The organism is Bartonella sp. ML70XJBT, assembly GCF_028618425.1.
In the GTDB taxonomy this organism is placed as follows: domain Bacteria; phylum Pseudomonadota; class Alphaproteobacteria; order Rhizobiales; family Rhizobiaceae; genus Bartonella.
Genome location: NZ_JAQISX010000011.1, coordinates 1 through 57,671 on the forward strand (window position 1 = coordinate 1; position 57,671 = coordinate 57,671).

General features: G+C 39.8%; 49 protein-coding genes and 4 pseudogenes (1 of these 53 running past the window's edge). 17 read left to right on the forward strand and 36 right to left on the reverse strand.

The window, feature by feature from the left end:
- Window positions 1-440: 440 nt before the first annotated feature.
- On the forward strand, window positions 441-2,420 hold the full coding sequence (locus PVV65_RS05320; protein ID WP_273789468.1) for a M23 family metallopeptidase: 1,980 nt from the start codon (window positions 441-443) through the stop codon (window positions 2,418-2,420).
- Between the two features lie 529 nt (window positions 2,421-2,949).
- Here PVV65_RS05320 and PVV65_RS10020 read toward each other — a convergent pair.
- From PVV65_RS10020 to PVV65_RS05340, 4 genes are all read right to left on the reverse strand, one after another.
- Complete coding sequence (locus PVV65_RS10020; protein ID WP_404978392.1) at window positions 2,950-3,099, reverse strand: hypothetical protein; 150 nt, start codon at window positions 3,097-3,099, stop codon at window positions 2,950-2,952.
- 98 nt (window positions 3,100-3,197) lie between these two features.
- On the reverse strand, window positions 3,198-4,619 hold the full coding sequence (locus PVV65_RS05330) for a sensor histidine kinase (RefSeq protein WP_273789469.1): 1,422 nt from the start codon (window positions 4,617-4,619) through the stop codon (window positions 3,198-3,200).
- Window positions 4,620-4,843: 224 nt separating this feature from the next.
- Window positions 4,844-5,398 carry an RNA polymerase sigma factor gene (locus tag PVV65_RS05335; RefSeq protein WP_273755592.1) on the reverse strand — a complete coding sequence of 185 codons (555 nt, stop codon included), beginning with the start codon at window positions 5,396-5,398 and terminating at the stop codon, window positions 4,844-4,846.
- 7 nt (window positions 5,399-5,405) lie between these two features.
- Window positions 5,406-5,609, reverse strand: coding sequence for a NepR family anti-sigma factor (locus tag PVV65_RS05340; protein WP_273789470.1), 204 nt, complete (start codon window positions 5,607-5,609; stop codon window positions 5,406-5,408).
- Between the two features lie 166 nt (window positions 5,610-5,775).
- On the opposite strand from PVV65_RS05340, the gene PVV65_RS05345 reads away from it, so the two are divergent.
- From PVV65_RS05345 to PVV65_RS05365, 5 genes are all read left to right on the forward strand, one after another.
- The gene (locus PVV65_RS05345) at window positions 5,776-6,570 is read left to right on the forward strand and encodes a response regulator (protein WP_273789471.1); all 795 of its coding nucleotides are present in this window, start codon (window positions 5,776-5,778) and stop codon (window positions 6,568-6,570) included.
- A 22-nt stretch (window positions 6,571-6,592) separates the two neighbouring features.
- Window positions 6,593-7,606 carry a sensor histidine kinase gene (locus tag PVV65_RS05350; RefSeq protein WP_273755595.1) on the forward strand — a complete coding sequence of 338 codons (1,014 nt, stop codon included), beginning with the start codon at window positions 6,593-6,595 and terminating at the stop codon, window positions 7,604-7,606.
- Between the two features lie 756 nt (window positions 7,607-8,362).
- Window positions 8,363-8,551, forward strand: coding sequence for a hypothetical protein (locus PVV65_RS05355; protein WP_273755596.1), 189 nt, complete (start codon window positions 8,363-8,365; stop codon window positions 8,549-8,551).
- A 78-nt stretch (window positions 8,552-8,629) separates the two neighbouring features.
- Complete coding sequence (locus tag PVV65_RS05360) at window positions 8,630-8,995, forward strand: hypothetical protein (RefSeq protein ID WP_273755597.1); 366 nt, start codon at window positions 8,630-8,632, stop codon at window positions 8,993-8,995.
- 61 nt (window positions 8,996-9,056) lie between these two features.
- Window positions 9,057-9,485 (forward strand): hypothetical protein, encoded by a 429-nt coding sequence (locus tag PVV65_RS05365; RefSeq protein WP_273789472.1) that lies wholly within the window; start codon window positions 9,057-9,059, stop codon window positions 9,483-9,485.
- 276 nt (window positions 9,486-9,761) lie between these two features.
- Here PVV65_RS05365 and PVV65_RS05370 read toward each other — a convergent pair whose 3' ends face one another.
- The 16 genes and pseudogenes from PVV65_RS05370 to PVV65_RS05445 all read right to left on the reverse strand — a co-directional run bounded on the left by PVV65_RS05370 (window position 9,762) and on the right by PVV65_RS05445 (window position 30,734).
- A complete protein-coding gene (locus tag PVV65_RS05370) occupies window positions 9,762-10,514 on the reverse strand; it encodes a DUF4167 domain-containing protein (protein ID WP_273789473.1) in 753 nt (250 codons plus the stop codon).
- A gap of 1,008 nt (window positions 10,515-11,522) precedes the next feature.
- Window positions 11,523-11,843: pseudogene (locus PVV65_RS05375) on the reverse strand (Arm DNA-binding domain-containing protein); the annotation flags it as partial.
- Between the two features lie 938 nt (window positions 11,844-12,781).
- Window positions 12,782-13,225 (reverse strand): hypothetical protein, encoded by a 444-nt coding sequence (locus PVV65_RS05380; protein ID WP_273789474.1) that lies wholly within the window; start codon window positions 13,223-13,225, stop codon window positions 12,782-12,784.
- 2,869 nt (window positions 13,226-16,094) lie between these two features.
- Window positions 16,095-16,382 carry a hypothetical protein gene (locus tag PVV65_RS05385; RefSeq protein ID WP_273789475.1) on the reverse strand — a complete coding sequence of 96 codons (288 nt, stop codon included), beginning with the start codon at window positions 16,380-16,382 and terminating at the stop codon, window positions 16,095-16,097.
- A gap of 77 nt (window positions 16,383-16,459) precedes the next feature.
- Window positions 16,460-16,660, reverse strand: a complete 201-nt coding sequence (locus PVV65_RS05390) for a hypothetical protein (protein WP_148255651.1) — start codon at window positions 16,658-16,660, stop codon at window positions 16,460-16,462.
- A gap of 1,375 nt (window positions 16,661-18,035) precedes the next feature.
- Window positions 18,036-19,040 carry a phage tail protein gene (locus PVV65_RS05395; RefSeq protein WP_273789476.1) on the reverse strand — a complete coding sequence of 335 codons (1,005 nt, stop codon included), beginning with the start codon at window positions 19,038-19,040 and terminating at the stop codon, window positions 18,036-18,038.
- On the reverse strand, window positions 19,037-20,194 hold the full coding sequence (locus PVV65_RS05400; RefSeq protein WP_273789477.1) for a tail fiber domain-containing protein: 1,158 nt from the start codon (window positions 20,192-20,194) through the stop codon (window positions 19,037-19,039). Before PVV65_RS05400 ends, PVV65_RS05395 begins: the two co-directional genes overlap by 4 nt.
- Window positions 20,191-20,649 (reverse strand): hypothetical protein, encoded by a 459-nt coding sequence (locus PVV65_RS05405; protein ID WP_404978394.1) that lies wholly within the window; start codon window positions 20,647-20,649, stop codon window positions 20,191-20,193. Before PVV65_RS05405 ends, PVV65_RS05400 begins: the two co-directional genes overlap by 4 nt.
- Before the next feature lie 343 nt (window positions 20,650-20,992).
- Complete coding sequence (locus PVV65_RS05410) at window positions 20,993-22,456, reverse strand: hypothetical protein (RefSeq protein WP_273789503.1); 1,464 nt, start codon at window positions 22,454-22,456, stop codon at window positions 20,993-20,995.
- Between the two features lie 637 nt (window positions 22,457-23,093).
- Window positions 23,094-23,789 carry a hypothetical protein gene (locus PVV65_RS05415; protein ID WP_273789479.1) on the reverse strand — a complete coding sequence of 232 codons (696 nt, stop codon included), beginning with the start codon at window positions 23,787-23,789 and terminating at the stop codon, window positions 23,094-23,096.
- 86 nt (window positions 23,790-23,875) lie between these two features.
- Window positions 23,876-24,994, reverse strand: a complete 1,119-nt coding sequence (locus tag PVV65_RS05420) for a N4-gp56 family major capsid protein (protein ID WP_273755608.1) — start codon at window positions 24,992-24,994, stop codon at window positions 23,876-23,878.
- Between the two features lie 320 nt (window positions 24,995-25,314).
- Complete coding sequence (locus PVV65_RS05425; protein WP_273789480.1) at window positions 25,315-26,088, reverse strand: hypothetical protein; 774 nt, start codon at window positions 26,086-26,088, stop codon at window positions 25,315-25,317.
- Between the two features lie 399 nt (window positions 26,089-26,487).
- Window positions 26,488-28,353 (reverse strand): portal protein, encoded by a 1,866-nt coding sequence (locus tag PVV65_RS05430; RefSeq protein ID WP_404978393.1) that lies wholly within the window; start codon window positions 28,351-28,353, stop codon window positions 26,488-26,490.
- Window positions 28,338-29,699 (reverse strand): PBSX family phage terminase large subunit, encoded by a 1,362-nt coding sequence (locus PVV65_RS05435; protein ID WP_273789482.1) that lies wholly within the window; start codon window positions 29,697-29,699, stop codon window positions 28,338-28,340. The genes PVV65_RS05430 and PVV65_RS05435 overlap by 16 nt, the downstream gene beginning before the upstream one ends.
- 427 nt (window positions 29,700-30,126) lie before the next feature.
- A complete protein-coding gene (locus PVV65_RS05440) occupies window positions 30,127-30,261 on the reverse strand; it encodes a hypothetical protein (RefSeq protein ID WP_273755612.1) in 135 nt (44 codons plus the stop codon).
- A gap of 158 nt (window positions 30,262-30,419) precedes the next feature.
- Window positions 30,420-30,734: a hypothetical protein gene (locus tag PVV65_RS05445; RefSeq protein WP_273755613.1), complete on the reverse strand. Its 315-nt coding sequence runs from the start codon at window positions 30,732-30,734 to the stop codon at window positions 30,420-30,422.
- A gap of 785 nt (window positions 30,735-31,519) precedes the next feature.
- Here PVV65_RS05445 and PVV65_RS05450 point away from each other — a divergent pair.
- Window positions 31,520-31,882, forward strand: a complete 363-nt coding sequence (locus PVV65_RS05450; protein WP_273755614.1) for a helix-turn-helix transcriptional regulator — start codon at window positions 31,520-31,522, stop codon at window positions 31,880-31,882.
- 550 nt (window positions 31,883-32,432) lie between these two features.
- Complete coding sequence (locus tag PVV65_RS05455) at window positions 32,433-32,816, forward strand: helix-turn-helix transcriptional regulator (RefSeq protein WP_273789483.1); 384 nt, start codon at window positions 32,433-32,435, stop codon at window positions 32,814-32,816.
- A gap of 698 nt (window positions 32,817-33,514) precedes the next feature.
- Here the strand turns inward: PVV65_RS05455 and PVV65_RS05460 are convergent.
- The 3 genes and pseudogenes from PVV65_RS05460 to PVV65_RS05470 all read right to left on the reverse strand — a co-directional run bounded on the left by PVV65_RS05460 (window position 33,515) and on the right by PVV65_RS05470 (window position 39,130).
- A complete protein-coding gene (locus PVV65_RS05460; RefSeq protein ID WP_273789484.1) occupies window positions 33,515-33,691 on the reverse strand; it encodes a hypothetical protein in 177 nt (58 codons plus the stop codon).
- Window positions 33,692-34,114: 423 nt separating this feature from the next.
- Entirely contained in the window at window positions 34,115-36,694 is a 2,580-nt protein-coding gene (clpB, locus tag PVV65_RS05465) for an ATP-dependent chaperone ClpB (protein WP_273789485.1), read from the reverse strand.
- 1,205 nt (window positions 36,695-37,899) lie between these two features.
- Window positions 37,900-39,130, reverse strand: a pseudogene (locus tag PVV65_RS05470) (MFS transporter).
- A 474-nt stretch (window positions 39,131-39,604) separates the two neighbouring features.
- On the opposite strand from PVV65_RS05470, the gene PVV65_RS05475 reads away from it, so the two are divergent.
- Together PVV65_RS05475 and PVV65_RS05480 are read left to right on the forward strand one after the other, a co-directional pair.
- Window positions 39,605-39,994, forward strand: a complete 390-nt coding sequence (locus PVV65_RS05475) for a helix-turn-helix domain-containing protein (protein WP_273789487.1) — start codon at window positions 39,605-39,607, stop codon at window positions 39,992-39,994.
- A 403-nt stretch (window positions 39,995-40,397) separates the two neighbouring features.
- Window positions 40,398-40,766, forward strand: a complete 369-nt coding sequence (locus PVV65_RS05480; protein ID WP_273789488.1) for a helix-turn-helix domain-containing protein — start codon at window positions 40,398-40,400, stop codon at window positions 40,764-40,766.
- Window positions 40,767-40,955: 189 nt separating this feature from the next.
- Here PVV65_RS05480 and PVV65_RS05485 read toward each other — a convergent pair whose 3' ends face one another.
- Window positions 40,956-41,354 carry a type II toxin-antitoxin system VapC family toxin gene (locus PVV65_RS05485; protein WP_273789489.1) on the reverse strand — a complete coding sequence of 133 codons (399 nt, stop codon included), beginning with the start codon at window positions 41,352-41,354 and terminating at the stop codon, window positions 40,956-40,958.
- Window positions 41,351-41,602: a DNA-binding protein gene (locus PVV65_RS05490; RefSeq protein ID WP_005774741.1), complete on the reverse strand. Its 252-nt coding sequence runs from the start codon at window positions 41,600-41,602 to the stop codon at window positions 41,351-41,353. The genes PVV65_RS05485 and PVV65_RS05490 overlap by 4 nt, the downstream gene beginning before the upstream one ends.
- A 777-nt stretch (window positions 41,603-42,379) precedes the next feature.
- Here PVV65_RS05490 and PVV65_RS05495 point away from each other — a divergent pair.
- Window positions 42,380-42,748 carry a helix-turn-helix domain-containing protein gene (locus PVV65_RS05495; protein WP_273789490.1) on the forward strand — a complete coding sequence of 123 codons (369 nt, stop codon included), beginning with the start codon at window positions 42,380-42,382 and terminating at the stop codon, window positions 42,746-42,748.
- A gap of 331 nt (window positions 42,749-43,079) precedes the next feature.
- On the opposite strand, the gene PVV65_RS05500 is transcribed toward PVV65_RS05495, so the two are convergent.
- The 11 genes and pseudogenes from PVV65_RS05500 to PVV65_RS05550 all read right to left on the reverse strand — a co-directional run bounded on the left by PVV65_RS05500 (window position 43,080) and on the right by PVV65_RS05550 (window position 51,832).
- Window positions 43,080-43,469 carry a hypothetical protein gene (locus tag PVV65_RS05500; protein ID WP_273789491.1) on the reverse strand — a complete coding sequence of 130 codons (390 nt, stop codon included), beginning with the start codon at window positions 43,467-43,469 and terminating at the stop codon, window positions 43,080-43,082.
- 741 nt (window positions 43,470-44,210) lie between these two features.
- Window positions 44,211-45,323 (reverse strand): MFS transporter, encoded by a 1,113-nt coding sequence (locus tag PVV65_RS05505; RefSeq protein WP_273789492.1) that lies wholly within the window; start codon window positions 45,321-45,323, stop codon window positions 44,211-44,213.
- An 86-nt stretch (window positions 45,324-45,409) separates the two neighbouring features.
- Window positions 45,410-46,063: pseudogene (locus PVV65_RS05510) on the reverse strand (TylF/MycF/NovP-related O-methyltransferase).
- A 129-nt stretch (window positions 46,064-46,192) separates the two neighbouring features.
- Window positions 46,193-46,687, reverse strand: a complete 495-nt coding sequence (locus PVV65_RS05515) for a hypothetical protein (RefSeq protein WP_273789493.1) — start codon at window positions 46,685-46,687, stop codon at window positions 46,193-46,195.
- A pseudogene (locus PVV65_RS05520) lies at window positions 46,687-47,148 on the reverse strand (JmjC domain-containing protein). The gene PVV65_RS05515 and the pseudogene PVV65_RS05520 overlap by 1 nt, the downstream one beginning before the upstream one ends.
- Before the next feature lie 77 nt (window positions 47,149-47,225).
- The gene (locus PVV65_RS05525; protein WP_273789494.1) at window positions 47,226-47,387 is read right to left on the reverse strand and encodes a hypothetical protein; all 162 of its coding nucleotides are present in this window, start codon (window positions 47,385-47,387) and stop codon (window positions 47,226-47,228) included.
- A 606-nt stretch (window positions 47,388-47,993) separates the two neighbouring features.
- On the reverse strand, window positions 47,994-48,248 hold the full coding sequence (yacG, locus tag PVV65_RS05530) for a DNA gyrase inhibitor YacG (RefSeq protein ID WP_273789504.1): 255 nt from the start codon (window positions 48,246-48,248) through the stop codon (window positions 47,994-47,996).
- Between the two features lie 99 nt (window positions 48,249-48,347).
- Window positions 48,348-49,136 (reverse strand): Maf family protein, encoded by a 789-nt coding sequence (locus tag PVV65_RS05535; protein WP_273789495.1) that lies wholly within the window; start codon window positions 49,134-49,136, stop codon window positions 48,348-48,350.
- A 229-nt stretch (window positions 49,137-49,365) separates the two neighbouring features.
- Window positions 49,366-49,584: a translation initiation factor IF-1 gene (infA, locus tag PVV65_RS05540; RefSeq protein ID WP_004856585.1), complete on the reverse strand. Its 219-nt coding sequence runs from the start codon at window positions 49,582-49,584 to the stop codon at window positions 49,366-49,368.
- 1,503 nt (window positions 49,585-51,087) lie between these two features.
- On the reverse strand, window positions 51,088-51,669 hold the full coding sequence (locus tag PVV65_RS05545; RefSeq protein ID WP_273789496.1) for a disulfide bond formation protein B: 582 nt from the start codon (window positions 51,667-51,669) through the stop codon (window positions 51,088-51,090).
- A gap of 10 nt (window positions 51,670-51,679) precedes the next feature.
- Window positions 51,680-51,832, reverse strand: a complete 153-nt coding sequence (locus PVV65_RS05550) for a DUF5993 family protein (RefSeq protein ID WP_005774735.1) — start codon at window positions 51,830-51,832, stop codon at window positions 51,680-51,682.
- 878 nt (window positions 51,833-52,710) lie between these two features.
- Here PVV65_RS05550 and purE point away from each other — a divergent pair.
- The 6 genes from purE to PVV65_RS05580 all read left to right on the forward strand — a co-directional run.
- A complete protein-coding gene (gene purE / locus PVV65_RS05555; protein WP_273789505.1) occupies window positions 52,711-53,208 on the forward strand; it encodes a 5-(carboxyamino)imidazole ribonucleotide mutase in 498 nt (165 codons plus the stop codon).
- A 1-nt stretch (window position 53,209) separates the two neighbouring features.
- Window positions 53,210-54,403, forward strand: coding sequence for a 5-(carboxyamino)imidazole ribonucleotide synthase (locus PVV65_RS05560; protein WP_273789497.1), 1,194 nt, complete (start codon window positions 53,210-53,212; stop codon window positions 54,401-54,403).
- A gap of 983 nt (window positions 54,404-55,386) precedes the next feature.
- Complete coding sequence (locus PVV65_RS05565) at window positions 55,387-55,764, forward strand: hypothetical protein (protein WP_273755700.1); 378 nt, start codon at window positions 55,387-55,389, stop codon at window positions 55,762-55,764.
- Window positions 55,761-55,934, forward strand: a complete 174-nt coding sequence (locus PVV65_RS05570; RefSeq protein ID WP_273755701.1) for a hypothetical protein — start codon at window positions 55,761-55,763, stop codon at window positions 55,932-55,934. The genes PVV65_RS05565 and PVV65_RS05570 overlap by 4 nt, the downstream gene beginning before the upstream one ends.
- Window positions 55,935-57,343: 1,409 nt before the next feature.
- The gene (ykgO, locus tag PVV65_RS05575) at window positions 57,344-57,469 is read left to right on the forward strand and encodes a type B 50S ribosomal protein L36 (RefSeq protein WP_004863016.1); all 126 of its coding nucleotides are present in this window, start codon (window positions 57,344-57,346) and stop codon (window positions 57,467-57,469) included.
- Window positions 57,470-57,646: 177 nt separating this feature from the next.
- Window positions 57,647-57,671 carry the start of a hypothetical protein gene (locus PVV65_RS05580; RefSeq protein ID WP_273789498.1) on the forward strand. It continues 770 nt past the right edge of the window, so only the first 25 of its 795 coding nucleotides appear in the window; its start codon is at window positions 57,647-57,649; its stop codon lies off the right edge, out of view.

Genomic DNA, 57,671 nt, shown 5'->3' on the forward strand with positions numbered 1-57,671 from the left:
CCTCGTCAACGAACGCTATATAGAACCCTTTCCCCAAAAGAGTCAATATCATTTTTTACTTTTTTGTAAAAATATAACATTATAACAATAAACATCTATTTCAAGACATCTCAAAAAAATAACTAAAAATAAAATAAATAGGCTGACTTTAAAGGAAATAGAGTGCCTCATTGCAAGGCATGAAAAGAGGAACACCGCTAAAATGGGTTAATCATAATAGCTTTTATAGCCTTTGTTTGACACTCCTTTAAAGATTGCTTTAAAGAGATTTCTCAACATAAGGTTGATGGGGCATTATGGGATAAAAAGAATTTGCATGATCTGTAATCTGTTAATCAAATTCTTGTAGAAACGTGCTAAGCTATGTTAGCTTTTGTCATTTGATGTTTAATGCTTTTAATGCTTTCGTCATTTAATATTGAAAAGTGCGCTTACAATCTATGTGGGATAACGAACAACAAAAGAACGATCCCGGACAAGACCCTGCTCTTGTCATTAAACGCTTGCGCCCTGAGCGCAGGCAAGTTTCTGTCCGTTGGCTTACGGGAACAGTGCTAACGGGAATCACTTCCTGCATTCTTATGGGGATTGCACTTTTTACGGCTCTTGATGAACAACAGCGATTGGTAACACCGCCACAATGGTTTACAATAGATAATTTTTCACAAGCACAAGACCCTGAAGCCAATGGCTATAAAGGGGATCGTATTATGCCCACACATGCACGGCAAAGCTTCGATAGTAAACGCCAATTTGAACTATCAATTGTGCAAAAAAAAGGCGATGAAAAAATCATTCAAACACAACATTTTGAATGGATTCGCATGGCATTAGCCGAAAAACGTCCTCAGAAATATAGCTATCCCAAATTTGATTCTTTAAGCATTCTTGCCAGCGATTCGAAAACGCAAGGCGTCAATCTACAAGATTCCGGACAAATTTACGGTGCAAAAATCGAAACAAAACTCACCCTACGTAGCTATGATTTTAAGGTTAATCAATTCGATTTTAAGGACACCGATACGCTGACAGAGGAAGAAGCACAACAAGAGGTAAAAAAGGCTGGATTTACTTTAGAAAAAAGTAGTGAACTTCTTTCGGTCCTCACACTCATCGATCCTTTAAAATTAGAAGATGCCTCTTCTGATTCCCAAGGAACAGAATCTCCTGAAGTTCGAATCGTTCAAGAAAATGTAACCGTTTCTCCTCAAAATCAGCGGATCGATTTGGCGAAAAATTATGTTGAAGATATTATTCCTATTCGTAAAAAACAAAAAATCGCTGATGCTTTCAAAAAAACCAGTTACACAAAAAATCAAATTGAAAAAGTTGTGAGCACCCTCGAAAAATATAGCCTTTCCGATACGCTTAAAGAGGGGAGTTTATTGCGCATTGGTATCGTGACACAAGCTGGAGAAGAAGACCATCTCGTACGCGCAAGTATTTATCATGGGATGTATCATGTTCTCACCATTGCCCTCAATGATAAAGGTCAATTCATTGAAAGCACAGAGCCTAAGATGTCTAAAGCACTAAAAACGGCTTTTCAAAATGGTATTCCTCATTCTTATATCAATAGCGCACAATTACCAACGGCTTATGATGCACTCTATAGTGCTTTGCTCAGCCACAATATATCACAATCGCTTTCTTATCGTCTTATTCGTCTCCTTGCCACCAATATTGATATGAAAAGCCGAATAACCCCCAATGATCAGATCGAAATATTTTATGCCGTCCCCCAAAGTGATACAGAAAGCCAAAATGGTAAAAAGAAAGCAAAAAAAAGCTCTCAAAGCACTGATCCAGAAATTCGTTATATTAGTGCAACTTTTGGCAATACAACTTATAAATATTACCGTTATCAATTAAAAGACGGAAGCATTGATTATTATGATTCTGAAGGGAAGAGTTCAAAACCTTTCTTACTGCGAAAACCCACGCCCAATGGCATTTTCGGTTCCCCCTTTGGTCCGCGTAAACATCCTATTTTAGGCTATGTGCGCATGCATACAGGGGTTGATTGGGTAGCACCAAAAGGCTCACCTATTATTGCTGTAGGAGATGGTATTGTTACAAAAGTAGGCGTCACAGGCGGCTATGGAAACCATACGGAAATTCAACATGCGAATGGATATGTCAGCAGTTATTCACATCAAAGCCGTTATGCACCAGATATAAAACCAGGTGTGAAGGTACGACAAGGACAAATCATTGGCTATGTTGGGACAACAGGGATGGCAACCGGCCCCCATTGTCATTTTGAAATCATTGTCAATGGTGTCAAAGTTGATCCCATGCGCATCCGTATACCCGATAGCAAAGCCTTAACCAACCAAGACCTGCAAACATTCCTACAAGAAAAAAACAATATTGATTCCTTAATCAACAGTCCGATAAAACCCTCTGAAGAGACTTAAAGCATGGAAAGACCGTAATAAGTGTCTTTCTCACAAAAGCTTATCAATATAAAGTCTTTCAAAAAATATCTAAGAGTTTAAATGACCTCAAAAGTATTTCTGCGCTTAAAATATTTTAAAGGAGACGGGTACGCAAAAAATAGAGCAACGTTTTAAAATAGGTACAGCCTCTATCGCCTTATCAAGGTGTACAGTGGAAATATAAAAAAGAATGATGAGGGAGCATTTTAGCAAAAAAGATGAGCTTATGAGAAACTCAGCAATAAATATAATTATGATGATAGCTTTGAGTATTTTTTTCTCATCATAAGGCTAATTTTGAAAAATTTTCTTTTAAACAAATGGCTCATTATTTTAACGATTGATGCTGAGTTTTGATAAAGGAATGACAATTTTTGTCTCCCCTCCTAAAGAAGACGTTTCAAAAAGTGGTTTTTCACTAAATTGCATATAAAAGCGGTTTTACCACCACAGGCCAAGTCCTATTTTTTGTACTAAAGTTTGACTCTTCATTCCCACCCATCATCTTTTATAATGAATACCAATTGTCTATTGGGGCTTGAGGACCAGAGGAGATATAAATACGACATACCCGTTGATCAGGAAAAGCATGTTTTAAGGTATTGATCAGCCATTCACCCAAGATAATTCCAAGAGTTGTAGCATCTTTTGAAGACAAGCAAGACTTTCATGAATGGTGATGATTTTGCCAAGCTATCTTTATTTTCTTCTCTTGAAAACGAACAAACAAAGAAAATTTACACCTTTAAAAATTAATCAGAGATTTTTTTTGCACTCTTCGTGGCCCAGTTTTGGTAAAGGAATGACGATCTTTGTCCCTCCTAAAGAAGACGTTTCAAAAGCAGGTTTTTCACCAAATTGCATACAAAGCTGTTCCACCACCACACGACCAAGTCCTGTCTTTTGTTCTAAAGTTTGATTTTTCATCCCCACGCCATCATCTTCAACAATGAGCACCAATTGTCTATTGGCTTGAGGACCAAAGGAGATATAAATATGCCCCTCTCGTTGATCAGGAAAAGCATGTTTTAAGGAATTGGTCAGCAATTCTCCTAAGATAATTCCAAGAGTTGTAGCATCTCTTGAAGACAATCGACAATCTTTAAAGTCTGTGTGAATGGTAATGTTTTCACGCAATTCAAAAGGGACTGACAATTCGACATCATGCACAACAGAACTGAGAAAGTCAGCCAAGAAAGTCGTTTCCATATCATCACTCAAGCGCAAACGACGATGGGCTGTGGAAATTGTCTGAATACGATCTCGTGCAGCTCCTAAAACAGAACGGACTTCTTCATTTTTACTCCGACTTAATTGAAGCCCCAGTAAAGAAGACACCGTCCCAAGAGAGTTGCCGATACGATGACTTGCATCCTGCAACAATATTTCAACCCGTTGGCGTTCTTTCTCGGCGTGATTACGCGCTCTTTCTAATTCTTGGGTCCGTTCTTTCACACGGGCTTCAAGAGCAGCATTCTCACTATGAAGCAGCAATTGATACAATTTTAAAGAGCGCACATCACGATGAAAACGATTAATCACAAAATAGGCAGAAATAAAAGTGCTTACAACAGAAACAATCGCCGCCAATGTTAAAGCAGCCCGCATCAAAGCGATTCCCTCACGATGTTTTTGTCGCACCACATCATCACCATTAATAAAACTTGTCATCAATTGCGCTAAACGCGCCACTTGAATCTTCTGACTTTCAGAAGAAGCAGAAGGTTGAGAAGATTGATCAGGAACCGTATCAAGAGCCTGCATATGGGCATTCATAAATTCTTTTCGTGCTTCAACCTCGCCTTTAAAAGCCATAAACCATTCATCCCATTGCGGATGGGCATAAACAATAAGTGCGATATAATCGAGAATATCTCCCAACTCCCGCTCTGCATTTTCAAAGCGGACTTTATCTTCTGGTTTTCGAGTTTTTGCATAGCTGCGATCAGCAACAGCCATATCAATCAGGCTAATAAGCACCAAATCAGCCTGTTCGCGTAATTCTGAACTCGTATTTAACTGAGCAACTTCTCGATCAACAGCATTGGAAAGCAACATAATAAAAACCGATGCAAAAAGAGCCATCACGAGGGAAACAACAATTGCGGCCCATCGCCAGCGTGATATCGTTGCATCAGAAGAAGGCATTTGAGGCAGCAAATTTGTCTTTGTTGTCATAGAATTTCCATTGGCGAACTTGAAAGTCGTCATTTTTCAGTACAAAGGAAGGCAGCCTTATGGAACAAACACCAAAAGCCCATAAGAGCGTTTATATAGGCTTTTCTTGTGTTCCCAAGAGACACACACCAAACGTTCTGAATTTCCTCAGATACTGACTTTACTGTAATAGCTATAACGGGAATAAAAAAAACAAGGCTACGCATCATAATTATTATGCTTTTTTAGCCGTTAAATGAACACAATGTACTCCCAGCAGAATAAGAATCGGGACCATAATCGGACTCACCATTGACATGAAGAAGCTCCTGTAATCGATGACGCGCCCTACTCACACGGCTTTTAATGGTTCCAACGGCACAGCCACAAATAGCCGCCGCATCTTCATAAGAAAACCCTGATGCTCCAATGAGAATAATGGCTTCTCTTTGATCGGCTGAAAGCAGATTTAAGGCTTTTTTAAAATCTTGCAAATCAAGCGTTCCATATTGAGAAGGATGAACCGCAACATTTTGAGTAAATACACCATCAGTATCTTGAACTTCTCTCCCCTTTTTGCGCATTTGACTATAAAATTCATTGCGCAAAATCGTAAAAAGCCACGCTTTGAGATTGGTTCCCATCTCAAAACTATCTTGCTTAGCCCATGCTTTCATCACCGTATCTTGGACCAAATCTTCGGCTTTATCGTGCTTACCACTTAACGAAACAGCAAAAGCACGCAGAGCCGGCAATACCAAAAGGAGTTCTTTTTTAAAGTTTTTCGCGCATTTTGACATAAAGGGTTCAAACCTTTTTCACATTGTTTAAAGAAAATTGCTCTGCACGCTCCAACTTTTCTAAAAGCTCGAGCAAACGCCGTGGTAGCGCTTCTTCTTGAATTTCCATGTAAAATTGGCGTAATTTCCGTGCTATCTCACTGTTCGTCCCGAGAAGATCATCTTCAACTTTAAAGTGTGTGGTGAGATTTTTTTCATCACGGTCATTCATTTTTCATCCCCCTAATCCATATAATATCAGTAGCACCGCGAAGAATTTTTCGCCTTATGGTTGTAAATATAACTCTCAGTAAAAAGTTCCATACAAATTGGAACTTTTTTATCTGTTGAGAATTTCAACCAACGAAATGCTTGAAAGGTCAAAGGAGTTATAAATTATGTCATTATCAACGCGCATTGCCCCGCATCTTCCCTATCTTCGGCGTTTTGCCCGTTCTGTTACAGGCAGCCAATCCTCAGGCGATGCTTATGTATCAGCGATGTTGGAAGCGCTCATTGCCGACATTTCCATTTTTCCTAAAACACCCAGTGACCGGATTGGGACCTATTGGCTTTTTTGCCATCTTTTTGACCAAACCACCCCGAATATCCCTGAACCCCTGCCACAATTTGGGCTTGAACAAAAAACCAGTGCCAAATTATCCTATCTCACCCCCCGTGCGCGCCAAGCATTTTTGCTCATTGCCGTTGAAGGATTTAATGAACAAGAAGCCAGTGAAATCATGAATCTAGATACGAAAGAGTTTCGCAAGCTTCTTAACCAAGCCTCCATTGATATTTCTCAACAAATTGCTACAGAAGTGATGATTATTGAAGATGAACCTCTTATTGCACTCGATATTGAGCAAATGGTAGAAGGTCTAGGTCATCATGTTGTGGGCATAGCGCGTACGCGTGATGAAGCTGTCATCATGTATCATAAGAAAAAGCCACGGTTGATTTTAGCGGATATTCAATTAGCCGATAACAGTTCAGGCATTGATGCGGTCAATGAGATTTTGAAAAATGATCGTATACCGGTGATTTTCATCACGGCTTTTCCAGAAAGATTACTAACTGGTGAGCGTCCAGAACCAACTTTTTTAGTGACCAAACCTTTTAACCCAGATATGGTAAAAGCGCTTATTTCGCAGGCTTTATTTTTTCAAGAGAATGCTTCTAAAGCAGCTTAGAACAAAGTAAACCTCTTCCATTATGATCGTTACGCCTCTTTCAAAGCCTCCCATAGACAAATCTCATATGAGCGCGCTCATGCAAGCGATTCGTGGTGCTGATATTTGTGTTCTCTATCAGTCCACAAATCTGGTTTATTTATGGGCTGAAAACTTGCCGCACCATTTGCACCATAAATGGCGGGTTGGATGTCGTGACAGCGACTTTTTTTCACTTGACCTTGCAGATAATATGGAAACCATTAAATTGCAGGTTTTAGCCAATGGCAAAATGCAAACCGTTGAAGCACGTTTTGAAGATACGAGTAAACAAGAGATCTGGTACAAATTTTCTATTGATTGTCACCGCAATGATAACGGAGACATCATCGGTATTATTACCACCGGTGTTAATATTTCTGGCTTACGCCGGCGCGAACAAGTGCTTAAAATTCTCCTACGAGAAGTCAGCCATCGTTCTAAAAATCTTCTAGCGATCATTCAAAGTATTGCCAGCCAAACGGCTCGCTATACGGAATCCCTTCAGGTTTTCTTACGCAAATTTCAAGGTCGTCTTCATTCTCTTTCTCATTCTCAAGATCTGATCACCGATTCCGATTGGCGTGGCGCCCAATTTCGTGAATTGGTTCAAACACAAGCATTTGGCTATCTCATGAGAGAGACCGAACGTTTTTCACTTGAGGGTGTCAATCCTTATCTTTTTCCCAATGCCGCTTTGCATATTGGTTTGGCTTTTCACGAATTGATTGTTAATTCTCTTTCTTTTGGAGCCCTTTCGCAAGAAAAGGGAAGCGTTTGTGTGCGCTGTGAAATTGAAACAAAACTGAATGATAAAACGCACCTAATCATCACTTGGAATGAACACTTTGAATCCGGGTCCCCTCCCGAAAATAATAAGAAAGCTTGTTTTGGCAGTGCAGTTCTTGAAAAAATTGTTCCCATTTCTGTCAATGGTTCAGCTTCCTTCAAATGGACTAAAGAAGGGATTGTTTATTGCCTTTCTGTTCCAGATACTTATTTTGATATTTTTTCTTAAAAGAGCCTTTCAAACCATAAACTTCTTTCTTCAGAAAAATTTCTAACCTATTGAGCCCTGTTTTTCTTCAACCCAAAGGTATTTTCCCAACCTCGCAAAAAACTTAACAATGAAAATGCCACAATCAAAGCTCTCTCCCGCTGCCCATCAACGTCCATCCCTCCCATAACGGCCTATTAAACAGAAACCCAAACGATGAAGAACAAGCCGTTTCAGCTTTTTATATACCAAATCAAAACGGGCCTATTTCCCCTCTTTTTTGTATAACTTTCTTGTATAGTTCTTGCAGTTTTCATATCTTTTTATTTTGAATAAAAATGATGAAATTTCAAGAGTTAAAGCTAACCATCACGCTTTAGAGCTTGACGGAGCTTAAAGCGCATCTATGACAAAATCAATAAACGAATAAAAATTACACAATTTTAATGCTTTTATTTTTATTCTAATGCTTTTATTGATTGCATTCTCAATCCTCCTTTTCACGCAAAAGAAAACACCCAAAACAGAAGATACTTTTCTCTTCACACACTTTTTAAATATTTCTCAGGACCTTCAAGCTCATTTCAAAAACAGTATCTGTAAAGAGGGTCCTCTCCCCCCGTCAAGTGAACCATCAAGCCCTTTTGTACCCGCCATAGCCCTTACGGACTAAAAGCAGCCATTGGGCATCATTATACCCGCCATAGAACAAACCCATTATATTACTCCGTACAACAAACCTTTGACATTAGAGAGCATTCACAAGAGACATTTTTAGTGTTTTTAACATATTCAGCCACCAGTTTTTCCCACAAGCTTGGCTTTTTGGAAACAGCTTGGAAACAGCTTGGAAACAGCTTGGAAACAGCTTGGAAACAGCTTGGAAACAGCTTGGAAACAGCTTGGAAACAGCTTGGAAACAGCTTGGAAACAGCTTGGAAACAGCTTGGAACGAAAAAACTTTAAAAACGTTAAACAATGAAAAAGCCTTAAGGCTGACAAATTGGAGTCCATACTGTCAATTACTCATTTGGAAAATATTTTATGAATCCCCTTCTTTTTATTCTCTTATTGGTTTCATGTACGGATGATTTTAACCGTTGCTATTCCAACAATACAATGACTAAAATCTACCCAACGGCTCAAGCCTGTGAACAAGCTATGGTGCCTTCCATAAAAAAGTCTGCATTTTATGGACAACAAATTTTTGCCCAATGCATAAAAATACACCCTCATGTACATCAACAAAAAGTAAAATTGATCTGGTCTGTAACAAACCGCGGAGATTTCCTGCTTAAAAGCCCAAATGCCAATGACAAGAGATCAACAGTCCACAAAGAAGACATTTTACCAATATTGCCTTCTCTTCTGCGTTCTTCTTCCACAAACCTCTTGCAGAAAAAACTTTAAACGCATAAACCCATCAGATCTGAAAAAATAATCAATAGAAGACATGATGGATAATAAGCCAATGCAACCTTCAAAAGCCCCTCACACAGAGCAAAATCCTCAGCCCCAAGATCTCCCCTTAGATCCTGCTGTAGAGCGGGTGAGAAAAAAACTGATGGGTTTAATGATGATTTCCGTTTTAATAACGTTGTTCCTCATTCTAACCGTCCTGTTCTTAATCGTTTATAAAGTTACAACGGGATCAGCACCAAAACAAACAGAGCTCTCTTCCTCCAACAGCAAAAATCAACACGTTATCCACCACACGCTCTCTCTACCGAAAAAAACACAGATTTTGTCGCAAAGCCTGACAGACAACACTATTGTTCTAAAAATTTTAACCCCTGATGGACAAACAAAATTTATGATTTACAATTATCATACCGGTGCACTAATTGCCGTTCTTTCTATTGAAACGACAGAAGAAATATCAACGACAATACCTCATTAAGCAAGTCAATAACATCACCGGCTTACCCAGCATATTTAAGGGATTTAAACATTTTCCTCTGCTTCAAGATTGACCACTTGGGCGACGACGCGTTTTTCTCTGTATCCCCTCACTTCATCGAGATGAAGGGAAAAGCTTTCAAACAGTGCATTTCTATTCTTTAAAAAAAAACGGATATTGCCTGTGAAAACTCAAATGAAAGTGTAAGAAACCACACCTATACTCGTCATCATACCAACAGCATCATAAACACTTAATACAGCATGTTTAAGGGATTTAAACATTTTCCTCTGCTTCAAGATTGACCACACGGCGACGACGCGTTTTTCTCTGTATTCCATCACTTAATCCAGGCAAAGGAGAAGCCTCTTCTGTTGATGTTGATGCATCTCCATTTTTAGAGCTTTCTGCTGTTGTAAGAGAAAGCTCAAGGGCTGATTCGTCTTGAGTCCGTACCGTACGCCGACGCGGAGAACGACGTGTCTTCTTAACAGGTTCAACATTTTCCTCAGAGCAACTGTTCTCTTGACTCGTTTTCTCATCCGATAGAGCCTCGACAGCATTTTCACGTGCATCGCCATTTTGTACTTTGACATGTGAACCAAGATCTTTTTTTTGCGACTGTGCCTGCAATACATCTGTATCACACGCGACAGCATCTTTTTTTTGATCTTCAGAATCTATTTCACTGCATTCTTGCCCGTTGTTTTCCTCACAATTTTCATCACCACGGTTTTCATCACGCCGAGCCGATTGGGACATTTGCCCCGCTGCAGCTAAAATAATACGCAAATAGTGCTCAGCATGTTGTAAATAATTTTCTGACATCACGCGATCCCCGGCACCTTGTGCATCACGCGCAAGACTGATGTATTTATCGGCAATTTGCTGAGCATTCCCTCGAATTTTAACATCCGGACCGCTACTTTCATAATTGCGAGATAACGGGTTAGGACCGCGACGATTATTATTGTTATTACCATTATTATTATTGCGACCGCGTACCCGTCTATTTTGTTGTGGCCTCATCTTTATCCCTTTATTGGAGTGTGTGTCTTAATTGACTCTTCTTCATTGCATTATTTTTTAATAATGCTGATCATGTTTAACATACGCTTATCAAGCTATCCGCGTTTTGTTTTACTCAAACGAACCCTACTGATATTGATAAAAGCATATATTTTCTTGAAAATCACGAAACAGCAGGGAAATCATAAATCAAAAATTCCCTATTTCTCTGTCAACCAGCAGAAACCTAGTGATGTTCACATAAAATGCCAAGTGTTTTTTTTTAAATAAACCATATTTCATTAAAAAAATAATTACCTTGTGGAAAACAAAAAGGAGAACACACATAGAACATACCTGACAAAGAACAAAAACCTGCCAGAGAACACGGAAAGCTTTCCTTTTTCTGCCCTAAAATCACCTTTTGCTTTAAAACCACCGCTCCTAAAAACGCTGATATGCCTTCCCCCTCGTGCCCCAAACTCATAAGCACTTCTGCCCGAACAAGTCACTGCGCGAACCTCTTTATTGTATGAATATAGCCTCTCTTCACCGCTAAAACAACCCCTTGCGAGCGATAATTCACAATCGCTTCACAAAACCCCTTAGATTCTTATAGATAGATTAATATGAAGAATTATTCAAGCCCTATAATCACCAAGAGACCACACTCTTCTTTCTCAAACTTACCAACGATCCTCTCAATTTCTATTTTAACCCTATAGATTTTTAAGTGAACACCCTTCTTCATTGATAACAAATTGAGCCTAAAAGGAAAATAGTTAAATAAAAAACATTAAATTATTTTAAAAAAAACGATCAAAGGTTACACTTCCTTCAAAATCGGATTCTTCTCAAAAAAAATGTTCCCCCTTAAAGTCTATCAATAAGAATGGCATACCACATTTTTCTCTTATCACACTTTTCTTATATTCTTGTCTTAATCTAAGAAAATTGGAGAGTATAAAATATACCCATTTGCGCCCCAATAAAGCGCTTTACGCATAAAATACCTTGAAGGTTATACCCTTTCAAAGCATCTAGAGCAATATCTTTTAGATAATGGAGATTGATTACCTCACGCTTTTGTTTGTTGCGTTTTTAAATGGGGTCACGACCCTCACGTAAAACAGAACGCCACCCTGTTGCCAATTCACGGGCTTGTTTTAAAGAAACATTTCGCAACGCTCCCAAGCCCATTTCGCGACAACGTCCGTGAAGGGTATAACGATAAAGCCATTGAGCACCGCCATCTTTACACTTATGAAGTAACAAGCCGGCACCATCACACTATTTGCCAGCTCCCAATGTTGCGAAAGCCCTTGCATTAAGACGATTCCTAAGGACCATTTTTACTCCTTATCTTATACAAATTTAATCCACACACTCATCCCACTTGTGATGTGCAAATGAGTGATTTTAATTGATGCAACATAAACAGCTTTGAAATGAGAGAATCTTACGTTATTCGGGTCTTTAATTCCATATGAATAACGCTAGATTATCATTATAAATAAATATCTTATAAAAGATCAGAAATGTTTTCTACTCAGTTTTGTCATGTCTATTGATCCATGTTATATCTATTGATCCATTTGTCGTGTCTCTCAACTTAAGTGACCCTTAAAGGACGCGGATTCTTTCTCCACATTGGTCTGTCAACACTCCGAACTTTTTCAAATTTTTACAACAAATTGACTTATAAAGACCATTCATCTTTTTTGTCTTAAACTTTTATATTGAGTAAAAAAAACTTATACCGTAGTTTTTTTATCCTCAATCTGTTTCTTTTTGGATCAATCAAAATCATTGACTTGCATGTTACACGTAAGGAAAGCATGCGCAGAGTAAAAACAGAGAAAGAAAAAACTAAGGAAGCCTCTTATAGATCGTTTCAAAGGCCAAGCAAAAGCTATCCATAACATAAGAATGCCGCTTAGTTTGCACTTTTATGAAACGTGAAAGAAGGAGGATATTTGATAAATTTTATACCCTTCATGCGCACCTTCCCCATTTACCAAAGCACCATCGCAAAATGATCTTTCCACACTGTTATTTCCCTTAAATGAAAAGCGCACAGTATGTTTTCCTCAAAACGCACATGTCCCTTAAAATACTTTAAAGCGGCCCCCATGGGCTTATACGATCACGTCTTAAATGGACCAGGGCTTGTACAAAATAAACACATCTTATTGGTATAGAGGTTGTTGGTAATAAAGGCAAAGAGCAATGAAGCGTTTTTTATCTTTTCATTAAAATTCGCACTCTTTCAATTTTTCGTGTCCCCCCTAAAAGTAATTGCGTTTTCTGCCTTTTTCATTTTCTTTTTCATTGAGAAAACAATCCCGTAAGAGAAAATAATTTCCATCCCCCGGTCGGACCATTGCCAAACATTGTTTTTTTGTCGTATCAGAAAGCTTATCCCACATTTCACGAATAGCAAAATAGGCCTCACTTTCCAAATTAAGACAATGCTGATAAACTTCTCTTTTCATATCGGGCATCACGGAAGCAGAAATTTCCTTGCAATACACACGCAAATCAAAGACAGGAATAGCCAATTCAACAGGCGCTTGTTGTGCTATTTTTTTGTGAGAAGAAAAATAACTGACCGCCTTTGCAAAAATAAAACACAAAATTACAATACAAAAGAGTATCACACAAACAAAAGCAATCTTGCGATATAATCTTTTAAAATAAGCCTTTTGCCTTGCACGGATTCTTTTTTCCATAAAGACTATACCCTTTAAAATTCCAAGAGAATCTTTTTACAACCCCAAATGATAAAAGCACTTTTTTACACAATACAGGGCATAACAGCAAATGATCAATAGACTTAAAGACGCTTTTTCTCTGTAGCATTAATATTTTTACTATTTTTTATCATAGAAAACTCTTATGAAAAATTTTCCTCCTTTATGAAAAAACAAAGATTCTTCATCCATCGCACTCTGTAAACAATTCGCCTTCGTTAAGACACGTTCCATTTATGGATAAAGAATGTTCATTATTTTGTATGTTGAATAAGAAATCTGCCTATCATAGGATTTTCTCATTTCAAATCTGTTTTCCCTGTTATACCCGTAAAATCACTTGATTTAACGTTACAATGCGGAGCTAACGCATCTATCAAAGACTGTCCAAGAAAGGCATGCCTCTAACCGTCTTAAGTTCTAAGAGCTTTTCGCAAATATTATGAGCTAGAAAAGTGGATGCCAGCATACTCTTTTTTATGAAACATAAAGAGAGAAGAATCCTATCCATTTTATTCACGTCATGGGGGCTGGTACCATTCAAGCCCCCTCACGAAATGAGCTTAAGAGGAGGATAACTCTTTAAGGTTTATCGCACATTGTGGACTAGAAAATATATTGATCTGTTTTCTCAGAGAGGGGTATGATCCCCCAAAGATACGTGAGAAACATAAAATGTAAAACATGATCTATTTAAAAGATATGGCGCATTTTGAAAGCCGTAAAGCAAAAAGGTACTGACAAGACGCGTAATTGTCCGCCTTTACATTTTCAATGAAGGCCGTCTCGCCATTTTTAGAAATAAACACCCCATCGAACATATAAAAGCTGGAGTCTCGGATAGAGGTGCGCCCATCTTAATCTGAGAGATCTTATTTGTTTTACGCTCTCTCAAACACACTTAGGATTTTGATACTGATTAAAAACAACAAAAAACTGCACTTTCTTAAGAAAAAAACGCGTTAAGGTTACAAACAGCAATGAGTTGAAACAACCCGTTTTTTTTCAAACTCGCTGTAAAACAACAATGGCAATATCATTAATAACACTGATCAAAATATTCATGCCCATCTCTTGCCTTTAAAGTCCCCTTCCTTCTAGATTTTTTATACCTCTTCTCTTGTATCACCCACTTGTGTCCACCTCTCTTATATCCGATTTTTGTCTCTACCCCCCCTACTGCATAAACTTGTCTCCTCTGCATAAAGATAAAAGGAAAGACAGTCGCAAACTTGCAAAGATGGAAGGAAAACGTAACAGCGTTTTGGGAGATTTTTTGTCCAAAGCATAAGACGTTCTGAAATAAAGATCCTGTTGTCGCGTAATGTTTTTTCTGCTGTCGATAAAGTCTTCTTAAGCACCCCATATTTTCTATCACAAATTATGCAACAAAAAGAAAAGATGCAACAAACAGCGCTTGATGTATTATGGTTCACATGCGTTTCGTTCCCATTTGCGTGGATTGACGCACAAAATTCACTTAGACTTTCCCCTTTGGCTTTCCCCTCTTATAAGATCTCTAGAAAAAAGCTTTATTTTATAAAGTGTTATGGATAAAATATACTCGCAAAGTTCAGTAGATGATGAAAAAAATCTTATTTAGATGAAGCTCTACTCCCTCATATTTAACACACACGAACACTCATGTGTAAAATCTTACACGCCTCCTCCTCAAAGGAATATCGCGACAACGGGAGAAAAGATTATTGATGTAAAATTCCTCACAAAATTTTTCATACAGGGTGTTTTCATGCAGGGTGTTTTCATGCAGGGGATTCCCAAATAAAGACTTCTCACATAAAGAAAAAGAATAGATTTTCCGATCAAAATCAACAAACTCTATTAAAAACACATTGGCATTGTTCGCCATCTAGCATTTATGAGAATATCTCCACGCCGCTTTCTCCATTGCCGCTTTCCCCATGCCACTCTCAACCAAAAAAGAACAAAGATCCTTTACACTTCAACGCCCTTAAAGACAACAAACGTAAAGAAATAAAAAAACACCTGCATTTTTACTTTAAACGCCCCTATTGAGATAAAAATGCCCAAGATTTTAGAGATTTCATTGCAAAAGAACGTCACAAAATACAATAATGAGAACAATGAAATAAAGGATCTAAAGCCATCCCCAAAATACAGATCGAGTATTCAGCCTATGAGGCAATAAAAAAAGCCACACCATTAAATGGTGTGGCTTATGAATAGAGATATAATTTAAATAACATAAAAAAAGAAATCAATAAGCAATATTTATACACAAAACGTATAGTATTGCAATATTTTTAATTATATTTATAAAACTTATCCAGAGATAAGTATAAAGCCAGAGATAAGTATAAAGAATGAGCAATGAAAGCACTTTTTTATCTCATTCATCTGAATGAAAAAAAGCCTGTTGTCTCTCTTATCGCTTTAACCATATGAAGAATAATATCTTTTTATTGAAGGAGACCGTTTGCAGTAAAACAGACTTTAAAAACAAAATATATTTAATAAATCAAACCACTTTGTTGATTTGTCTTAAGAAAACGCACGCGTAAACACTCCGTTTAAGCACAAGGAATGATTTATAATGATCGCATCTTAAAGGAGAGATCCAAAGTCATAAGATTTTCTCATTTTCAAACTTATTTCTCTCTAGGCTTCAAAATTTATCTATAAGGCTTGCCTTATGCACCCTCATCACACGCCCTTACCTTTTTCAAAAACATCATGATAAACTTTTCTGAAATAATGCTTTTGTTCTTGAAGATGCACGCTCTATCAATTTTGACATTTTTAAAAACATTTCAAACGCATAGAAATTCCATACTCCACCGAAAATAGAAATAAGGTTTCTCTTTATCTATACACCTTCAACGCAGACATATTGCTTATGATCACTCTTTTCTATTTTCGCTTTTTTAAAAAAGAAGCAATACCCAAAAGCCCCAGAAAGAAGTCCCTCTAGAATCCAATAGGGATGTTTTGACCAATATTGCTGTGTATTTCTAGCGGCTTTATGTGTTGTAATTTCTGAAATAAAAGAGCTATAATCTTTTGACAGTCCAAGTATTATCAATTGTATTGTCAATTGAGAAACAAAACCACTTTTATCGACAGATGATTTTATTTTAATTTCTGATGCATTCATCTTAGTCTCTGGTAGGTTATTCCGCCGCTTACAATCCTATTCATATTGCTTTGATCATTTTCTTTCATATTTTACTTCTATTTGATACCGATAATATCAAGCAGATCTACCCTATCTTCTAAAGCATCCATGCGCTTTGAAATTTTTTTCATATCCTTATATGCTTTTTTCAACAATGCGTTCAAAGGAGCATGGCCCATTCTCCCGCTGGCATAAAGCACCACACGAATACATTCAGGATCATCAATATCTGCAATAGAAAATGGAAAAAGTGCCATTATATCCCCCTTTTTGAACAGCTCCATGGAGCATTTGAGTCTTTTTTCCCTTTGTCCGACTCTTTCATTTTTCATTAAACTGCATTAAACGCTTTTGAAAAAAATTCCTTTATCGGAAGCCTTTACAAAACATTTTTTTTAATTATTTCTGTTTTCCACCTAAAATGGTGATTTTTCCTCCCTATCCGCCCAACATGCATAATGACATGGCATACTTCGTCGACTTCTTCCAATAGAACAAAGCAAACCTAAAGCGATCTTTAAACGATAGTCTGGAAACAAACCGGCCTTTTAGTCTAGCGGGATTTTGGACTTTTCCGGTCAAATGCTCTCTATCACCACTTCTCAAAGAATTGAGATTTCATGAAGGCTCTCCAAGCAAATCCTCAATGTCACCCACACATAAAAAAACACTCTAGCTTTAACTACTTCTCAAACAAGGATATTTTACGGCATAACGGGATAAACAATTATCTAACAGATTTTCTCCTCGCACACTCATTCTGTTTTAAAAAAATTGGCTGACAAATACAAAATACCCTCTTTCAAAGAACAGTTCAAATTCTCAGCCAAGCGTTATAATAAATCACGAACTTGCTTGCACAAACAAATCACCCGTTTTAAAAGCAAAGAGCGCTTTCTTCATACACTGCCAAGGGGAAGCCGCTCCATTTCACCTTCCTGTGCCTTAATACATCATATTTGTTGACCGCCTCCCAACATCTTCAAAGGACGAAGATTTTAAACCCCACATCAGTTTGTTAACAATCAAACGGCTCTAAAAGGATTTTATCTGCTGATCACTCACTTGCTATGACTCACTTGCCATAAAGCTCTATGAGTTCTAAGCTCTAGAAATAAGTCCTGCTCTGCAGATTTGCTTATGTATGCATACTGACGAGATATCATTACCTTCAATGATAGCGTTTTAATGATCGTCTTTTATGACTTCATAAAAAATTATCTCTGCACTTTTTATCATTACCCATCAAAGCTCTAAACCCACTGCACGAGACGATATATCACGAGCTAATAAGAAAAAGACACGCAAGAAAGAGAGAGTGGATAAAACCTTTAATTTTTTAGACCAAAAAAAGCAATGAAATGAAGATTTTCTTCTCTCTATGATCCCCTTCCCTCTATGAGCCCCTCTCATCAATGATGAGAGTCTTGATTTTTTAAAGAGCAATAGGCAAAAAGACCTTATATCTCCAACAAAGGCGGTACAAAAAGTAAAATCATAAAAGAGGAGGGATCATTTTTTCAGGAGTATCTCACAGCTTTCTGCAGGATAGATTCGATAAGGCTTTTTTTTATAATAGAAGATTTTACAACCCTTTTGCTCTCTCTTTTATCTCTCTTAAAGCTTTCACTCTCAGGCTTTTATCGCATAAACCACCGCCATATTAACAGGACGTGTTTCATCTCCTCCTGTTTTTTGCAACAAGACCTTATGTTCATGCTCTCCGGCGGGATCTGTTAACATATTTTTTCTGAGCAGTACAGATACATACTCTTGAGTACTCCCCCAACCGTGGATGATAAGATTGTTTTCAGCCTCTGACAAACTATGCTGGTGTTTACCTGCCGAATCTGTTTTTCCTTCATGGGTATGGGCTTTAAAAGATTCTTCTTGTCGACTTCCCAAAAGACGTCCTTTATCAAGTTTTTTTCCACTATCGAGCCCCCGTAAAAACATTCCCCGCAAATCGGGAACATTAAATGTTGTTTTCCCATCTCCTTTTCCCCATATTTCCCCCAGAACAGCAAAGAGATTGGCATAGCTCTTTCGCGAATATTCTTTCCCATCACACAGCAGCCACCCAGAGGGTATTTTTTCACTCGCAAAAGTTCCAATAAATCCAGATGAAAAAGATTCAGGTAAAGGAGGAAAGGGCGGAATTTCAGGAAGTTTTATGGTAGGATTGGTTAAAAACCAACCATCAGCATTTTTCCCAGCAATATCATGCGTATAGACGAGTTCATAAAGCCCTCCCTTTTGTATTTCTCCCCCCTTTAAAGGCATGATCCCCTCTGGCGTTGCCATATAGGTTGGTCTTGAGGGTAATTGATTTAAAGAAACATTTGTTATTCCTCTATTGACGCCCTGTGCTTTAAAGCGCACCACAATGCCATCCATATACGTCTCAAAAAAAGACTTTGTCGCCAAACGAAGGGCTGTTTTTTTATTCTCCCTATCAACCGTAAACTGTGTTTCAATCACGCCCCCATTATCCAACAAATATTCTTTGATACGTTGCATCATAGCGCGCGCACTATCATTGACTGAACTTGGCGGTTGCCCTTCAGCCCAGTTTATACTCTCATCGACATAAGCATTTTCTGACGCGATGATTGACCAATCATAAATCGAACTCATAGGAGACACTCTTTTTGCAAAAAGGAAAGACGCGCAAAAATGGAAGAAAAGAAAGCCACAATTTTATTTTTAGATTCTGGTTTATTTTTAGATTCCGGCCTTTCTTCCATTTTTATTTTCTTCATTTTCAAGCCTATTTTGTCATAATCCACATGGAGTAATTTTGTTTTCGCATTGACAAAAACCGCTTCAGGCTTCACACGCAACACGTCTTGTGCCAGAACACCCTGGTAGCGTTGTGGATTTCCTTTATAATTAAAGCGATAAAGAGGATATCCTTTTTTCTTTCCCACAAGGGTAATATTTTCTTTTGCTCTCACATCACAAAGCCCTAGAATTCCTCCAACCAATCCCAGCACCTGCTGCGCGTCACGCAATGGATCTTTTGTCACAGAAGGGATTGTTGTCGATTTTCCGGAAGTTGTTCCGTAATTTCCAGCCGCCTGTGTTCCGATCTGTAACAAACGTTCCAACCGGTTCCAATCTTGATTATCTTTTTCTGACCATTTTTGACGCTCCGCATCTAAGATATTTTGACGGTTGAGATCTTGAATCATCCCCCCTTTCAGAGCATTTCCTTGCACATTACTCTGTCCTTGATAATAGGCATTTGCCGCATTCACTTGATCAAGCTGAGAGCGATCAATCATCTGATTTGCGTTCATCATATTACCAATATCTTGATTATATTGCTGTGCTGCTGCATTTGTTGCCAAAGCGCCTAACTCATCGGCGAGTACGCCGGTATGGGCTCCAGAGCCATAACGCCCCGCCCCAGACATCGATTGGTTAATGGCGTCAGAAGTTTTATTCAAGGCATTTTGCAATGCCATATTAAATTTACTATTGCTTCCAATCCAATTTCCCTTCGCCATACTGGAAAGATTTGTGGCGGTGTTGGTTGGTGCATTTAACCACTGTGTTAGCGCAGGATTATTATAAAGCCCTGCTGCTTGTTGTAAACCGTTCAGTGCATTTTGTGTCATATCGCTAAGACCCGCAACGCGCTCTCCTTGATAAACATTTCCACCAATTCCCTTTTTATAAAGCCCCTGTGCATCTGCACTGGCTTGTTTAAAAATATCCGCCGCCCAAGCAGGGGGGGCATTTGTTTGTGTTGTCGTCTGCACTTGAGGTGTTTTTTTTCTACTCATAGACCCAGAACCTTTCTATATTGAATAAGATTACGAGAATATCCTTGATGAGCGAGCTTTTTCGCCCACCCAATTCTTCCAAACATATGTATTTCTTCAGCCTTGATTGTTCGCGCCCATTTTTCGACCTCATCAATCAATTTGACCAATTTCAGCCCTCCCTCTCCAGCCAAATCTGAGAGAATGACGCATTTTTTCCCCGTATGGGTACTTTCAACTTTGGTGATTGCAAAAGCACTAAAGTGAATTTTATTTTTTAAGACCAGCCATAATTGAGCTTGTCCTATAGCAATTTCTTCAGCAATTTTTTCCAGACAAACATCATCCGGAAAACGCTGAGCATATTTTTTTAATGCCGCATTAAGACCCTCTTGATAGGGCGCTATTTTTTCCCATGACCAGTGCTGTGTTAGGTGAGCAGAATACACATCTTGATGATCTTGATGATCTTGCATCATGATTTTAGCTCTTTTAATTTTTTCACGCACACCGAACATCCCCCTTACGCCGTCCCCCACGCACTCCTATTTACCCCACACCTTTCAAAAGGAAGCCCCCTCCCTTGTGTCATAAGATTAAGAGAGCGGTCATAAGATTAAGAAAGCGCTTTTTTCATAAAAAACATGGTACAAACTCTTTCCAATCATAAAGAAGCATTAAGCCCTGCCTTATTCCTTTGATAAGGGCATGACACCCCCATCTGTCCTGTCCTTTGATGATCATAGCTTGGCTCTCACACATATCTTTTAATGATAAAAGTTCAGCCTCTCGCATGCTTATTTATTATAGGGGCTTAGCCTATCGCATGCCGGCTGGCATCAATTCCACATCAAATCCCGTGACATGGGTCCAATTCATCCCCTCAGGAATACGCAATTTAAAGCGATAAAACCGTGCCCTTGCGCGACAATGAATTTGTCCGGTATTATGAGAAGGTTGCTTTTCTGGCAACCAAATCGTTTCCTCTTCAAAAGATTGTCGAAAGCGCATTCCCACAGACAAATAAAATTTTCCACTATTGACTTGAGGCATAATATTTTTCACCCGTGTTATCATGCCATTTGTCTGCCCCATTTCTTGTGAAGTGACCACACAAGCCATAGGAGGACCAGAAAATGACCCCAGTCTACCCTTTTGATCAAATGCTCCTAGAATAGGTGATTCATTTTTCCACGCTTTACTATCAAGAGAAAAGGATAAATCATCAATATTCTTAGCGACAAAATCAAGACCTTCTAGCGTTGTTCCAGTCAAGAAAATGGGCAGGATCATTTTGATATCCACGAGAGCTTTTGTCCATTTTTGCAACCCCCAATCATAAATGAGCAAAATCCGTTTATGAAGGTTTTCATCGCTATCCACCATCCAATAAACACGATTATACACGCCATCGATCGCCGCAGACATGGTATAGAGATTACTCTGTCTTGACTTTGCGGTCATCATTCGATCAACTTTTTCAAAGCCAATGGGGATAATCTGTCCGTCATTTGCTATTTGATAAAAACCGCCCTCATCAGCAAAGAAAGCCAAATCACCACGACAAACAATTGATTCAGCATTTTTAGCCCCTCTTTTATCGTGGATTTTTTGGAAACTAAAAATAATCTTAGAGCCTGGGATAAAAGAGCCGGAATAGATTGCAGAACGCATAAAAATAATGGGATTTGTCGTCTCAGTTGCCCCTTGCACAAAACCGCCATCAGGAAAATCTTGATAATCGCAGCTTTTTTTCCCCACAGTCCAAAATTCTGCATCATTCAATCCCGACCAATGAACCCGTCTTGGATGTTCAGTTAATTTCATCAAACAAACGAAATCGCCCCAGACGCGAACGAGCCCTGCTTGTGGTGGATTTCCTCCTAAATTTCTAAATGTTTTATCATGAATAATATCGATCACTTGTGGTTTATCATTGGCATTCACCGCAATAATAAAATCACCAAACAAAGCAAAAGACCACGGCGCATCAATATTCGCCATATAAGCCTTTCCTTTTTGGCTTATATCTTTCCACTTCATTGTTGTATTATCAAGCAAGAAGATTTTTTCTCTTGTCCCAACAAGAATAGAAACGCCATTTTTTGTTTTAACCGCAAGAGCGCCTAAAATAGGCTCTGGACATGGCTCTGACAAAGGTTCAAAGTTTGGCATAGGGATATAAGAGCCATCCGCCGGGAGTACATTGACAAGTTCATCGGTAAAAATTCCATTGATATCCGCCACATCGGGTCGATAATCAGCAATTGGGAAAAAAGCCATCAAGCCCCCTACAAAATGTTTGAAGCCCCCAGTGCCAAAACACCAAGGCTTGCTCATTGAAACCACAAAACCCCTAGAATAAAGCTCTAAGGACATAAAATTGAATAAAATACGACTATAAGTTGCTAACCTCTCGAGAAAAATGATCCCACCCATCATGGCAAGCTTACCGCCCCCACCAACGCTCAACCAAAATCATTCCTCAGCACTTCCCAATACCAGCCGCCCCAATACCAGCCGCTAATGCCAGCACGCCCCCCCAAAGATTGAGAAAAAAGTGCCCCCCATAAATCTTTGAAGAACCCGTTCCATACAAGAGACCAAAGCCCTTTACATTTCAAGAAACATCAAGGTTGCTGTGGTTAAAACCACAAGAGCCCTTAAAACGAGAGCAAAAAAATCCCACAAATAAACAACCTACAGTTGATTTATTGCAAAAATATCCACGTCTACAAGCCCTCCCAACAGCGGCTCATCCTCAACACCTATTCCTCAAAGCCAATCTGGATCTCAAGACCAATCTAGACTCCAACACGCATGAAAGCCCCATGAAAGCCCCAAAGCGACGCTTAAAAACATAAGCACTCGTCCAGTCTTTAACGCCCATCTTAAGCATAAACAATTGAAAAAAAGCCTTTTAGAAATTCATTGGCTGAATCTTTGAAGAACCTTTTCTTCGTGATGTTTCAATACGCAAAGCTTGAAGCTGTTCTTGAAAATCTCTAAAAGAAACGGCAGCATATTCAGGATCTTTAAGGATATTTTTATAAAGTTCATATTTTGCCCGTGCTTTAATGAGATCAAAAGCATAAATCAACCAAGGATTATTGTCTTCTTTGAGCTGTTCATCGCTAATATGAATAGGCATATAAGAAAGCTGTACAGTTTCGACATTTTCTGGCGTTGGAAAGAGTCCTATTTTTTGATCAAGGCACGTATAAAAGAATGGTGTTCCTAACTCAGGATGCATACCATATTGCTGATGCAACACTTCCAAAGGCTTAAAAAATAATTTTGTTGGTGGTGTATTCTTTGTTGTTAAAAAGACTTCTTCCAAGCTTTTTTCTGATTCAATAAAAACGCCTTCTTCTTTTCCATACCATGTTTTCTCACTTTGTGTTTTGAACGTGCTTTTTCTCCTTTCATTAAAGAAAAAGGGTTCACGTTCACACAAACGCAAAGCTGTAACAATTGAATCTTGAATTTGCTGGGAATATTCAGCTGTTGTATCGTCAATTTCATCTTGAATAAGCGCGACCATAGAAGCAAAAGTTTGCGAGCGGTCTGAATGAGTAAGATCGCGATTGTTAGGATCACGAGATAAAGCGGTCATAAGCCTATCCTTTTTCTAGAAGTATTTTAAATTTTTCCCCCAACAGAACCCTCTTGTTGGGGGAAAGAAGGAAGCAAGCATTTGCTTTAAGCAGGTGCTCCATAAGTTGGGATAACAATTGTTCCAAAATCTTGAGCTCCTTGCGCACTTCCTGGCAAGGTAAAGCAGGTTTTTTTCATACCGATAATGGTTTTTGCTGCGACCCCAAATTCTCTTTCATAGTCGAAGAGCTCTTCCACCAATTTATAGCGTGTTGCCCCTCGATCTTTTCCAAAAGCGATCACAGCACTTTGCGCTCCAAGCAGCACCGCACGACGCACATTGGGGACAGCTTTATTTGCAGTTCCCGACTCAACCCCTTCGGTAATATGTTCAGCTTCGCGTAAAACAACACCATTATACATGCCCAAAGATCCATCATAGAGCGGATTTTTAATACGGCTTCCACTATAGATTGCCTTGGTAATGTCGAGCCATTGCCCGGCATCGGTATTGGTTCGCAATTGCGTTACTTGGGTTGGATGAAGATAAAGCACATAGACATTTTCCCCATCGATCCGCACGGGACGAATTTTAGGATTCGCTAATTTAGCCCGTTCAACCGCTTTATCGACCAGATCAAGATCAAAGGTATCATTTTCTTTTAAATCTTCATCTTTTGTTTTTCCATTAGGGCGCAAAACGCGTTTATCGGTTGGTGCCGTTGGGGCATTAAAGCCATAATGAACGGGTTTAAGTGTAATGGATCGTCCTTCAAAGTTAATGGATTTTGCGGTATATCCGCACACTTGAATGAAGAACATCATACTTAGGCGATCTGCATACCAATCCACCAAACCATTTTTTGCTTCCGTGCGCAAATCGTGGAGAATGCGTTGCTGATCGATAGTACCTTCATTTTTGACCCGCACCGCATGAACAAGCTCATTAATCGCCAAGCGATCATTGAGAAACTGTAGAGCTTCTTCATTTCCTTCCAATGTTTGCCCTTCACTGACCCCATCACCGAGCAACTGCACACGCAAATTAAAGCTAATGGAATCGCCACTTGCTTTTGTGGTTTCATCCTTTAACTGTACGATACTGTTTGAATCATTTCCAATTAACGGTGCAATCGGGATTGCTTTTGAGACTTCTTGATTTAAGAGTTTAGACCATGTGCGCACTGCCATTGGGTCATTGAGTCCGATATAAGTTACAGTCATTTTATCCTCGAAAAGTTTATTGACATAAAAAAACCCGGCAAAGTGCCGAGCGCTCAAAACACCACATTTCATTTCGATGGTGGCTTAAGTTGTTCTCGTGTGTTTTGGTTCTGTTAGCCTCTCGCCTCCCCCTGATAAGAGCTCTCCTTACCCCGCCTGTACTTTGAGAATATTCCCCCACGCGAGCCTCAAGCCCACGCATCTCCCTTCCGCATTTCACGCGCGAAAAACCCTCTCATGGGTCCAGCTAAAAGACATCTCCCACATCCCTGCTGCACCAGAAGCTTCCTCACATTTTCGCGTAAACACTATTCTTGTGATTAAAATTCTCTTCCCCCCATTAAACGATTAAAAGCCGCTTTATTTTTAGGATCAGCAACCCAAGTGCTAAATTCTGCTTCTGACATTTTATCCAGCATATCCAAAGAAATCGGCCCATTTGGCGTCAAGCCATTATAAGCAGCAAGAGTCCTTGCAGAATTGTGTCTTTCCTGCAAATTTTCCCCCATGTTATTCTGAACATTGCTATAGCCAAATTTTTGTGCAATCGTGTAAATCACTTCAGCCGGATTTTGGTTTTTTTGCGCACAATCGCGCAAGATCTGCTTCAATTCATCACCAATCCTTGCATCAATATTTTGGGGATCGGCCATCTCAGGATAAAGCGAAGCAAAAGCTGCCAACTGCTTCGCGCGCGTTTCATAAATAAAATCAGCCGCTTGATCAAAATCCTGGTGCTTTTGTTTAACACTTGCCACAGACTGCTGATAAAACGCCTGCAACTGTTCTGCTTCGCGAGCCGGGGAAGGTTGTTGTTTTTCCTGGAACAGCCCTTGTTTTTGAAGTGTTTTTCCCAACCATTGCATATAGCCCATAAAATCCTTTTGTGGATCTGGTGGTGCATTTTCTTCCCCCTGCACCTCTTTTCCGCCTTCTTGAGAAGATGGCTGTTGTTGAAGCTTTTGCCTGTGAAAATTTTCTTCCAACGTTTTTTCTTCTCTTCCACTTTCACCCTCTTCTCCCCCTTGCGTTGAGGCAAGAAAATCCTGTTTCAAATGGTTTTGTTCTTCCGGCGTTAAGTGTTCTTGATCCATGACATTAGCCTTTTCTTTTTTTTAAAAACAATACAATGAAATTTTTCCGATAAAACAGCCTATAAGCATTGATCCCCCCAAGGTGCTCTGCTCACATGATCTCCAACCTATCGATACCCCGCACACCCACACGAAGAAGGCAAGATACCTCCCACCCTGCCCCCCACCATAAACAACAAAGTTCTATCGAACATTTTCCCCAACATGCCCTTATCCCACAAAACAACGCTTCTCATCTTCTTACGATAAAGATAAAGAGAAGCGGCCATTGCACACGGCATAAGCAACACGAAAGATAGAAATTGATGGACACCCTTCCCTTGGATCACTTCCCTTGGATTACTTCCCTTGGATCAAATGTCTCCAACATTGCGCATTATAAAGCGTAATTATAAAGCGTCACTGTTGAGCATTTGCTCTTTGCAACATCTGCATCATCTGCTCTGCTCCGACACTCTGCCCCATTTGCGCTGAAGCATTTTTCTCTTCTTGGAGAGCATTTTGCGCCTTTATCGCAATTTTATGAATAAGTGAAGCCGGCAAAGGGGAATAGCGTAAGAGATCGAGCATAATCTCTGGTGTTGCAAAATTTTGCATCAAAGGAAGCAATTGCATAATCAATGCAAAAGTCCGCTCTTTTTCATTAAGACTTGTTGGTGCATCATCCACGACAATATCATATTCCAAACTTGTCACCATTTCGCGTGTTAAGGGTACATATTGGGCATTTTCATCCCCAGCAATACGCACCAACCGCCCATCGGAGAGATAATTTTGAATAAGATAGAGAATAATTTTCCCCTGTCGTTGCCGATATCGACGCAAAGCATCAAAAAAGGAAGCCAACAGATTAAGGGAAGATTGTCGGCGTTGTTGTTCAAGAATACCAGGCTGATTAACCGCTCGTGTTCCAATAAATTCAGAAGACAAGCCCGTCACCTGCTCGAGAGCACTCTTTGCTTCATTAAACAATTGGAAAAACCCTTGCGGGAATTGTGCCACTGGTTTAGGCTGGATTCTTCCACCAGACACAGCCCCACTTTTCAACCAAGTAATGCTATCGGCTCTAGCCCAACTCTCGATGGCTTGTCGATCATCATCAAAAGCATCACGTTCAGCCATAATCCCGCCTTTTGATTGGCTATTGAGCAAATGCATCACTTGACTAAAATATTTATTTGCCCACCGTTGTGGATCTTTTGTAGGGCGCACAAGCCCGTAAAAGTGCCGGCTTAATTTATCAAAAGTACCCGTAATACACTCCCATCCCAATTGACCTGCAGGGACCAAAGGCTTATCCGGGGCATCAAGCAACTTTCTCCCCAAAAATGCCCGTTTGACAATTTTTTTGGTCAACCTTGTTGCTTGAACATCTGGAAAGGCTTTACTTAAACTTTGAAAATCCTGCTCTGAATAATCGATAAATTGACCACTTTGCGGCTCGAGTACTTTATAAACCACCTCACGTTCAAACCAGCGACATTCAACCAATGTCACCATTTTAGGCCGTTGAGTGCTTATTGCCTCTCCTCCCTCTTCCAGATAAGCTCCTTCTCCTTGGTAGCTTTTTGTCATCCCACCGTTGGTTGAGTGTAAAAACCCCTGATGTTTCACCCAATCGGCATGAAGATCGCTCCAATGCACATGGGGAAACATTTGCTGCGCGACAGCCAAAGGTTTTTCATCAATATACCATAAACGTTGTGCATCAATAAGATTAGGCTTAACAGCACTAGCATCCCAAACCATTTTCATAGGATCCAGCCGCGCAATGATAGGTTTTCCTTGCGGATCTTCTTCATAATCAAGGCGTGTATCTGTCCAGCCCATACCGCAAATGATCGCATCTTGAAAAGCATCAGAATCTTCATATTCCCCATCAGCTTCATCGCGAAACCATTCAGCGGCCCCTGTCAGAATTTGGTTTGCAAAGGCAGCGCCTTCTTGTCGTGGAATAAATTGGACTTGTCGTTTATTATTGCGCTCAGCCCCAATGACAGCATTAATCAGCGGGGCAATACGGTTAAAAGTCATCACCGGTCTATTTTGTTCGTTCAAGACAGCCAAGTCTTGCTCATTCCATTGCCGCCCATTATAAAAATCGTAGTCTTCTTGGGCATTTTTTCGCCATTTTTCAACATGCGCAATATCGTCCTGATACCACCCCACGAGTTTTTTAAAAAGCGCTTGCTGTTCAAGCGTTTCGATTTGACCAAAAGAAGAAAAAGAAGAATCTGTAAGTATATTCATTAAAAAGCCATCCATGAAGTTTGAGAATGGAGAGAAGAGTGATAAGGTTTTTTTCGCGCTCTCGCATGGGGCTGTTCATAAGCCACACACATCAGTCCAAAGGCATCAGCCCCATGGCTTGCCCAATCATGTTCAGCGCCAAGACCAATATTGCGCTGTTCATCACGCTTTTCATGATACCAAGCGAGCGCTTTTCTGCCTGCAGCTGTTGTGTCACGATTAAACCATAGAGCAGGAAACAAACGCCTTACAGCTTCAATCCGCATTTTGACCGCGCCCGTTCCCTGATTAGGAATGATTTTGGTTTGAAAACCGGCTTGTTGGAGGGCACTTTCAAAACTGACATTATAAACACGATCTTTTGTTGCGCCATCATGGGGCAAAACCATGAGAGCCTTTTCATATCCCCTTTGAAAGATCCATCCCACATGTTCACAGAGTGGTTGACCTTGAGCTTCATAATAATCGAGCACACGAATTTCGCGTCCCACAAATTGCGCGACCCACAAGGCGGTTGCATCGGCTTTTGCACCGGTTCCTCCGATATCCCAAAAGATTTTCACCTGCATCAAAGGATCCCGTGGAACGGTGGTAATCCGCCCTTCCATTTCAGCTTCGAGCAAACATTTTTGATAATAAGCCCCCTGCACAGCTTGGAGATATTCGCCTTCCCAAATATGGTTATATTGTTCTGGTCTTTGCTGCAAATCATCCAATCGATCTCGATTAAGCTTTTCGGGAAATTGCGGATTATCACGCCAATTAATTTGTGCGCCTTTGATATTGGGATTATCGACATTTCGAAAACGTTTTTCCACGGGGGCATTTTCATGATATGGGTTCCAAGTAACCCATAATTCTGCATTCCAATCGTCTCCCTCTTCGCGCAAAGTTGGGATAAGGGTTTGCCAAGCGGTTTCAGTGACCGGCTCCGCCTCATCAACCCAGCAAAGGAACACCCGCCCCATTGATTTAATACTCGCGATATTTCGATCAAGCCCGGCAAACACATAAGAAATCCGCCCATCTTTTGATTTAATATATTTATCACCGATTTCATAATAATCTTGTAAAAAAGGATAAGATTCGATTGCGCGTTTAATTTCTTCCAAAGAGCTCTCATTGAGAGAATTTTGAAACTGTCGCGCACAAAGGATAATCCCGCGTTCTCCTGCCATTCCATGGCGATATCCCACCACAGCTGTCATCAAAGCAAAAGAGCGTGTTTTTCCAGAACCCCGTCCGCCCCAAGCGGCTCGGACATCCGCCTTTCCGGTAAAGACAGGAATAAGCTTTGGAATAAGAGCCACTTGAGCCGTTTTCTGCTCTATTTTTTGAGAAATTTTCTGAACCGTTGTCATGATAAATTTTTATACTTTAGCAACAATTGAGAGCAACAATTGAGCTCCACATTGTTGATAATGCCAATTTGATAATGCCAAATTTCATCATTCCAGAACCATTAAAAGAAAAAAGCTTATCTCAAAAGCGCTCTCTTCTCTTCAGCCAGATACGCAATGCATCCCGCTTTTTAGGCATTTCCTTTTTTTATACCCCCCCACTCCCCAAGGCGCGCGAAAAGCCCCGCCCCTTCAAACACCGCACTCCTGTCCCCCACAAAAGCACGGTATTCCTCCCCTCAATTTCACCGTTCCTTCACAAAAGCCCCTAAAATCTCAACATCACGCCCCTCACCCATCCCCAAACCTTAAAACACTTGTCGACCCCTCAAGAGCGCCCTAAAGCACGACCAACCGCCCATCACACCCTCTTAAAGTGTCACACTTCTCACCCATCAAAACGGTATTTTCTCATATCCCCTAAAACCCCTTGCACAAAAGCCTCTGTGCCCCACGACACCTTTATGGCATCATCCACCAAAGCCCCTCCAGCACACACCCTTGACGCCTCATCGCTCTCCACCGAACACCTTCCAGTATCACAAGCGCCTAACCAACCCGATAACCTCTAAACGCCCTTGACTATCATCATCCCTCAAAAAAAGCCCCCCCTTCCAAAACAGAAAACTTTCCTCACCCGCCTCATATTTTTCAATAGCACACGCTTATATTTCCTTAAGGTCACGCTTCAAGATCACACTTTTCCGATTGGGCTCCTTTTGATTTCACGGGAACAATCTCAATCCGCGAAATTGTTTTGACATTTCCTTCCTCACTCACCTGAAGAGGTAAAACTTTTGCCAACAGCGAAAAAAAAGGCACCGGATTATTCAGCGCATGATATTGCAGATAAGACACGAGTCCGTCTTCCCCATATTGAGATCCAGCCTGCTCAGCGGCTGTAAGTAAGGCTTCATTAAACCGCTTTGTTGTTTTATTCAAAGCCCCTTTTTTCCGTCCTCTTCGACGTAAGGGAAGACAATTTTTCTCAGCCATCATCATGTTCCTTTCAATCAAGAAAAACCAATTCCATGCCATGAAACAATGTCATGAAAATCAGCAACGAACCTTCAAAACACGCAACAATAAAAAAAGGAAAACCACCCCCAATAAGCCAAAAGCCCCAAGCAAAAAGCAAAAAGCTCGCATAATGCCGAAATCTTCACCCCCAAACCTCTGATCCCCTTCCATGCCCTCACAAAATGGCAACACGATCTAAAAGCCCATACAACGTGTAAATCCTCCACGTCCTAAAACTTCCCTAACCTTTTTTACAGATCCACACCTTTACGCTTTTGCGCCTTTACAGAAAAATCCTCCAAACCAACACCCCACACCACTTTAGTCAACACTAGTTTATTAACAACACAGCCTTATGGAGCAAAATATCCCCTACGCACTTCAGATTATCACCCTTCAAACGGATAGTTCTTCATAAAGCACGCCTTAATATCTCTGCTCTCTTCACAGCCCCTCAGAACAACACTGTTTTACGAGTGTGCAGCATAACAAGTATTTTATTTTTCTTGCCAATCTTTTGAAATTACTTTATCACTTAACAGATATTTTGATCGTCCACGCAACGGTCAATAAGGGAACTAAAAGCCCTAAACCCTAGCGTACAAATAAACCCACTTTTGTGGGTATCCCGGAATTCCGGGAGTTTTTGCTATGTCCAGGTGCTCGACCGCACTAAAAGCAAAAAAGCTGACTAGGGTTCAGTACTTTTAGACTCCCGGAATACTTATGCGAGGGCGCTCGCAACCGGCGGGGGGCATAAAGTGCAAACCAAAAATTCACATTTTAATGATATCTCTATTGGCAAAAGAATTCGTCATAGAAGAATTTCAATGCGGCTTTCTCAAAAGGAATTAGGAAGCCACTTAGGAGTGAGTTTCCAACAAATCCAAAAAGACGAAAAAGGCTTCAATCGTGTAAGCGCAGGGCGGTTACAAGAAATTGCCAAGCTACTGAAGGTTCCCATTACCTTTTTTTATGCAGATATTTCAAAAGAAGACATTCCAGAACATCACGCACACAATGAGAGAGAAATCTATAGCGAAAAGGAACAGACCCTTGTACAAAATTTTAGAGAGCTCCACCCTAAAAAACAAAAGGCAATTTTGTGGTTAATTTCCGATTAGATAAAAATGCCCACAAAGTCCCAATCCTTTGTTTCATTTTTACAGATCCACGCTTTTACGCTTTTGCGCCTTTACAGAAAAATTCTCCAAACCAACACCCCACACCACTTTAGTCAACACTAGTTTATTAACAACACAGCCTTATGGAGCAAAATATTCCCTACGAACTTCAGATCATCACCCTTCAAACGGATAGTCCTTCATAAAGCGCGCCTTAATATTCCTGCTCTCTTTACCACACCTCAGAACAACACTCTTTTACGAATGTGCAGCATAGGCAATATTTTAATTTTTCTTGCCAATCTTTTGAAACTCCTTTATTGATAAGTCTGTGTTTTTGATCGTCCACGCAACGATCAAATAGGGAGTTGAAAACCCGAACGCTCAGTACATAAATTTGTCCCACTGTTGTGGGTATCCCGGGATTCCGGGAGTTTTTGCTATGTCCAGGTGCTTAACAGCACTAAAAGCAAAAAGCTGACTGAGCTCAGTATTTTCAACCTCCCGGAATACCAATGCGAGGGCGCTCGCAACCGGCGGGGGGCATAAAGTGCAAACCAAAAATTCACATTTTCCAACCAAAAATTCACATTTTAATGATATCTCTATTGGCAAAAGAATTCGTCATAGAAGAATTTCAATGCGGCTTTCTCAAAAAGAATTAGGAAGCCATTTAGGTGTCAGTTTTCAACAAATCCAAAAATACGAAAAAGGTTTGAACCGTGTAAGCGCAGGGCGTTTACAAGAAATTGCCAAGCTACTGAAGGTTCCCATTACCTTTTTTTATGCGGATATTTCAAAAGAAGACATTCCAGAACATCACGCACACAATGACCAAGAAATCTATAGCGAAAAGGAACAAACCCTTGTACAAAATTTTAGAGAACTCCACCCTAAAAAACAAAAGGCAATTTGGTGGTTAATTTCCGATTAGATAAAGACGCCCACAAACATTATTCATCGCTCTCCCCCTGCACCTAAAGCTTTCGATATCGGATATCGCCCGTCTCCAATAATGTACAGCAGCTTCCCCCATAGAGAAGGACATCCCTCCACTTCAAACAACACCCTCTTGCAACACCGCCCCTTGTGCAGTCCCCTCTTGTTCAGCATCCCTCTTGTTCAGCCTCCCCTTGTTCAGCATCCCTTGACAACATCAAAGAGCAACAAGCAAAAAAACAATAAAATTTTGGAAAAAAACCTTGAGCACCCTCACCCCATTATCTTCTTACCCATCATCTTCACAATGCCATCTTCGCAAGAGCTCTTATGTGGGGGCTCTTATCTGCTCTGGTTTAAAGATACAATGCTGATTATGCCATTATGATACATTTTTACATTGACCTTGTCAAGTTTTTATATTGTTCTTTTAATATTTTGTGTCATTCTTTCTCATAATCATCTCTCTCATGCAACCAGAATGCCCAAAACATAAAGCACAAAATACAACATCATTATGTTGCTCATTCACACGTTTTTGAAAAAACATGGCCTTACTGCTTTTGCCATTTCACGACAGCGCGCTGTACAATAATGCTCCATACCTTGTGATCATAAAAACCAACCTCTCCCCCTTTCACTCTCTTCTCCATTTTTTAGTACCACGCCCCCTCCATCCCATTCTCTTCCATTTTAACACGCTCTCCTCCCTCTCTCTGCTTTCCTCTTCTCTCCCCTCAACGCACCAATACCGCCTCTCTTCATCCCAACTTGTGCTCTCCCCCCCCAACTTGTGCTCTCCATTCCACCCCATGACAAAAGCCCCAATACGCCCCCAAAGCCTACACAAACGCCCTCCAAAGCTGACACAACGCATAAGTTCCTCACATCCTTACACGTCCACTTCACTTTTACAGAACCACATTTTTACGCTTTTACAGCTTTACAGAATTCAGCTCAATGAAACATTTATCCACCTCGCGCACTGCTCTATCAAGAATCCAACATCTTAGAGCAAATTTCTCTGACCAACCACTCATGCAAAGCAGCACACCGTGAGCGCACCTCAAAAACGTTGTTTCATCAATTTCAACAAGCAAACTTTTCCTAAATATTCTTACACTCGTCCCCATGGGGATAAAGAATAAAAGTTCTTAAAAATACTGATCTACAAAAATCCAAACACCTCTGTCCAGCCACGCATGGTATAATCAGTACACTCAGCACCCCTCAAACAACAGTTTATGGCATAAGAGGATTATCACCATCCTTGTTCTGTGAAATTCCCCCCACTTATGTTTCAGGTAGAAATTCCAAGCGATCCCCTTGTTTTATTACTGTCACCACTGTGTCATCGTGAATTTCTCCAAACAAGATTTTTTCTGCGAGCGGATCTTGAATTTCCTTTTGGATAATCCGTTTAAGGGGGCGTGCCCCATAAAGGGGATCATAGCCTTTATCGGCAAGGAATTGTCGCACTTCTGGTTTGATATGCAAGGTTATGTTGCGTTCATTGAGCAAACTTTGCAAATGCTGTATCTGGATATCCACAATGGCCTCCATATCTTTGCGTTGCAACCGCTGAAAAAGAATAATCTCATCAATACGGTTTAAAAACTCCGGACGGAAAGCGGTTTTGACAACATTCATCACATCGTCTTTTGCTTGATCAACTGTTTGTCCTTCCGGCAAAGCGGTTAAAAATTCAGCACCAAGATTAGAGGTCATAATCAACAAAGTATTACGAAAATCGACCGTTCTTCCTTGACTATCGGTCAAGCGCCCTTCATCCAACACTTGCAATAACAAATTAAAGATATCCGGATGCGCCTTTTCAATTTCATCAAAGAGAATAACTTGATAAGGTCTTCTTCGTACAGCCTCTGTCAGTACGCCCCCTTCTTCATATCCGACATATCCAGGGGGTGCCCCAATGAGCCGCGCTCCGGCATGCTTTTCCATATATTCCGACATATCAATACGCAACATAGCATTGGGATCTTGAAAAAGAAAAGCCGCGAGAGCTTTTGTGAGTTCGGTTTTTCCCACACCGGTAGGGCCTAAGAACATAAAGGAACCGAGGGGACGATTAGGATCTTGCAACCCAGCCCGCGCTCTGCGGACAGCCCGCGCCACCGCTTGAACCGCTTCGCCCTGTCCCACGACACGGGTTGCAATTTCATCTTCCATGCGCAAGAGCGCTTCGCGTTCTGCTTCCAACATCCGATCAACAGGAATACCAGTCCAGCGTGAAACGATCCGCGCGACATGTTCAGCGGTCACCGTTTCTTCAACGAGATGATTTTGCTGATCATCATTTTCAGCTAAAGTCAATTGTTTTTCAAGTTCCGGAATAACACTATAAGCCAGTTCCCCAGCGCGTTGGAATTGTCCATCCCGTTGTGCAATGGCCAAAGCATTGCGCGCTTCTTCGAGTTGTTTTTTCAAATCAGCCGCATGTCCTAATTTTTGTTTTTCAGCCTGCCAAGCTGTTGTCATCTCAGCGGACTGTTGTTCCAATGTTTTGAGTTCTTCCTGCACATTGTTCAAACGTTCTTTTGCTGTAGGTTCAACATCTGTTTTCAAAGCTTCCCGTTCGATTTTCAACTGTAAAATTCGCCGATCCAGCGCATCTAATTCTTCCGGCTTTGAATCAACCTGCATACGCAAGCGTGCAGCGGCTTCATCGATCAGATCAATGGCTTTATCGGGCAAGAAACGATCGGTAATATAACGAGAAGAGAGTCGAGCAGCCGCAATCAAAGCGCTGTCTGCCAAACGCACTTTGTGGTGTTGTTCATATTTTTCTTTAATTCCGCGCAAAATAGAAATTGTATCCTCCAGCGATGGCTCAGAGACAAAGACCGGTTGAAAACGTCTAGCAAGAGCAGCATCTTTTTCGACATATTTTCGATATTCATCCAGGGTTGTCGCGCCCACACAATGGAGCTCTCCACGGGCAAGAGCCGGCTTTAACAAATTGGAAGCATCCATAGGACCATCAGATTTTCCAGCCCCCACAAGGTTATGCAATTCATCAATAAAAAGAATAATTTGCCCATTTTCAGCTTGCACCTCAGCCAATACCGCTTTAAGACGTTCTTCAAATTCCCCGCGATATTTTGCACCAGCAATAAGCGCGCCCATATCCAAAGCATAGAGTTGTTTATCGCGCAAAGTTTCTGGAACATCGCCATTGATAATGCGCAGCGCCAACCCTTCCACAATAGCGGTTTTTCCCACCCCTGGTTCTCCGATCAGCACAGGATTATTTTTCGTCCGCCGTGAGAGCACCTGAATGGTGCGTCGAATTTCTTCTTCTCGCCCAATGACAGGGTCGAGTTTTCCCTCACGTGCATCTTTTGTGAGGTCACGGGCATATTTTTGCAAGGCATCATATTGACCCTCCGCATGGCGGCTTGTCGCTGTTTTTCCTTTGCGCAAATCATTAATTGCCTGATTAAGCGCCTGCGGGGTCAAGCCCGCCTTTGTTAGAATATCAGCTGTTTTTGCAGACTTTTCCATCAACAGTGCTTGCAACATGCGCTCGACAGTAACAAATTGATCACCGGCTTTTTGTGCGAGCTCCTCCGCCAGCGCGAAAACTTTTGCCACCGGCTGCGAGAGATAGAGTTGTCCATTTCCCCCTTGCACTTTTGGCAAAGCTTCGAGCGCTTCTTTAAGCGCCTTTTGAATAAGCTTGAGATCTCCCCCTGCTTTTTGGATAAGCGATGCTGCCAATCCTTGCGGATCATCTAACAACACTTTCAAGAAATGTTCCGGCATAAACTGCTGATGATCAGAAGAGAGAGCGTTATTTTGTGCTGATTGTAAAAACCCCTGCACGCGTTCGCTATATTTTTCCAAGTTCATTTTTTTCCTTTCTTAGAGCAACTGCATCCTTTTTTTCATCATCGCTCCAGCCCTTTTATTTTCTCAAAAACACTAAATCAAAAGCTCTCCCCAGCATGTCATAAAGACTGCCTCACCACACGAACACCAGAAACGTTAAAGCATGAAGAACTGTCGTGTTAAAATGAATATGGGATGTGATCTAAACGAGTGCAAGAGCAAAAATATGAAAGAAAAAATAAGGACAAGCAACGCGCGCAAAAAAGCATCATAGAACCAGAAGATAAAAGATTTTTCAAAAAAAGCGCCCTCAAAATGACCTCATCGCTTACGACAAATGAGCCCCCCTCATTCTTTAAAAAACATTCAGAAAAACGCCTTCAAAAAGAACATGAAAGCGCCCCTTAAAAAAATTGACTTTACCCCGCCCTACGTCCCCTTCCATCAACACCCACATAAATCTTTCCCCCTTCCGTCAGCGCCCTCAACATAACCTCTTTACCCGGCGGCTTGTCCCTCCATTGACAAACTCTCCCCCCCCCCCCCCCAAGCCTTACCTCACGACACAAAACTCACACAGCATTTCCCCACACTCTTCTCGCCCTCACCTCCATCCCATCAACGCACCAACACACCCTACGGCACTCTCTATCTTCCATTCCCCTTCACACACTCCAGTCCCCTATTCCGCACACCTTAATCTCCACCTTGTCTCGTCAGCACCCTCAATATACCTCTCCATCCCAATACCCCTCCATTAACAAACTCTTCCCCCAAACCTCTGATCCCATTCCACGCCATAGCAAAAAATCACCCCCCCCAAGCTTGCACAAAGCATCAATCCTCCACGGCTTACCCCACCCTTTTTACAGATACACGTCTTTACGCTTTCCTATTTTCACTCAAAAACCACCAACGAAAGGCTCACACTCCTGCGCTACTCAGGACACAGCCACTTTATAAACAACACAACACTTTAAACGCCTCTATCTTGAGGATCACCGCCCTTAAGGGAGGGCGGTGCGACAAAAAGTGCGACAAAAGGTGTAAACAAGCACGCTCCACAATCCACGCACACAAAAAAAGCACCTTACAAAAAAGCACCTTAAATGCATAAAGTGATAGAGCTGATATCACCACAATTCAAAGATCAGTATTTTACACCATGATAGGATCATGAGCGCCCTGCCTTTTTTAAAAGAAACGACATGGAGATCTCAAATCGCTCAATGATCATTCTCGACTGTCGTGTGAAGGGAGCGTTTTACTTTTTTTAATTTTTATAACACCAGTCATTCCAGTAGCAATAATGAAGGCCGACATCGTTAAAAAAGAGCCCATTAATCCAACGAGTGCAAAAAGTCCAGCAATAAGGCCAGACACGGCTTCCGCAGAATTTGCGAGGGTTGAAAAGGTTCCAAAGCTCTTTCCAAAATCTTCACGACGAGAATATAATTGAAGCGCTGAGACTAAACTAATATCCACAAATGCCCCCGTAAAGCCTAAAACACAAGCGAACACGAGAAGCAGCTTTAAAGAAAGGATTGCTGCCAAAGGCATAACAAATAAAACACCCCCATAAAGAATCCAAAAGATCATAAGCTTTAATGATGTAACATTGACGATCATTTTATGATAGGACAAACCACCTATAATCGTTCCCACAGCCATGAGAGAAAAAAGTGAACTCACAAAGCTTTCCTCTGCCCCTATAGAGAGAACAAAAGCTGGAATTAAAAACCTTAAAATTGCCCCTGTAAAGAGAATAGCAAACGCCGATCCAACGAGCGTAATAAATAAGTTATTATTTTCAGTAGAAATAGCTTTAAGATAAGAAGCTGTTTCCCGATAAATTTTTATAAAATTAAATGAGTTACTCTCATTTGAATTTAAATTCATGAGATTGAATAACAGGATAATAGAAATAAAGTAGGTAAAAAAATCAAAAATGAGGACGGTGGATTTATTGGCTAAAAAAAGCAGGAGAGAACAAACTAAAGGACCAATGACGGCGGCAATTTCATTGATAATTTGTGCAAGGCTATTTGCCTTTGTCAAATCCTTGATTACAAACATTTTCAGGATAGCCGCTTGAAAGCTTGGTTGAAAAATACTTCTTCCGATTGTTGTACCTATTGCTGCCAAAATAAGCACAATAATATTTGCAGTCCCCGTTATAGTGGTTATAAACACGAAGAATGCGGGGAATAATCTCACCACTTCACTGCAGATCATATTTTTCTTCAAAGAAAAATTATCCGCACACCAACCGCCTATAGGACCAAAAAAGAGAAAAGGGATAAATCGAAAAAAATACACAAGACCGATCAAAAAGGCATTATCTGTTACGTCTAAGACAAGTAAAACAAAAACGACTTCATAAGCATAATCACCAACTTTAGAAATAAAGAGAGAAGAAAAGAGAGCTAATGGACTCTTTTTTAAAAATAACTTCATATCACCCACCCGATATTAAACTTTTCTACCATTAAAGTTCCCCGCCCTTTCATAGAATTGGTGATATGAACTTCAAAGGGACGCCCAATCAGTTGTCAAAATATCCCCTCTAAGCCATACCCTGATAATCGACCTGTAAAGAACATTTTTTCACAAAAAAAGAGAATAATTCTTAAAGCGCCAAAAAATATTTTTCACCTTTAAAATGTTTTCATTTTTCTTGCTAATCTTCTGAAATTGCCTTATGAAGAAATACTGTAATTTTGGTCGCTTACGCAACGATCAATAGGGATTTGAAAACCCCGAAGACTTGACACATAAATTTATCCCGCTTTGCGGGTATCCCGGAATTCCGGGAGTTTTTGCTATGTCCAGGTGCTCGACCGCACTAAAAGCAAAAAAGCTGAGTCAAGTCAGTGTTTTCAGCTCCCGGAATACCAATGCGAGGGCGCTCGCAACCAGAGGGGGGGCGAAATGCAAACCAAAAACCCACAGTTTCAAACCAAAAACCCACATTTTATTGATATTTTAATCGGTAAAAGAATTCGTCACAGACGCATTGCCATAGGGCTTACTCAAAAGACATTAGGAAGCTTTTTAGGGGTGAGTTTCCAACAAATTCAAAAATATGAAAAAGGGTTAAACCGTGTAAGCGCCAAATGTTTACTGGAAATCGCTCAAAAACTGGAAGTTCCGATAAGCTTTTTTTATGCGGATATTATAACAAAAGATATTGTCACAAAAGACAATCACGCACACGATGATCAATATACCTATAGCGCAAAAGAACACGCTCTTTTAAAAAACTTTAGAGAGCTTACCCACAAAAAACAGCAAGCGATTTGGTGTCTAATCAGAGATTAGATAAAAGCGCATAGAAACATTCTTCGCGCATATCCTTCCCCCAGCTCAAAATTCCCCATATCCTCTTCACATCATATTTTTTCACAGAATAAGAGGACAATTCTTAAGCGCCCAACGGCTCTCATTTTCTAGATGTTTTGATTGTGCTTGCCAATTTTTTAAAATTCCTTTATTGATGAGCATGTGTTTTTGATCGTCCACGCAACGGTCAAATAGGGAGCTAAAGGCCCGAACGCTCAGTACATAAATTTATCCCGCTTTGCGGGTATCCCGGGATTCCGGGAGATTTTGCTATGTCCAGGTGCTTAACAGCACTAAAAGCAAAAAAGCTGACTGAGCTCAGTACTTTTAGCCTCCCGGAATACCAATGCGAGGGCGCTCGCAATCGGCGAGGGGGCTTAACATGCAAACCAAAAATCCACATTTTATTGATATTTTAATCGGCAAAAGAATTCGTCACAGACGCATTGCCATGGGGCTTACTCAAAAGACATTAGGAAGCTTTTTAGGGGTGAGTTTCCAACAAATTCAAAAATATGAAAAAGGGTTAAACCGTGTAAGCGCCAAATGTTTACTGGAAATCGCTCAAAAACTGGAAGCTCCGATAAGCTTTTTTTATGCGGATATTGTCACAAAAGATATGACCACAAAAAACCATCACACACACGATGATCAAGAAATCTATAGCGCAAAAGAACACGCCCTTTTAAAAAATTTCAGAGAGCTTACCCACAAAAAACAGCAAGCAATTTGGTGTCTAATCTCTGATTAGATAAAAGCGCATAGAAACATTCTTCGCGCATATTCCCCCTCCAGCTTAAAATTTCCCCATGCCCCCCACAAAGAGCAATGTTTTAAGACATAATAAGATAAATTTATCATAGAAGAGAAAAAGGCGATAAGCTTGGCAAGCCCCATTATTCCTATAACAATGACATCATCACGATCTTAACGCACAAGGTTAAGAAAGGAGTCTTGCTGAGAGTCCATTTTGCGTTAGCAGGTCTATTGCTAATTTATCAAAAGAAACAAAGGTTTCACCACCTAGCCAATATCCCTCATAAGATATAATTCCATCAGCAAAATCTCCACCAGCCTCAAAGATAGCAAGTCCTGCTTCAACAGCTGGTCGATTCATGACAACATTACGCGTTGCAAGAAGATCACGAACCATCAAAGCAACCTCTTCTTTTGATAATTTTGCCCCGCGACGAAGTATCCAAATAAGTTCGCAAAGACAAGGCAAAGAAATAGCGATGAGAGAAGCTTCTCTTAAGATCTTACTTGCTATTTCACCTTGCTTTTTATCATCTTGTAAAACAGCGCGAACGAGAACATTTGTATCGACAGAAATCTTCATTTTTTCCCCGCCCAACCAGAGGCCGCAATTTCGTTCATTTCTTCCACAGTCAGTGTTTTTTTAACTTTTCCGGCAAATCGTCCAATAAAGCTATCAATTGTGCTTGTAGGCTGTGCTGCTTTTATACGAAGTTCACCCCCTGGTAACTTGTCAAAGTTGATGCGCTCTCCTGGTTTAACACCAAGGTGCTGGAGTAAATCCCGCTTCAGCGTCACTTGTCCTTTTGCTGTAACAGTTAGTGAAGGCATAGAAAAATCCTCTTCGTATAGATATCGTTATTGAGTATATATAAAAAATAATGAAAAATTCAATTACTTTTTAAAAATTGCCAAAGAACTATAGGGTAGATCCTGAACATGAGGAATTGTAAAATATATTCGTTTTCATACCGGCATATATACCTGATTATACCCGAAAAATAGGAGACCTTGAACGCCTCGCAGCGTTAAACAACGGCGCTTTATGGCATAGAAGAATATGTAGAATTGAAGATGATCATGCTTCATCTATCCACCAACACAAATGCAATCAATACAGAAAAGCTTTTAAAGCAAAAAAACACGCATCATTGAAAAAAATGTAAAGTCAGAGGTTTTACGCACCCCCCATCTTTTTATTCAAACAGCAAAGAAACTCTCATCCGTTGTCAAAATATCCCCACTTAAAGTATCCCATGCCCCATATCCTCTTCACAGCATATTTTTTCACAAAAAAAGAGGATAATTCTTAAGCACCCAACGGCTCTCATTTTCTAGATGTTTTCATTTTCCTTGCCAATCTTTTAAAATTCCTTTATTGATGAGCACGTGTTTTTGATCGTCCACGCAACGGTCAAATAGGGATCTAAAAGCCCGAAAGCTTAATACATGAATTTATCCCGCTTTGCGGGTATCCCGGAATTCCGGGAGATTTTGCTATGTCCAGGTGCTTAACAGCACTAAAAGCAAAAAGCTGATTAAGCTCAGTACTTTTAGACTCCCGGAATACCAATGCGAGGGCGCTCGCAATCGGTGAGGGGGCTTAACATGCAAACCAAAAACCCACATTTTATTGACGTTTTAATCGGCAAAAGAATTCGTCACAGACGCATTGCCATGGGGCTTACTCAAAAGACATTAGGAAGCTTTTTAGGGGTGAGTTTCCAACAAATTCAAAAATATGAAAAAGGGTTAAACCGTGTAAGCGCCAAATGTTTACTGGAAATCGCTCAAAAACTGGAAGCTCCGATAAGCTTTTTTTATGCAGATATTGTCACAAAAGATATGACCACAAAAGACCATCACGCACATGATGATCAATACATCTATAGCGCAAAAGAACACGCCCTTTTAAAAAACTTTAGAGAGCTTACCCACAAAAAACAGCAAGCAATTTGGTGTCTAATCTCTGATTAGATAAAAGCGCATAGAAACATTCTTCGCGCATATTCCCCCAGCTTAAAATTTCCCCATGCTGGGTATCACCAAATCCCAAACGATGATATTTTACAACATTGTAGGATATCCCCAATTGTAGGATATAACCAGACCTCAAATGAGGCTGTTTTACACCCTCATAGAGGAACATCCCTCCTAAGAATAACCAACATCACAGTCTCAAGACCTTCTACCATTCTCAGCAGAATTTTATCTGATTTAACGGATCTACAGTTTCACTTCTTAAGGCGATTTTTCTGCCAACATTTCTTTATGATCTCCTTCTTTTAGACAAACCACCAAAGGGATTTCATCTCTTATAAGTACGGAAATAATAACGTGTTACTCCAGCCTCATCATAAAAGACAGTAGACAGAAGACCTATACTTGTTGGCATTATTTGATAAGTCAAAATGATACCATTTTGCTGTTTATTTGGTTGATCTGTATAAATCACACGATATCCATTACGTTGCAACAGATCGATAAATAAAGGCGCAAAATGATCTTCTCTTTTGCTTCTTTTCACAATAAGCGTTGTATGAGCTGGCGGTAAAGAATGTTTAAGATTGTGAACAAAATCATGAGCAATTAATTTTATATCAGAGTTGGTAACATTTCGATCAACATAATTTGCATGATTCATAGATGCGCAACCAGCCACCAACACAAGCGGTAACGCTAATAAATATCTTGACACCTTAAACCCCCTCTCAATTGTATCCTCTCCTAAGGCGTTCTTAAACCAAAAGTTAAGAACACCTTTGCTAATAAAGAGTATTAACAGTGTATCGGTTTGTAATCAAGGGATTATAAATTAATTTTTCACGCAATAAAAAAACGGCGACTTTCTCTGATCGCCCTCAAGGCTTATCCATATAGTGATGCTTCACATACAAAATATATATATTAAAAGTACATAAAACACAGGGAAGGCATAGCGTACCCTTATGCTATAGGGCACTTATTTTCACGCTATTGCGTATCAATAAAGCCTCCTCAAAGCATCCACTCCTCCACGGCTTAAAACAACCCCTCCCTTTTCACAGATCCACGTCTCTACGCTTTTATATTTTCACTCAAAAGCCACCAACGAAACTCCAACCCAGCACCAAACAATCCCCCTTCAAAAAGCAAATTCCCCCCCACAAGATAAAACCTCCCAACCCCGCACCACTTCTGTAAACAAAGGTCTGTAAACAAAAGTCTATAAACAACACCCCAGCCACTTACCCCCACATGCCCTCTCTCAAATCATCCCCCTCTCAACGATAATTCTTTTAAAAGGCGCTATTAAAAGGCGATGAACAAATCTCACAACACACTCTCTCACAAAAAACACTTTAATGTATAAATCTATATATAAATCTATTGTCCAATATCGCGCTCACAGAACGGTGTTTTAGGGCATGATAGGATACTTGTTTCATTGATGAGTAAATCATTTAGAAGAAACAATTGATAAAGAACTGTTGACCAATATTCTGATCCCCAATAAACAGAATAATCCCATCATTCCAGAAAGAAGGAATAACTTCCCCGAAGAAGTGTGATCTAAAACAAAGGCTCCCATAAATGGCGCCACCAACATCGCTAAATTTTGTATAGACTGCACCCATCCAGAAGCAACCCCAATTTGTTCATTAAAATTGGTTACCAAATAAACGTTAGAAGATATGGAAAAGTAAGCACTGACCATTCCAATGAGAAAAAAACAGAGCAACAAAGTCTCAATATGGAGTAAGTCTAAGTAAAAAAAACACACTGAGATCATGACAAAACAAACCATTGTCAACATCGCTGGCATTAACAACTCCGATATTTTGCCTGTAAGGGGTCTATGCTTTGATTTTTTTACACTCCAAAACCCATATAGGAAATTACCAATCGCCGAAGCAGATACCAGCATCCCAAGCGCCTGTCTACTCATCTTCATTGCCTTAAGAATGACCGGCAACTGATTATTCACCATAAAAACCATGGCAAAATAAATAAACATTACCCCCACATAGGCATACCAATTTATCCCATAAAGGCTCTGTTGTGATTTCTTGCTGTCCGCTTTTTTTATCATTGGCATTAAGACAGACTGCGCGCCAATACAACAAAACACCATAAAACCTAGCAATGTCAAAAATCCAGAAAACAATAAAGTATAGGTGTCTGACCAAAAGGCAGAGAGCGTACTGCCCAAAGCAGGTGCGATCATCTTTGCCGCGCTATTGATCATGTTCAAAACAGAATAGTAACGGCTCCGTTCGCATTCAGGGACAGAATTTGCACTGAGAACGGAAATTGCAGGCATGGCGACACTATTGAATGTCGCTCGAATGACTGCCAATATAATAAACCCCTGCAGACTAGTCGCCATCAATAAAGCGACAGTACACAGGGCGCGCAACAGCAGTGACACCCGCAACCAATGTATCATATACTTGCTACTTACAAGCATTCCAATTGGCTTAGACAGAACGATCCCCGGTAATAATGTTGCTGCTCCAATGAAAGCGACATCATATTGATCTGCTTTCCAATAGAACACGGAGACGGTCAAAATTACAATGTAATCAATCCATCCCCCAAATGACACGGTGCCATTACCTAGTAAAATCACCCGCAAGCGATTTTTTGTTGCCGCATTTACTTGCGCCAAAAGACGACTCCTGCTTTTGCATCAGCACTGCTGATTGGATTTTTGATTCTTTCTTGCATCCTAAAGGCATCAACAGCCTTCCTGCAACCCGGCAATTTATAATCGTCAATGATAACAAAACCACCGGTGGTAAGTTTTGGATATGTATGTATTAAAGCGTCCATCGTTGATTGATAGCACTCTGCATCTATACGAATGACGCTAAATCGGCAATGAGAAGGCAACTTCGGTAAAGACTGTGCGAACCATCCTTTGAGAAACACCACGTTCTCTTTAAGGAATCCATAACGCTGAAAATTTTCCTGTACTTCATCAAGCGATGCCCCACAATCAAAACTATATACTGAGGTAATTCCTTGATAAAACGGTACCAAAACTGGTTAACAAACACACCATCTTGCAAACTGGAGACTGGTAAGCCACTAAAAGAATCTTACCACAAAGACGCATCGCGACGAAAATAAATACTGTAAGACACCAGCCATATAGATAGCTGTTCCTCCTCTAAAGACACCGCAATCAATCAGATCTCCTTCAATATCTTCTTTATGCACTGTTATTACGCCATAGCGAATATTTTCTAATGCTAATCCACTTACATAGGTATGAACATTTCGCGAGCGCTTAGTATATTGCAACATATCCGCCAAAACTTCTGCTGATATGCCAAAACTCAATGTTTTCCGAGATAAGCTTATCAATAACGATACGAATCTCTTCAATATCTTTTCTTAGAAGATTAAGATACATTTCATTTCTAATCTCCCTCATTAAATAATAATTCCAAAATTTACCAATTCACGACAAAGCGTTACTTTCGCTTCATCGTTCAAGTTTCCTGCCAAAGAAACAGGGGTAAACACTTCATAATTTTGCACACAAATCGCTTCAATTTCATCTTTACAAAAGGTAAGCAATGATAAACTTGAAGGTGTAGAAACGAGAGGTTTATCTGGATGAATTGTTAAACTAAAATAAACAGATATGTGCTCTCCATCCTCATTTTCCCGAATGCACAAATTCGCTCCTAAGCACACCTGTAAACGTGTCTGGCCATTAACATTATGTGCATCAACCAAAGATGCCAATCGTTGATCTGATGTTTCATGTTTTGTGGCGTTGTAAGCAATTTCAAAATCAGACAATATCTTGCCAAATGGTACCACTGCCATTCGTTTTAAGAGATCCTTCGTTAATATTTCTAAATTAGTCTGTTCGCTAAATGGAAAAACATTCTTTCGTAAGCCATCAATATGTTCGGACATTAAGCGAATAAAACCTTCGAGCACCTCAAAAATCTTAATCGGTTGTAAGCCAAAAGCCCATGTACGAAGAAAGCCATGTGCAGAGAATGATTATCTAAACACTTGGCAACATGAGGCGTACCAGCCGGAATATACAGAACATCTCCTTGGTCAAGAACAACCTCAATTTCAGGTGCTGATAGTTCATCTTCCACAAGAGATTGTTACCTAGGTAAAGTTGGATTTTCAACCAGCTTTACTTTCCAAGGTTTTCTACCTTCCAATTGTACAACAAAAACTTCCGTTCTATCAAAATGAGCTGGTAATCCATTGAAATGAGCACCGGTTAAAAATGGTTTTGCAAATGCATATCCACCAAAAATCTGTTCCAATTTTTTGCACAAAACAGAAATTTTGGGTTGTCTTGAATCAAGGTCTTCTAGCTTAAGCGTTGCACCCGCCTTGAACTGTTTCAAGAACAAACTCCCGTTGCGTGACAGCTTGACCGTTATAAGTTGGAATATTTATCGTAGCACCATTCTTAGAGATTCGCACAAGATTATACCGTGATCTTATCTCCCGCAATGAAATAACGGTCAAAATCGCGTACAGAGAACAAAGAATGCAACTTACTAGCAGATTTCTGTATTAACGGTCTTTTTTCAAAATAATTATCGAGAAAAGCTTGGCGTCCAACTGGACCTATAATCTGGTCGACCATAATATACCCCCCCACACAAGATTAAAGAGGACAACCCCTTGCGATGCCATCACTTTTTTGGAAAACCTCAAAATAAAAGGTGCTGCGCACTCACTAAGGTTGCGGATGGTACAAACTTAATATCTTTTTTACTAAGCGACCTGTTAACTCCCCCTTTTTAAATTTAACAATTAACATGAAGGCATTTATTTTATACAACTGTCAAGCTAAGTTTCATACTCTATAAAAAAAAATAGTTTTCACTTTTGTGTATCATAATTATTGTCATTTTTCTCATTTAACGCTTGAAACTGAAATATTGACCTCTCACCTCAAAAGGTGTGGATTCCTAACAGTGCTAGTCTTATAAACAGTCCAACTTCTTTCAGCGGTTTCCTATTATTGTCTACTTATGCGATTCACTTGCATAAAACTCTCCGCCTCACTCTTCCCAACATCTCTTTCAACCGCATGCTTTTTTCACCAACCCCTTCCCCTCAACTCAAATGTCCAGAGTTTTCCTACCCCCAACTTTTCCTTAGCCCCCTTAAGATTACTTCAACCCTAACTCCCTTTAAAACTTGCCCCTATAGGCAAAACTCACACAACTTCCACCATAGCCCCCCTCTATTCTTCTTCATCACTAACCTGTGGAGGTGGAGGCAAAATATAAGCCCCAAAAAGCCAACGATTAAGATCAATGGCGCGGCATCGGGTGGAGCAAAAAGGATAAGCAGATTTTTGAGACATCTGACCACAAATAGGACAAGGATGCGCAGGACGAGTCTCTTTTGGCAAATTGGGCTCTTTTTGCTCAGAGCATTCTTTTGGACTATGGCGCTTCCTTTGGCTTTGAGATGTCTGTATTTTCTCCTCTTTCATTAAATTTTCTTCTGTTTTTATTGTTTCATTTTTGCTTTGCACTTTTTTCTACACTTTTTACTGCTCTTTACCCTGCATGGCTCTACTCTTAAAGTTTTTCTACTGCATTTCTTCAGTCCACTGAGCGTAAAGTGGATAGTGATAAGCGGTCAAGAGATCGGCGGTTTCAGCCAAAGGCAATCCCACGACATTCGAATAAGAGCCTTCAATATAGACCACAAAAGCCCCTGCTTTTCCTTGGATAGCATAGCCACCCGCTTTCCCTTGCCATTCTCCTGAAGTAAGGTAAGCCTTCATCATAGGAGAGGTTAAGCGTCTAAAACGAACACGGCTTTCAACCAATTTTACGGTTATTTTTCCCTTTTCGTTCAAAGCACAAATGCCGCCATAGACTTTGTGCACCCTTCCAGAAAGGAAACGTAAACATTCATAAGCCTCATCCTCGCTTTCTGGTTTGGGAAGAATAGTGCGCCCCACCGCCACCACCGTATCAGCCGCCAAGATAATCATTTTCTGCGCAGATAGTTTTTTGTAAACATTCTGCAATTTTTCTTGAAGGTTCTGATTTTCTTGAGGGGTGTGACTCTCTTGGGCGGGGTTTTGATTTTCTTGGGATTTTTGAGCACACCAGTGCAAGAGAGCTTGCGCTTTGAGTGCTTTTTCTTTTGCCAAACGTTTGGCAAGGTTTGCGGGATGTTCTTTTAATTTTGGCGTTTCATCAATATCGCTTGCATAAACCTGTTGGGGCTCAATGCCCATTTGTGCTAAGAGCATTAAACGCCGTGGCGAAGCGGAGGCAAGCACCAAATGAATTGCTTCCCCCAAATGCATTTTTCCCCCAAGCTTTTCTGCCCAACGTTTTTCCCCCCACCCTTTTATCATTTTCATTTTCACCCCTTTTACAATCGGCTTATCTCTTACCCCATTTTAAGCGTCATTGATCTCCTTATTCTTTTTGTGCCCCTAGATTTTACGCCTTTTCAAGGTCATTTTAAACATTCGCTTTTTCTCACGTTAGAGAAAGTACCCTCGTTAGAGAAAGCCCCTTCAAGGTCTGTTAAAAATAACAGAAGGAATATTGTAACTTTTACAAAAAAGTGCGAGACCATCGATGAGATTACTTATAACGGTATATAATGCGTCCTTTTGTTAAATCATAAGGGGTCATTTCCACCATAATTTTATCACCGGCTAACACACGAATGCGATTTTTTCGCATTCTTCCAGCAGTATGTGCAATAATTTCATGATCATTTTCGAGCTTCACACGAAACATCGCATTCGGTAAGAGTTCAGTAACGATACCCGAAAATTCTAAAACTTCTTCTTTTGACATAAACAATCATTTCCTTATATAATGCACATATTTTATTAAGCTGTGCGTTATTTTCCAGCGTTCATACCCTATTTTCTCAAATTTGTGAATAAAGATTCAACAAAAAGAGAAAGGTTTTTCCAGTTTTCTCTCTATTGTTCTCAAAAAACCTCACCCTCTCTTTTGAGTCCTTTCATTTTCTCAAATGTTATCTATCAATTTTTTTAATTTTTAGGGTGATCTTGGTTTCAGTATGACAAGATTGGGATCAGCATGACAAGAAATGATGCTCCATCCCCCAATTTTTCTCTCCCTCACCCTCCCCTCTCCTCCCGTCACATCTCCTTTTCATCCCATACCCCCTTCACAAACTCTTCACCTCCAATCCTCTCTCCTCATTCCACGCCATAGCAAAAGCACAAACCACACCCCAAAGATTGCACAACACATCAATCCTTCACGGCTTAAAACAACCCTTTCCATTTTTACAAATACACGTTTTTACGCTTTTACAGATTCACAGAAACATCTGTACAAAATGATGATACCCCCTTTTAAAAAACACCTTTAAAATCTTGTGCCCATTTTCACTTCAATCCTTCCCACTTTAATTTCAATCCCCTATTTTAATTTCAATCCCCTATTTTAATTTCAATCATAGAGATAAACCGGTTTATTATTTTATTGACCAGTGCAAAATTTTGCCCTCCCATTTTGGTGATCAAAAGGGGGCATAAAAAGCATTTTTACAATTTTTTAGAGAATCTTGCCCCACAAGCGGTGCTTTTTTTTATGATAAACAAAGATCAATTGAATGGATTCACTCTCAGAAAGTTGTACATGAGAAAATTTTTTTGATTTTCGCCTTCAACATTCACAACGATAAATTATTTTTCTATGCCAATGTTTTCTATGCCAATGGTTTTTATGTCGATGGTTTTTATGTCGATGGTTTTCGACCTCAATATTTTTTTGCAAGGAGAATTATCATCAAAATGCTCATCTTTTTCTAAAATTTTTCTAAAACAAAAGCTTCACAAAAAAGGAGATATCGAAAAAAAAAGGGTAAAAAAAAAGAGGTTTGTTTCTGAGAAACAAACCTCTAGAGAAAATTATTGAGATAGCTTTTGAAATTTTAAACTACTCCCTCTAAAAGCATCTAAAATACTTCAGAAGCACCAAAATGAATACAAAAGGTTATTTAGTACAAAGCAAAAAAAAATCAAGAGAAAAAAATTTTATCGTTAATGTGCCCTTAACAAATGTAGGCTTTTTTACCTCCACCACCACTCGAAAACCCAACAGCTCGCCCCCCCTTTTAAAGCGAATCCTTCCACATCATATAAAAATAACGCGGACTTAAAAAAACTTATACCCCCCCCCCAAAACGACAAACCAAGTTTTTTTACAAAAATTGAGAAGATCAAAAATCTTGATGAATCAGTGTCCAATAAAAAAAGAAGCGGATTTTTTAACAATTCCGCCTCTTTAAGTGTAAAATTATGATGAAGAATAATTTAAAATTCAAGACTGTGAAGGGAACCAATTTGACAACAATTCATACCTTACAGGATCATCAGCGCATTGTCCGCCACCACATTCCAGTATAGTCGAAACCAAATTTGCCGCAATTAAAAACACGAACAAGAAACTTGCTGTTTTACTCAAGATTGGAAAAGAAGAAAATTCTTTAAACTTGTGTGCCAATTCGCCTAAAATCATAACGAATGCAACAGCAAAGATACAAAGGACAGAAATAATGAAAGCCCACGTATAAAAATGCAATCCAAAGAACGTTGAACCATATCCCAAATCATCAGGTGTGATATGCAAAAATACCTGCCTTGCAGCAACAGCACTGGTGACCATACAACCGATAATAACCATGCCATAATGGGTATTTTTCACCCTGTGGTGAATATTGAGTAAGAACCCACATCCTGCCAGCATCAATCCAACGCGTTGCAGCAAACAAAGGGGACAGGGCAACTCAAATTTTACCAATTGATAATAAAAAGCGACCACCAAGACAATAGATAATCCAATCAGCCCTAGTGTATTCATAAAAATGACGAAATGAGGGTTTTTTTGTTCAACATTTTCCATGGCTATTCTCTCAAAAAGATAAATTCAAAGTAGAAGTTGCGTGATGATTAAAGGTTAGAAGAATAACAACGAACAAAATAGCCCACAAAACATAACTTATATTTTTTTTGCCATACACCGTTGTTATTGCAGTGCCTAAAGCGATTAAAAATGGAAAAAACATAACTTTTAAATCTCCTTATCTTAAATATCTGGTGTTTAACTGTTCTTTGCTTAATTATCAGAGTTCAACATATTAAAAAATTGGGCAAAAAAGAGACCATGGATTTATTATTCACAATTCATCCTTCACTTTAATATTGTCTTATATTGTCGTTATATTTATGGTCTTATCATTTCATTTATATGAAGAAAGAATGAAAGAGATAATCGCTAAAAACGCGTTTGAATAAAAGCGTTAACGCGTTGATTATTCAAGTTCTTTATCGCATCAATTATTGCAAGAGCCCCTTTCCCCCCATACTTAAACAGCAAAATAAAACGCCTTCGAAAGATAAGATATTCCTCTGTTATTTTACGGGAAAAAATATCCTTATTTACAACGCAGTTTTGCCATAGAAAACTCTTTTTATCATAAACAGTGTTTCAAATTGCACCGTATTATACAGTATATGGGACGGTATTTGTTTTAGCAACAAAAAATTGAGACATTTTCTAAAAACCTTATAATCTTCAAAAACTTTTTCAGAATATATTCTCATCATGTATTTTTTCTTTTTGCTTCAAAGTACCTTTTTTTCAAAGTACAAAGGTATTACTTAAAGGGCATCACTTAAAGGGCATTCTTAAAGTAAAAGACACTCTCGCTGTTTAACCACTTCCCCTCTAATATATTGAACAGCAAAAAGCTCAAAGGACAGAGTTTCATGAGCTTCAAGAGGGTGTTTTTGAACGACTGCATTTATCCTTTAAATTTTGACCTTTCAATCTTATGTAAGGAAAAACTGTTTTTCTGCCATCAATTGGCTTTGCAAAGAGATTATAAAACTCTTAAAAAACGAATGATAAAGAATCGCCTTGAATCTTTGAAAAGGATAGAGAATAATGAAGAAATCATGTGATGTCGGGATTTTAATGGGGAGTCAATCGGATTGGCAAACGATGTGCCATAGTGCCGATATTTTGACGGCTCTTGGCATTTCTCATAGTTTGCATATTGTCTCAGCCCACCGCACCCCTGAACGCCTTTATCAATTTGCCAAAGAAGCAAAATCCGCAGGTTTTAAAATTTTAATTGCCGGTGCTGGGGGTGCAGCGCATCTTCCTGGGATGCTCGCAGCGCTTACGCCCCTTCCTGTTTTTGGCGTTCCAGTGCACTCACAATCTCTCTCTGGTCAAGACTCTTTGCTTTCAATCGTGCAAATGCCAGCAGGCATACCAGTTGGTACCTTAGCCATAGGCAAAGCAGGGGCCATTAATGCGGCCCTTCTAGCCGCCGCCGTTATGGCTGTTTATGATCCTGATCTTGCCCAACGCTTAGAAGATTGGCGTCGGCAACAAACAGCCAATGTCGCCCTCATGCCTGTAAAGGAGGTTTAAAATGACATCCTCTTCCAGCACCACGCCCTCCAACACCTTCCCCTCCAACGCCACATCACCCAACACCACTTCATCAAACACCACGCCCTCCAGCATACCCGCTTCATCCAACATGCTCCCTCCAGGCAGTGTCATTGGTTTGATTGGTGGCGGACAATTAGCACGCATGCTTGCCATAGCGGCTGCAGAATTAGGATTTCGAACGGTTATTTTTTGCCCTGAAGCCGATTGCCCCGCTGCTCAAACAGCCAACAACCATATTATTTCCTCCTATGATGACCGATCCGCCTTAGATGATTTTACTGCACAGTGTGATGTTGTCAGCTATGAATTTGAAAATCTTTCGCTTCAAACGGTTCAATATGTAGAGAAAAGCAAGCCTGTTTATCCTTCTTCTAAAGCCTTAGAGATCGCGCAAGATCGACTTTTTGAGAAACAATTTTTACAAAACCAAGGAATCAGCACCGCCTCATGGCATGCTGTTGACGATTTTTCTTCTCTTATTTCTGCTCTTGATACCTTAGGCGGGCGTGGTCTTTTAAAAACACGTCGTTTTGGTTATGATGGAAAAAACCAGATCAAGCTTGATCATCCTGATGAACAAACCTGTAAAGAAGCCTTCAATGTTTTTGCAGGTCAGCCTTGTATTTTGGAAGAAATCATTCCTTTTTTATCGGAAATTTCGGTTCTCTCGGCGCGAACTAAAGAAGGGGAACATATTTTTTATGATTGTCCTGAAAACCAACATAAAAATGGCATTCTTCATAAATCCTTTGTTCCCTCTCACACTTCCCTTGAAGGACAAAAAGCCGCACAAAACATCAGCCTTACAGTAATGGAAGCTCTTAATTATGTTGGTGTTCTTTGCATTGAATTTTTTGTCTTAACGGATGGTCGTCTTTTAGTGAATGAATTAGCCCCGCGTGTTCATAATTCTGGTCATTGGACGCAAAAAGCCTGCATCACCTCACAATTTGAGCAGCATATCCGTGCGATTTGTGGGCTCCCCTTAGGCAGCCCCTATCGCCATAGTGATTGCCAAATGATCAATCTTCTTGGGAACAATTTGAACACTTTAAAATATTTTCTCACACAAGAGCGCACTTCGATCCATTTATATGGCAAACGCACTGCCCAACCCTACCGCAAAATGGGCCACGTCATTCAATTAACCAGACCAGCAAGCAAATCTTAACCATTCTATCAAACGTATGTCACTATGATCATTTCTGATTAAATATACTGTTGATTTTCTGCTTTTTCGAGGTTGTTTTCACCAAAGCCACAAGACACAAGACACAAGACATTGGCAAGAGCCTTCCTCTCCACAGGCTAACACGGTGGAACGCACCGCCAAGTTTTTTTAAATTAATCGCAGCATTAATATCTCGATCATGGTGTTTACCCCAATGAAAACATCACCACTCACACATCGCCACTCACGTATATTAAGAGGCAATTATTCAATCTTATATCCCTTATATCCACCATGATGGCAGATCTTACGGCTCGCATACCAACGATCTGCAAGAGCAACCTCTCAACCATAGCGTGTCACCTTATATTCCAATTGACGACGAAACTTTAAAAAAACTTTGATCTGTAAGGCCACAAAGCCGATTTTTCAGTAAGTCTTTTACATGAAGCTTTTCGAGACAAAATGGACCAAAACGCTAAATTAAATCTTGTGTCACCTTATGCAAATTATCCGTTCTTACATTGCTTATACGCGCATGAAGCTTAACCCGTTTTGTTTCTCCTTAAGACCGATTGCGCGAGCCTTTTTTCTTACAACTTAAACGCCCTGATAAGCGCCGTAAACGATTTAGCAAAGCCTTATAACCTATCGTTTTTCCTATCGAAAGCATTGCAAGTGCATGGAGGCTCAAATCAATCCCAACAACAGCTTGGGATTTTACTGAGTGGCTTTATCTGTTTTACCGCTAAAACTTACAAAGCACTGATCCGCTTTACAGCTCAATGGTTGCAGAACTTTCCTTGAAAACCCAAGGGTTATCGCAGATAAACCCAACCAAGTTGGGGAATTCTTATCTTGAAACCTTGCAGCTATATTTGATCATTGGTAAAAGTAAAACAATCGTGCACGCCTTATCTTGAAAAATGGGATCGTTTACTTTATCAGAGTGCAAAACATTTAAGCAACCAACTGGTATCAACATGACAACACAAAAGCCAAATATATCAAGCACCTCATCGGAACAACGAAATAATACATATTCTCAGTGGGATTTAGTCCTTGATATACAAAAAGAAGTTAAGGAAATAATAAAATATGGTGTTGTTTCACTAAAAGAATTTATACTCATCATCTTTATAAGCATCTGTTTATACATTTTCCTCTCTATAATAGGCAATGCGGATAAAGCTCAGATGGATGCGCCAACTGTAATAGGGCTGATGTGCGTGTTAATTTTGTACGGTTCGATACCAGTCTCTTTGGTGCTATACATCATAATAAAGAAGAAACTCAAAAAAGTAATAAAGGAACTGGACGAAGCTGTTGCTAACCACAATCCACTAGGGAGAGAAAAATGACTGAAGCGATAATATTAGGGCGTATTTTAGGGATTATAGGCGGTTGTGCAATAATAACATTATCGGTTTGGCTTATTTATTCTGTCATTAAATATCGAAAACTGTATCGTAAAGCCCTTACAGGACGAGATCTAGCGATTCAAGAATGTAACAAAGAAATTGATAAGTGAAAAAGTCTTGAAAAATAAGAGATTAAAAATACTATAATCTTTATTGTGATATTTCGAGACTTATCTAATGTGATGATCTAATGCGATGAGAGTTCCAGTTATTTAAGGTATTAAGACACTTCATCAAAAGAGCATTTGAAATTGTAAGCATAAATAATTATGTGTCGTATGCCAAAGTACAAGAAACAATGTTATTCCCAACACGAGTAACTACGGGCGACGCCTTTATCAAAAGATGCAAGCAAATGAAATAATCGAGAGACGAAAATCATTAAAAAACATAAAGCAATAAATTATGACCTTATATTTTGGCAAAAACGCCTTTTACTTTTACATCTCGTGAGACTTTCTTCCCTTTCAACAGCCTTAACTTTAATAAAGGTTGTTGTTTTCAAAGCACATAATTTCTTGATATTTTCTCTACTCTTTTTTTCTTCTTTTCAGATCGATTTTTCTTAATCTCACGCCCCCAGCTTTTTTAGTCTTTTTCCATCTTTTCTTTAAGTTTATTCAGACAATGAATGATCAAGAAATGATAAGACGCCTCAAGAACCCTAGAATATCCCTTGATTTTATGCCACATTTTTATAGCATTTCGCATAAAGCCTCCCTTATCGTAAGGCTCCTTTGTTTATGCAATAGGCTTTTCATACAAAACTAATCATACATAAGACTAAGGCATAGGATAAGAATCTTCTTTCTCTTGGCTTAGCAGTATCATTCATCAAGACCATCAAAACAGCGCTTCACAAAGCTCCAAATTTTTCTCGTTTCAAGCATCTTTTAAGAGCACCGAAAGCACCTCCTCCTCCTCCTTTCTCCCCTTTCAACTCTCCCTGATAAGGCGCTCACGCCCCTTGATAAACCCCTTTACCTTCCTTTATATAAAGAGAAAATCCTAAACAGCTCAACAATCCAACAGTTTAACAGCACGGCTTAATTCCTTCAATACTCTCTAACAGAGCGTATTTATTCAAATCTGAGAAGCTAAAATCTTATTTTCACTTTTTATCTTTATTTTTCTTAATCTTTATTTTTATTTTCAAGGCAACCATCAAGCCCCTCTTTTTGTCACAGACAAAGCCCCTTGACAAAAGTAAGGCTTCTTGTTAGATTTCCCTCACTTTTTTACAATTTTTACTTATTCGTTGTGCTGATGAAGTGTGTTGATGCGTACCTTGAAGGTGCGTTTTTCTTTTTATTATCACAGTGGAAAAGTGTATCGTAAAGAAAGAGCGTGTTGTGTTATGATGCAATAACGCTATCACAATAACGCTATAATAGGGCAATGTTTATGTATCTCACATTGTTGTATTATTATTATTATTTAGGGTTGTATTGTTATTTAGTATTGTAAGAATATTGTGTTGCAATGCTATGTTATGTAAACTGTTAAAACGGTGAATAGGATGAAAATTAAAAATTCGCTTAAAGCACTCAAGGAACGCCATCGTAACAATCGTTTGGTGCGTCGTAAAGGACGTGTTTATATCCTCAATAAAACGAACCCACGTTTTAGAGCACGTCAGGGTTGACTTTTTCGTCAGAGCTGATCCTTTTCTAAAGGAAATGGTTTAATGCCTACAAAAAGTAGGCATAATGGTTTTCTTTTGAGATTTTTTGGGGGTATAAGTCTTTTGATTACGAGTCCACTGTTTGATAGTCCACTGTTTGATAATGTTTAGTGATTTATCTTTTGAGGGCTTGTTTTTATGGGTCTTTTTATTTTAAAAGTTT

Coding starts and splice junctions, on each gene's coding strand:
- PVV65_RS05320 (WP_273789468.1), top strand. CDS start 441: ATGTGGGATAACGAACAACAAAAGAACGATCCCGGACAAGACCCTGCT.
- PVV65_RS05330 (WP_273789469.1), bottom strand. CDS start 4,619: ATGACAACAAAGACAAATTTGCTGCCTCAAATGCCTTCTTCTGATGCA.
- PVV65_RS05335 (WP_273755592.1), bottom strand. CDS start 5,398: ATGTCAAAATGCGCGAAAAACTTTAAAAAAGAACTCCTTTTGGTATTG.
- PVV65_RS05340 (WP_273789470.1), bottom strand. CDS start 5,609: ATGAATGACCGTGATGAAAAAAATCTCACCACACACTTTAAAGTTGAA.
- PVV65_RS05345 (WP_273789471.1), top strand. CDS start 5,776: ATGTCATTATCAACGCGCATTGCCCCGCATCTTCCCTATCTTCGGCGT.
- PVV65_RS05350 (WP_273755595.1), top strand. CDS start 6,593: ATGATCGTTACGCCTCTTTCAAAGCCTCCCATAGACAAATCTCATATG.
- PVV65_RS05360 (WP_273755597.1), top strand. CDS start 8,630: ATGAATCCCCTTCTTTTTATTCTCTTATTGGTTTCATGTACGGATGAT.
- PVV65_RS05365 (WP_273789472.1), top strand. CDS start 9,057: ATGCAACCTTCAAAAGCCCCTCACACAGAGCAAAATCCTCAGCCCCAA.
- PVV65_RS05370 (WP_273789473.1), bottom strand. CDS start 10,514: ATGAGGCCACAACAAAATAGACGGGTACGCGGTCGCAATAATAATAAT.
- PVV65_RS05380 (WP_273789474.1), bottom strand. CDS start 13,225: ATGGAAAAAAGAATCCGTGCAAGGCAAAAGGCTTATTTTAAAAGATTA.
- PVV65_RS05385 (WP_273789475.1), bottom strand. CDS start 16,382: ATGAATGCATCAGAAATTAAAATAAAATCATCTGTCGATAAAAGTGGT.
- PVV65_RS05390 (WP_148255651.1), bottom strand. CDS start 16,660: ATGGCACTTTTTCCATTTTCTATTGCAGATATTGATGATCCTGAATGT.
- PVV65_RS05395 (WP_273789476.1), bottom strand. CDS start 19,040: ATGAGTTCGATTTATGATTGGTCAATCATCGCGTCAGAAAATGCTTAT.
- PVV65_RS05400 (WP_273789477.1), bottom strand. CDS start 20,194: ATGAGTAGAAAAAAAACACCTCAAGTGCAGACGACAACACAAACAAAT.
- PVV65_RS05405 (WP_404978394.1), bottom strand. CDS start 20,649: ATGCAAGATCATCAAGATCATCAAGATGTGTATTCTGCTCACCTAACA.
- PVV65_RS05410 (WP_273789503.1), bottom strand. CDS start 22,456: ATGGCTTTTTTCCCAATTGCTGATTATCGACCCGATGTGGCGGATATC.
- PVV65_RS05415 (WP_273789479.1), bottom strand. CDS start 23,789: ATGACCGCTTTATCTCGTGATCCTAACAATCGCGATCTTACTCATTCA.
- PVV65_RS05420 (WP_273755608.1), bottom strand. CDS start 24,994: ATGACTGTAACTTATATCGGACTCAATGACCCAATGGCAGTGCGCACA.
- PVV65_RS05425 (WP_273789480.1), bottom strand. CDS start 26,088: ATGGATCAAGAACACTTAACGCCGGAAGAACAAAACCATTTGAAACAG.
- PVV65_RS05430 (WP_404978393.1), bottom strand. CDS start 28,353: ATGGATGGCTTTTTAATGAATATACTTACAGATTCTTCTTTTTCTTCT.
- PVV65_RS05435 (WP_273789482.1), bottom strand. CDS start 29,699: ATGACAACGGTTCAGAAAATTTCTCAAAAAATAGAGCAGAAAACGGCT.
- PVV65_RS05445 (WP_273755613.1), bottom strand. CDS start 30,734: ATGGCTGAGAAAAATTGTCTTCCCTTACGTCGAAGAGGACGGAAAAAA.
- clpB (WP_273789485.1), bottom strand. CDS start 36,694: ATGAACTTGGAAAAATATAGCGAACGCGTGCAGGGGTTTTTACAATCA.
- PVV65_RS05475 (WP_273789487.1), top strand. CDS start 39,605: ATGCAAACCAAAAACCCACAGTTTCAAACCAAAAACCCACATTTTATT.
- PVV65_RS05480 (WP_273789488.1), top strand. CDS start 40,398: ATGCAAACCAAAAATCCACATTTTATTGATATTTTAATCGGCAAAAGA.
- PVV65_RS05485 (WP_273789489.1), bottom strand. CDS start 41,354: ATGAAGATTTCTGTCGATACAAATGTTCTCGTTCGCGCTGTTTTACAA.
- PVV65_RS05490 (WP_005774741.1), bottom strand. CDS start 41,602: ATGCCTTCACTAACTGTTACAGCAAAAGGACAAGTGACGCTGAAGCGG.
- PVV65_RS05495 (WP_273789490.1), top strand. CDS start 42,380: ATGCAAACCAAAAACCCACATTTTATTGACGTTTTAATCGGCAAAAGA.
- PVV65_RS05515 (WP_273789493.1), bottom strand. CDS start 46,687: ATGTCCGAACATATTGATGGCTTACGAAAGAATGTTTTTCCATTTAGC.
- PVV65_RS05525 (WP_273789494.1), bottom strand. CDS start 47,387: ATGGTCGACCAGATTATAGGTCCAGTTGGACGCCAAGCTTTTCTCGAT.
- yacG (WP_273789504.1), bottom strand. CDS start 48,248: ATGAAAGAGGAGAAAATACAGACATCTCAAAGCCAAAGGAAGCGCCAT.
- PVV65_RS05535 (WP_273789495.1), bottom strand. CDS start 49,136: ATGAAAATGATAAAAGGGTGGGGGGAAAAACGTTGGGCAGAAAAGCTT.
- infA (WP_004856585.1), bottom strand. CDS start 49,584: ATGTCAAAAGAAGAAGTTTTAGAATTTTCGGGTATCGTTACTGAACTC.
- PVV65_RS05545 (WP_273789496.1), bottom strand. CDS start 51,669: ATGGAAAATGTTGAACAAAAAAACCCTCATTTCGTCATTTTTATGAAT.
- PVV65_RS05550 (WP_005774735.1), bottom strand. CDS start 51,832: ATGTTTTTTCCATTTTTAATCGCTTTAGGCACTGCAATAACAACGGTG.
- PVV65_RS05560 (WP_273789497.1), top strand. CDS start 53,210: ATGACATCCTCTTCCAGCACCACGCCCTCCAACACCTTCCCCTCCAAC.
- PVV65_RS05565 (WP_273755700.1), top strand. CDS start 55,387: ATGACAACACAAAAGCCAAATATATCAAGCACCTCATCGGAACAACGA.
- PVV65_RS05570 (WP_273755701.1), top strand. CDS start 55,761: ATGACTGAAGCGATAATATTAGGGCGTATTTTAGGGATTATAGGCGGT.
- ykgO (WP_004863016.1), top strand. CDS start 57,344: ATGAAAATTAAAAATTCGCTTAAAGCACTCAAGGAACGCCATCGTAAC.